56 protein-coding genes and 1 pseudogene (1 of these 57 only partly in view) are annotated in these 57,671 nt (G+C 37.6%); 22 read left to right on the top strand and 35 right to left on the bottom strand.

The features are described 5' to 3' along the window. Positions 1 to 73: 73 nt before the first annotated feature. Positions 74 to 652, top strand: a complete 579-nt coding sequence (locus BS85_RS0103225; RefSeq protein WP_026943542.1) for an NAD(P)H-dependent oxidoreductase — start codon at positions 74 to 76, stop codon at positions 650 to 652. A gap of 39 nt (positions 653 to 691) precedes the next feature. Beyond that, positions 692 to 1,078, top strand: a complete 387-nt coding sequence (locus BS85_RS0103230) for a MerR family transcriptional regulator (RefSeq protein WP_026943543.1) — start codon at positions 692 to 694, stop codon at positions 1,076 to 1,078. 162 nt (positions 1,079 to 1,240) lie between these two features. Here the strand turns inward: BS85_RS0103230 and BS85_RS0103240 are convergent, their stop codons facing one another. The 4 genes from BS85_RS0103240 to BS85_RS11905 form a co-directional block, all read right to left on the bottom strand. Continuing rightward, positions 1,241 to 3,907: a phosphoenolpyruvate carboxylase gene (locus tag BS85_RS0103240; protein WP_026943544.1), complete on the bottom strand. Its 2,667-nt coding sequence runs from the start codon at positions 3,905 to 3,907 to the stop codon at positions 1,241 to 1,243. Between the two features lie 70 nt (positions 3,908 to 3,977). After that, entirely contained in the window at positions 3,978 to 4,202 is a 225-nt protein-coding gene (locus BS85_RS11250) for a hypothetical protein (RefSeq protein WP_156938026.1), read from the bottom strand. Beyond that, the gene (locus BS85_RS11900) at positions 4,189 to 5,013 is read right to left on the bottom strand and encodes a capsular polysaccharide export protein, LipB/KpsS family (protein ID WP_026943545.1); all 825 of its coding nucleotides are present in this window, start codon (positions 5,011 to 5,013) and stop codon (positions 4,189 to 4,191) included. Before BS85_RS11900 ends, BS85_RS11250 begins: the two co-directional genes overlap by 14 nt. Positions 5,014 to 5,078: 65 nt before the next feature. Continuing rightward, the gene (locus tag BS85_RS11905) at positions 5,079 to 6,395 is read right to left on the bottom strand and encodes a sugar transferase (RefSeq protein ID WP_245596274.1); all 1,317 of its coding nucleotides are present in this window, start codon (positions 6,393 to 6,395) and stop codon (positions 5,079 to 5,081) included. A 112-nt stretch (positions 6,396 to 6,507) separates the two neighbouring features. On the opposite strand from BS85_RS11905, the gene BS85_RS0103260 reads away from it, so the two are divergent. After that, a complete protein-coding gene (locus BS85_RS0103260; RefSeq protein ID WP_026943546.1) occupies positions 6,508 to 7,698 on the top strand; it encodes an aspartate aminotransferase family protein in 1,191 nt (396 codons plus the stop codon). Positions 7,699 to 7,706: 8 nt separating this feature from the next. Here the strand turns inward: BS85_RS0103260 and BS85_RS11255 are convergent, their stop codons facing one another. Then, positions 7,707 to 7,919 (bottom strand): hypothetical protein, encoded by a 213-nt coding sequence (locus tag BS85_RS11255; protein WP_156938027.1) that lies wholly within the window; start codon positions 7,917 to 7,919, stop codon positions 7,707 to 7,709. A gap of 61 nt (positions 7,920 to 7,980) precedes the next feature. Between BS85_RS11255 and BS85_RS0103265 the strand changes: the two genes are divergently transcribed. Together BS85_RS0103265 and BS85_RS0103270 are read left to right on the top strand one after the other, a co-directional pair. Then, complete coding sequence (locus BS85_RS0103265) at positions 7,981 to 9,858, top strand: mechanosensitive ion channel family protein (RefSeq protein WP_026943547.1); 1,878 nt, start codon at positions 7,981 to 7,983, stop codon at positions 9,856 to 9,858. Between the two features lie 231 nt (positions 9,859 to 10,089). Further along, positions 10,090 to 10,380 (top strand): hypothetical protein, encoded by a 291-nt coding sequence (locus tag BS85_RS0103270; RefSeq protein ID WP_026943548.1) that lies wholly within the window; start codon positions 10,090 to 10,092, stop codon positions 10,378 to 10,380. A 127-nt stretch (positions 10,381 to 10,507) separates the two neighbouring features. Here BS85_RS0103270 and BS85_RS0103275 read toward each other — a convergent pair whose 3' ends face one another. Beyond that, a complete protein-coding gene (locus BS85_RS0103275) occupies positions 10,508 to 11,104 on the bottom strand; it encodes a peroxiredoxin (protein WP_026943549.1) in 597 nt (198 codons plus the stop codon). 145 nt (positions 11,105 to 11,249) lie between these two features. Here BS85_RS0103275 and BS85_RS0103280 point away from each other — a divergent pair, with 145 nt between their 5' ends. Beyond that, positions 11,250 to 11,489 carry a hypothetical protein gene (locus BS85_RS0103280; protein WP_026943550.1) on the top strand — a complete coding sequence of 80 codons (240 nt, stop codon included), beginning with the start codon at positions 11,250 to 11,252 and terminating at the stop codon, positions 11,487 to 11,489. A 306-nt stretch (positions 11,490 to 11,795) separates the two neighbouring features. Here BS85_RS0103280 and BS85_RS0103290 read toward each other — a convergent pair whose 3' ends face one another. From BS85_RS0103290 to BS85_RS0103300, 3 genes are read right to left on the bottom strand one after another with little or no spacing between them, the layout of a single operon-like run. Next, complete coding sequence (locus tag BS85_RS0103290) at positions 11,796 to 12,182, bottom strand: hypothetical protein (RefSeq protein ID WP_026943551.1); 387 nt, start codon at positions 12,180 to 12,182, stop codon at positions 11,796 to 11,798. Between the two features lie 13 nt (positions 12,183 to 12,195). Continuing rightward, positions 12,196 to 12,975, bottom strand: a complete 780-nt coding sequence (locus BS85_RS0103295; RefSeq protein WP_026943552.1) for a tRNA 2-thiocytidine biosynthesis TtcA family protein — start codon at positions 12,973 to 12,975, stop codon at positions 12,196 to 12,198. A 10-nt stretch (positions 12,976 to 12,985) separates the two neighbouring features. Further along, positions 12,986 to 14,350 carry an MFS transporter gene (locus BS85_RS0103300; protein WP_026943553.1) on the bottom strand — a complete coding sequence of 455 codons (1,365 nt, stop codon included), beginning with the start codon at positions 14,348 to 14,350 and terminating at the stop codon, positions 12,986 to 12,988. Positions 14,351 to 14,430: 80 nt separating this feature from the next. Here BS85_RS0103300 and BS85_RS0103305 point away from each other — a divergent pair, with 80 nt between their 5' ends. Further along, positions 14,431 to 15,054, top strand: coding sequence for a non-canonical purine NTP pyrophosphatase (locus tag BS85_RS0103305; protein ID WP_026943554.1), 624 nt, complete (start codon positions 14,431 to 14,433; stop codon positions 15,052 to 15,054). Between the two features lie 328 nt (positions 15,055 to 15,382). Here the strand turns inward: BS85_RS0103305 and BS85_RS0103320 are convergent, their stop codons facing one another. From BS85_RS0103320 to BS85_RS0103340, 5 genes are all read right to left on the bottom strand, one after another. Beyond that, positions 15,383 to 16,513, bottom strand: a complete 1,131-nt coding sequence (locus tag BS85_RS0103320) for an ABC transporter permease (RefSeq protein ID WP_026943555.1) — start codon at positions 16,511 to 16,513, stop codon at positions 15,383 to 15,385. Continuing rightward, positions 16,513 to 17,430 carry an ABC transporter ATP-binding protein gene (locus tag BS85_RS0103325; protein WP_026943556.1) on the bottom strand — a complete coding sequence of 306 codons (918 nt, stop codon included), beginning with the start codon at positions 17,428 to 17,430 and terminating at the stop codon, positions 16,513 to 16,515. The genes BS85_RS0103320 and BS85_RS0103325 overlap by 1 nt, the downstream gene beginning before the upstream one ends. Further along, a complete protein-coding gene (locus tag BS85_RS0103330; protein WP_026943557.1) occupies positions 17,431 to 18,249 on the bottom strand; it encodes an HlyD family secretion protein in 819 nt (272 codons plus the stop codon). After that, positions 18,246 to 18,860 (bottom strand): CerR family C-terminal domain-containing protein, encoded by a 615-nt coding sequence (locus BS85_RS0103335; protein ID WP_026943558.1) that lies wholly within the window; start codon positions 18,858 to 18,860, stop codon positions 18,246 to 18,248. The genes BS85_RS0103330 and BS85_RS0103335 overlap by 4 nt, the downstream gene beginning before the upstream one ends. A 152-nt stretch (positions 18,861 to 19,012) precedes the next feature. Next, positions 19,013 to 19,192, bottom strand: coding sequence for a hypothetical protein (locus BS85_RS0103340; protein ID WP_156938028.1), 180 nt, complete (start codon positions 19,190 to 19,192; stop codon positions 19,013 to 19,015). Between the two features lie 180 nt (positions 19,193 to 19,372). Between BS85_RS0103340 and metK the strand changes: the two genes are divergently transcribed. After that, a complete protein-coding gene (metK, locus tag BS85_RS0103345) occupies positions 19,373 to 20,533 on the top strand; it encodes a methionine adenosyltransferase (protein ID WP_026943560.1) in 1,161 nt (386 codons plus the stop codon). Between the two features lie 128 nt (positions 20,534 to 20,661). On the opposite strand, the gene BS85_RS0103355 is transcribed toward metK, so the two are convergent. Together BS85_RS0103355 and BS85_RS0103360 are read right to left on the bottom strand one after the other, a co-directional pair. Further along, positions 20,662 to 21,624 carry an aldo/keto reductase gene (locus tag BS85_RS0103355; protein WP_051604665.1) on the bottom strand — a complete coding sequence of 321 codons (963 nt, stop codon included), beginning with the start codon at positions 21,622 to 21,624 and terminating at the stop codon, positions 20,662 to 20,664. A gap of 163 nt (positions 21,625 to 21,787) precedes the next feature. After that, the gene (locus BS85_RS0103360) at positions 21,788 to 24,040 is read right to left on the bottom strand and encodes a pentapeptide repeat-containing protein (protein ID WP_026943562.1); all 2,253 of its coding nucleotides are present in this window, start codon (positions 24,038 to 24,040) and stop codon (positions 21,788 to 21,790) included. Positions 24,041 to 24,185: 145 nt separating this feature from the next. Here BS85_RS0103360 and BS85_RS12035 point away from each other — a divergent pair, with 145 nt between their 5' ends. From BS85_RS12035 to BS85_RS0103400, 9 genes are all read left to right on the top strand, one after another. Beyond that, a complete protein-coding gene (locus BS85_RS12035; RefSeq protein WP_281173563.1) occupies positions 24,186 to 24,320 on the top strand; it encodes a hypothetical protein in 135 nt (44 codons plus the stop codon). Between the two features lie 59 nt (positions 24,321 to 24,379). Further along, positions 24,380 to 26,065, top strand: coding sequence for a DNA phosphorothioation system sulfurtransferase DndC (gene dndC / locus BS85_RS0103365; protein ID WP_245596275.1), 1,686 nt, complete (start codon positions 24,380 to 24,382; stop codon positions 26,063 to 26,065). Then, positions 26,066 to 28,057: an AAA family ATPase gene (locus tag BS85_RS0103370; protein ID WP_026943564.1), complete on the top strand. Its 1,992-nt coding sequence runs from the start codon at positions 26,066 to 26,068 to the stop codon at positions 28,055 to 28,057. A 9-nt stretch (positions 28,058 to 28,066) separates the two neighbouring features. Next, on the top strand, positions 28,067 to 29,560 hold the full coding sequence (locus tag BS85_RS0103375; protein ID WP_026943565.1) for an FtsK/SpoIIIE domain-containing protein: 1,494 nt from the start codon (positions 28,067 to 28,069) through the stop codon (positions 29,558 to 29,560). 82 nt (positions 29,561 to 29,642) lie between these two features. Next, entirely contained in the window at positions 29,643 to 30,020 is a 378-nt protein-coding gene (locus BS85_RS0103380; RefSeq protein ID WP_026943566.1) for a transcriptional regulator, read from the top strand. Beyond that, the gene (locus tag BS85_RS0103385; RefSeq protein ID WP_026943567.1) at positions 30,010 to 30,669 is read left to right on the top strand and encodes a CatB-related O-acetyltransferase; all 660 of its coding nucleotides are present in this window, start codon (positions 30,010 to 30,012) and stop codon (positions 30,667 to 30,669) included. The genes BS85_RS0103380 and BS85_RS0103385 overlap by 11 nt, the downstream gene beginning before the upstream one ends. A gap of 193 nt (positions 30,670 to 30,862) precedes the next feature. Continuing rightward, positions 30,863 to 31,057, top strand: a complete 195-nt coding sequence (locus tag BS85_RS11260; protein WP_156938029.1) for a hypothetical protein — start codon at positions 30,863 to 30,865, stop codon at positions 31,055 to 31,057. A 75-nt stretch (positions 31,058 to 31,132) separates the two neighbouring features. After that, positions 31,133 to 31,477 (top strand): hypothetical protein, encoded by a 345-nt coding sequence (locus tag BS85_RS0103395; RefSeq protein ID WP_156938030.1) that lies wholly within the window; start codon positions 31,133 to 31,135, stop codon positions 31,475 to 31,477. Between the two features lie 176 nt (positions 31,478 to 31,653). Continuing rightward, a complete protein-coding gene (locus BS85_RS0103400; RefSeq protein WP_034551066.1) occupies positions 31,654 to 32,154 on the top strand; it encodes a methylated-DNA--[protein]-cysteine S-methyltransferase in 501 nt (166 codons plus the stop codon). Positions 32,155 to 32,343: 189 nt separating this feature from the next. On the opposite strand, the gene BS85_RS0103410 is transcribed toward BS85_RS0103400, so the two are convergent. The 4 genes from BS85_RS0103410 to BS85_RS11265 all read right to left on the bottom strand — a co-directional run bounded on the left by BS85_RS0103410 (position 32,344) and on the right by BS85_RS11265 (position 36,187). Next, on the bottom strand, positions 32,344 to 32,556 hold the full coding sequence (locus tag BS85_RS0103410) for a hypothetical protein (protein ID WP_026943570.1): 213 nt from the start codon (positions 32,554 to 32,556) through the stop codon (positions 32,344 to 32,346). Positions 32,557 to 32,579: 23 nt separating this feature from the next. Further along, positions 32,580 to 33,815 carry a malic enzyme-like NAD(P)-binding protein gene (locus BS85_RS0103415; protein WP_026943571.1) on the bottom strand — a complete coding sequence of 412 codons (1,236 nt, stop codon included), beginning with the start codon at positions 33,813 to 33,815 and terminating at the stop codon, positions 32,580 to 32,582. Between the two features lie 110 nt (positions 33,816 to 33,925). Next, positions 33,926 to 35,971 (bottom strand): AsmA family protein, encoded by a 2,046-nt coding sequence (locus tag BS85_RS0103420; protein ID WP_034551068.1) that lies wholly within the window; start codon positions 35,969 to 35,971, stop codon positions 33,926 to 33,928. 42 nt (positions 35,972 to 36,013) lie between these two features. Further along, positions 36,014 to 36,187: a hypothetical protein gene (locus tag BS85_RS11265; RefSeq protein WP_156938031.1), complete on the bottom strand. Its 174-nt coding sequence runs from the start codon at positions 36,185 to 36,187 to the stop codon at positions 36,014 to 36,016. A gap of 232 nt (positions 36,188 to 36,419) precedes the next feature. Between BS85_RS11265 and ileS the strand changes: the two genes are divergently transcribed. Together ileS and BS85_RS12040 are read left to right on the top strand one after the other, a co-directional pair. Beyond that, positions 36,420 to 39,215 (top strand): isoleucine--tRNA ligase, encoded by a 2,796-nt coding sequence (gene ileS / locus BS85_RS0103430; protein WP_026943574.1) that lies wholly within the window; start codon positions 36,420 to 36,422, stop codon positions 39,213 to 39,215. A gap of 8 nt (positions 39,216 to 39,223) precedes the next feature. Continuing rightward, a complete protein-coding gene (locus BS85_RS12040; protein ID WP_273214006.1) occupies positions 39,224 to 39,352 on the top strand; it encodes a hypothetical protein in 129 nt (42 codons plus the stop codon). Between the two features lie 101 nt (positions 39,353 to 39,453). Here the strand turns inward: BS85_RS12040 and BS85_RS0103440 are convergent, their stop codons facing one another. From BS85_RS0103440 to BS85_RS0103460, 5 genes are all read right to left on the bottom strand, one after another. Then, complete coding sequence (locus BS85_RS0103440) at positions 39,454 to 40,170, bottom strand: restriction endonuclease subunit S (RefSeq protein WP_026943575.1); 717 nt, start codon at positions 40,168 to 40,170, stop codon at positions 39,454 to 39,456. 169 nt (positions 40,171 to 40,339) lie between these two features. After that, a complete protein-coding gene (locus tag BS85_RS0103445) occupies positions 40,340 to 41,794 on the bottom strand; it encodes a restriction endonuclease subunit S (RefSeq protein ID WP_026943576.1) in 1,455 nt (484 codons plus the stop codon). After that, entirely contained in the window at positions 41,791 to 42,555 is a 765-nt protein-coding gene (locus tag BS85_RS10185; protein ID WP_051604666.1) for a hypothetical protein, read from the bottom strand. Before BS85_RS10185 ends, BS85_RS0103445 begins: the two co-directional genes overlap by 4 nt. A gap of 154 nt (positions 42,556 to 42,709) precedes the next feature. Beyond that, positions 42,710 to 44,791 (bottom strand): type I restriction-modification system subunit M, encoded by a 2,082-nt coding sequence (locus tag BS85_RS0103455; protein WP_026943577.1) that lies wholly within the window; start codon positions 44,789 to 44,791, stop codon positions 42,710 to 42,712. 143 nt (positions 44,792 to 44,934) lie between these two features. Continuing rightward, the gene (locus BS85_RS0103460) at positions 44,935 to 46,443 is read right to left on the bottom strand and encodes an MFS transporter (RefSeq protein WP_026943578.1); all 1,509 of its coding nucleotides are present in this window, start codon (positions 46,441 to 46,443) and stop codon (positions 44,935 to 44,937) included. 146 nt (positions 46,444 to 46,589) lie between these two features. On the opposite strand from BS85_RS0103460, the gene BS85_RS0103465 reads away from it, so the two are divergent. Together BS85_RS0103465 and BS85_RS10190 are read left to right on the top strand one after the other, a co-directional pair. Continuing rightward, on the top strand, positions 46,590 to 47,075 hold the full coding sequence (locus BS85_RS0103465; RefSeq protein ID WP_026943579.1) for an Rrf2 family transcriptional regulator: 486 nt from the start codon (positions 46,590 to 46,592) through the stop codon (positions 47,073 to 47,075). Positions 47,076 to 47,677: 602 nt separating this feature from the next. After that, a pseudogene (locus BS85_RS10190) lies at positions 47,678 to 48,581 on the top strand (aldo/keto reductase). 188 nt (positions 48,582 to 48,769) lie between these two features. Here the strand turns inward: BS85_RS10190 and BS85_RS0103480 are convergent. The 5 genes from BS85_RS0103480 to hisF form a co-directional block, all read right to left on the bottom strand. Further along, a complete protein-coding gene (locus BS85_RS0103480) occupies positions 48,770 to 50,362 on the bottom strand; it encodes an ABC-F family ATP-binding cassette domain-containing protein (protein WP_026943580.1) in 1,593 nt (530 codons plus the stop codon). A gap of 49 nt (positions 50,363 to 50,411) precedes the next feature. Continuing rightward, a complete protein-coding gene (locus BS85_RS11270) occupies positions 50,412 to 50,549 on the bottom strand; it encodes a hypothetical protein (protein ID WP_156938032.1) in 138 nt (45 codons plus the stop codon). 87 nt (positions 50,550 to 50,636) lie between these two features. Then, positions 50,637 to 51,131 carry a hypothetical protein gene (locus tag BS85_RS0103490; protein WP_026943581.1) on the bottom strand — a complete coding sequence of 165 codons (495 nt, stop codon included), beginning with the start codon at positions 51,129 to 51,131 and terminating at the stop codon, positions 50,637 to 50,639. Next, positions 51,131 to 51,433 (bottom strand): hypothetical protein, encoded by a 303-nt coding sequence (locus BS85_RS10195; protein ID WP_034551072.1) that lies wholly within the window; start codon positions 51,431 to 51,433, stop codon positions 51,131 to 51,133. Before BS85_RS10195 ends, BS85_RS0103490 begins: the two co-directional genes overlap by 1 nt. A gap of 412 nt (positions 51,434 to 51,845) precedes the next feature. Further along, on the bottom strand, positions 51,846 to 52,613 hold the full coding sequence (gene hisF / locus BS85_RS0103510; protein WP_026943583.1) for an imidazole glycerol phosphate synthase subunit HisF: 768 nt from the start codon (positions 52,611 to 52,613) through the stop codon (positions 51,846 to 51,848). A 121-nt stretch (positions 52,614 to 52,734) separates the two neighbouring features. On the opposite strand from hisF, the gene trpS reads away from it, so the two are divergent. Then, a complete protein-coding gene (gene trpS / locus BS85_RS0103515) occupies positions 52,735 to 53,727 on the top strand; it encodes a tryptophan--tRNA ligase (protein ID WP_026943584.1) in 993 nt (330 codons plus the stop codon). Here trpS and BS85_RS0103520 read toward each other — a convergent pair. The 5 genes in view from BS85_RS0103520 to BS85_RS0103540 are tightly spaced (at most 33 nt apart) and all read right to left on the bottom strand, a layout consistent with a single transcriptional unit that may run on beyond the window. Beyond that, the gene (locus BS85_RS0103520; RefSeq protein ID WP_026943585.1) at positions 53,724 to 54,587 is read right to left on the bottom strand and encodes a menaquinone biosynthesis family protein; all 864 of its coding nucleotides are present in this window, start codon (positions 54,585 to 54,587) and stop codon (positions 53,724 to 53,726) included. The genes trpS and BS85_RS0103520 overlap by 4 nt on opposite strands. A gap of 33 nt (positions 54,588 to 54,620) precedes the next feature. Then, positions 54,621 to 55,694, bottom strand: a complete 1,074-nt coding sequence (waaF, locus tag BS85_RS0103525; protein WP_026943586.1) for a lipopolysaccharide heptosyltransferase II — start codon at positions 55,692 to 55,694, stop codon at positions 54,621 to 54,623. Next, positions 55,678 to 56,817, bottom strand: a complete 1,140-nt coding sequence (locus BS85_RS0103530) for a glycosyltransferase family 4 protein (RefSeq protein ID WP_026943587.1) — start codon at positions 56,815 to 56,817, stop codon at positions 55,678 to 55,680. The genes waaF and BS85_RS0103530 overlap by 17 nt, the downstream gene beginning before the upstream one ends. Continuing rightward, positions 56,808 to 57,305, bottom strand: coding sequence for a shikimate kinase (locus BS85_RS0103535; protein ID WP_026943588.1), 498 nt, complete (start codon positions 57,303 to 57,305; stop codon positions 56,808 to 56,810). The genes BS85_RS0103530 and BS85_RS0103535 overlap by 10 nt, the downstream gene beginning before the upstream one ends. Further along, positions 57,292 to 57,671: the 3' end of an AMIN domain-containing protein gene (locus BS85_RS0103540; protein ID WP_245596276.1), read on the bottom strand. Its footprint extends 454 nt past the window's final position; only the last 380 of its 834 coding nucleotides appear in the window; its start codon lies off the right edge, out of view — the gene reads right to left on this strand; the stop codon is at positions 57,292 to 57,294. Before BS85_RS0103540 ends, BS85_RS0103535 begins: the two co-directional genes overlap by 14 nt.

Consider the following 57,671-nt stretch of genomic DNA (forward strand, 5'->3'; position numbering starts at 1 on the left):
TATTCTCTATACCCCCCTTGACAAATACCAAGTATCAGGCTGTATAATTATGCAATCAATTAAAGGAGAGAGAATGCAAGCGTTATTGCTAAATGGTTCAAAAAAATTTGGAATGGATAGCGGGAGGCTCAATGCGACTTTGCAGGGTGTGGCAAAGCAGACTTTGGAATCTCTAGGGTTTAAGGTGATAGAAACAATCATTGATAAAGGCTATAATGCGCAAGAGGAGGTGCGAAAAATCGCGAATTCTGATGTGCTGATTTATCAAATGCCTGCGTGGTGGATGGGCGAACCTTGGATAGTCAAAAAATATATTGATGAAGTTTATCTTGAGGGTGCAGGGATTCTCTTTAAAAACGATGGACGCAGTCGCAAAGATGAGAGCCTAAAATATGGCAGCGGGGGCTTGTCTCAAGGCAAAAGGGTAATGTTTAGTGTTACTTGGAACGCACCGCTTGGAGCTTTTACGGACAAAGACGCCTTTTTTGAGGGGCTTGGAGTGGAAATGGTATATCTGCATTTACATAAAGCACACGAATTTATGGGAATGAGTGCTCTGCCAACTTTTATTTGTAACGATGTTGTAAAGAATCCGCAAGTGGAGCAATACATTAAAGACTATACAGCGCATTTAAAGAGAGTGTTTGGGTAAAACTACATAAACTTAAAGGCTAAAAAACAGGGGCAAGAGATGAAAAGAACAATCATTGAAGTGGAGCGCAAAACGGGGATTCCCTCTACAAAAATACGATTTTGGATTAAAAAAGGATTGTTTCCTTTTTTGCAAAGCGATAAAAACAATGTGCATTATTTTAGCGAAAGTGATATAGAAGCTTTGCGCTGGGTAGAGTATTTAAGGCAAACCAAAATGGAGATAAAGACTATCAAGCTTTATATGGATTTGTATATGCAGGGCGAAAGCACGATTGCAGAGCGCAAGGAGATTGTAAAAAATCAAATAGAATATATCAAAGCCGACTTAAAGAAAACCCAAGAGATTCTAAAAATCCTAGAGCAAAAGTATAAATTTTACGAACAGCTTGATTGCGTCAATCCTGCAAAATGCTTGGTGAAGTAGTATAAAAAGCGCAAAATGTGTTTGCAAGTTTGTTTGGTATCTTACGTGCGCCTTTAAGTCTTATTGCGTGGTTTGCCGTTGCAAGGTTTATCGCATTTATGCTCACATACTCAAAAAGCCCCAATGGATTGGAGCAAATCTTAGAAGTAAATTCTTAAGGTTTTATCCCGTGTTTCTTACCCCTTGTGCGATTCCTACAATCGTTGTAACGATTTGTTTGGCAATGCGTTCTTTTTGTTCTGAATATTGCGCATCCTTGTAAGTTTTCATTAGATGAAGTTGAAAAAAGCTAAGGCTTGTTAAAAAGGGTTTGCGCAACAAAATGGATTCTTGAATGAGTTTTTCACTCGCAAGTAGCGATTCTTCTTTGCGGATATAAAGCAACCAATCCAATGTGAGATGATATTCTTGCTCTATCATCTGCCAAATTTTTTGACGCAAACTCTTATCCTCCACAAAGTCATTATAATGTTTTGCAATCTCTAAATCCACCTTTAAAAAGGCTTGAGAAATGTTGTCAATGGTCGTTTTGAAAAACAAATCCTCTTGGTAACACTGCCTAAAGATTTCTTTGTTTTTGCATTCTTTAAATGTTGCTTCTAAACCACTTCCCAAGCCATACCAAGCAGGAATAATTGCACGATTCTGCGTCCAAGCAAACACCCAAGGAATCGCGCGTAAATCCTCAACATTTTGTGTATCTTTGCGCTTAGATGGGCGTGAGCCAATGTTTAATTGCGCAATAAAGTGAATTGGGGTGGCAGATTTAAAATACTCCATAAACCCCTCTGTTTCATATACAAGCTTACGATAAGCCTTGCAAGATTCTGCGCTTGTGGTTTGCAAAATAGATTCAAAATTGCTTGTATTGAAATTTGCGCCAAATCTATCATACATTGATTTCTTAAGCAAAGTTGCTAAAGCACTTAAAAAGCTAGATTCCGCCTTTTTGGGATTTAAATACTTATAGCTAATCACCTCACCTTGCTCTGTTGTTTTTAGAAATCCTGCAACACTATTAGGAGGAGAGGATAATAAAGCATCTTCTAAAGCAACACCCCCACGACTGACACTGCCACCGCGTCCGTGAAACAATCTAAACTTAATTTTTAATTCTTGTTCAAGCAAAATAAGATTTTCAATGGCTTTGCGTAAGGAATAATTGCTAGTAAAGATTCCGCCATCTTTGCTAGAATCTGAATATCCAATCATAATTTCTTGGCGATTTTTATGTGATTGTAGATATTCCATATAATGCGGATTTGCACAAAGTTCGCGCAAAATTTTTGGTGCAGATTCCAAATCTTTAATGGTTTCAAAAAGTGGAGAAATAGAAATTTGTGTTTTTTTGCCCTTGCACCATAATCCGCTTTGTTTAGCAAACCACAGCACACAAAGCAAATCGTTTGCACTTTGACACATAGAGACAATACAAGAATCAATAATGTTGTCGCTGATTCTATCCTTTGCCCATTTGAAATAAACAAAAGCCATCAAGGTTTCTTGTGTGGATTCGCTAAACTTACCATAAAGCGCATTTAAATCTACCAAAGGTGCGCTAAGGGCAACATTTAGAATCTTTGTTTGCTCACTTGGAGGCAGAAGCAATAAATCGCCTTGAATATATCCCAAAGTTGCAAAAATTTCGGCAAGTGCTTGCCAAAACCTATCACGATGTTGGCGAAAATCTAGTCGCATTAAATGAAATCCTGCAAGTAAAACAAGATTTTTTAACTCTCTTAGATAAGTGCTACTGCGTTCATCTAGCGATTCTATCATTAAATCAATCTCTTTGATAAATTCTTTAGAGTTTTCATAGATATAAAGTTTATTTTCACTCAAGGCATTTTGCGGTAGATTCAGCATAAGGATTCTGTTTTGGAGTTTCTGTCGCATACAAGTTAATTTAGCACGGAAAGGTTCTTGTAAAAATAGCTTTTTTGCAAGAGTATCCAAATGCTCTTTGTCCTTTTCCAAACTTGCGCGTAATTCCTCGCTAGGATTGATGTATTCTTGTGCTATGGATAGCTCTCTAATTAATTTGTCTATGCGCTTAAGATATTGACAAATGATTGTTTCGTGCTGATGTTTCATTACTTCAATCATTACATTGTTTGTTACATAAGGATTGCCGTCCCTGTCGCCACCAATCCAACTTCCAAGTAAAATAGGAGATTTTTTAAGATAATTGTTAGAATGTTCCCCTAAAGATTCTTTCAAAGCGTCTTGTATTTCTTGTAAAACACGCGCTCCACTTTGTAAAATAGAACTCTCCATAAAATAAAGCAAATTATCTAGCTCAAATAACACTTCAATTTTTTCACTGCGGACGATATGGCTGTGCCACAAAAGATTCAAGCGGTATTTCAAATGCTCTTTCGCGCTTTTTTGTCCAAATTTAAACCACAAATGCAAATCATTATACATATCGTGGTAGCTCTCTAAAAAAGTTCTGCGCAAAGATTCTGTGGGGTGGGCAGTGAAAACGGGATAAAATTGAATTTTTTTAAAGACTTCTTTAATGTCCTCATCATCGTATTTTTGAGCTTTTAATTCTTCAATCACGCTTTGGATTTGTCCTTGTGGGCGCAAACTTAGCTGGTATCGTTCATCTATAATGTTTAAAAGCAAATGATAAAGCGTAAAAGCCTTGATGAGATTAGAAATCTCTTGCGAACTAAACTCTTGAGGCAGATTGGATTCTTTCTGAAACAAGAGGCTTGGATTCTCTTTGAGCGAAATAAAAAGAGGTTTAATGCTAGGTGCTACCTCATCTAATAGATCACTGAGGGTTGAAAAAGCAAATTCTATTTCTTGGGATTTTTCCATTGAGATTCCTTTGTATTCTACCACAATTTGAAATTTGTCCAAAATTATAACGCGTTTAAATAAGGGGGTGCTAAATTTGCAATAGTTTTTGCAATTTGGATTCTATTGCACCCTTGCTTCCCCCTGTCATTGCGAGAAAAGCTTTAGCTTTGCGTGGCAATCCATAATCTTGCAAATAGAATGTTTTATTTTTTTTGTCATTACGAAAGAAGTGAAGTAATCTATAATCTAGCATACTTGTAGCTTTGCAATGGAATCTTAAATGCGATTTGCAATGACACCTACATTTTTCCATTGCGCCCTTGAAAAGACTTAATGAGTGGATTTTTAGAATCCTTGACAAACTCTTTGGGATTATAAAGCATTTTTTTGAACAAGCGATAAAATTTCGTGTGAGAGATTCTAACAATCAAAAAATTTGGCAGCAGCAAATTAACAATTTTGATTAAAAAATTTTTATGATAAATTTCATAAAGATAAGGTTTATAAATCAAAGATTTTAAATCAAAAGAAACTTTTTGATATTTCTCTACATTTAAAAATTTCTTTCCACCAAGAACAATTTGATAAAAATTAATTTTTACAACCTTACGATATTTGCGCCCATTTTTTCTTGAGGTGGTGTAAAAACTCGTCCCAAAGCTATAAAATTCATTTCTCAAATAATAAATAAATCTCAAGGATTTTTCCACATCAAAGATAAATTCGCCACGCAAAATCGCCTTTAAGGATTCCGCTAAATGCTCCTTGTCCTTTACTTTTATGTTTAACCCTTTGAAACAATAAAAACTCTCCCCGCAAAGAATACAAGGCTTTTGCGCTAACATTGCATAAACTCCAACCCCAGAATTAATTGTCAAAACACATTCACAAGCTTCTAGTAAATCCAAAAGATTCGTGTCATCGGGGGCAAAAATAATGTTTTGGTAGGCTTTTTTGTGGAGATTTAAAGTCAAAGGGTGCTTTTTGGCAACAAATGCGATTCCGCCACCAAGCTCACTTGCTAACGCATTGACAGCCTTTAAAAACCCCTCATAATCAAAAGGTTGTGCGCTGAAGTGTAAAATTACGGAATCACTCTCCACTTGTAAAGGGACAAAAACCACGCGTTTATCTTGAATCCCAAGCTTTTTTAAAAGCCTAGATGCCCCCTTGCGCTTACCTTGAAATTCTAAAAATTCCCCCCCCCCGCTAAAATACGCTTAATGTATTCTTTAGTTTGTGTAATTTGGTTTTGGCTTAAAGTGCGATTCCAATGCGTTTCATTGTAGCTTGAGGAATCGGCATTGAATCCTTTGTTGTCCAAAAACCAAGAATCCGGCAACGCTCCTCTATCAAAACAAAAATAAGGCAGATTATGCTTTCTTGCAAACTCATAAATTACCCTACGCTTGGGATTGCTATAAGGATTTGGAAACAAAAGATAAGTAATCTTGTGCTTCGTCCAATAATCCAAAAAATCCTTTTCCAAAAAGCGTTCGTCTAAAAAGAAATCTTCCTCCCAAGCAGAGAGAATCTCTCCCATATAAACGCTCACACCCCTCAAGGATTCTAAAAGTGGCTTGGAGGCTTTTGCCTTGCAGAGCAAAAGTGCTTTTTGCTCTTGTGCGTTTTTGGTTTGTAGAGGCTTGATAGAATGGGTTTTGAAGTTTTTTAGATTTGCATAAAATCGCTTATGATTGAGTGCTTTTCTGTCAAAATAACCATTTTGATTGGGCTTGATATGCCAAAAATGATAAAGATAGATTCCGTAAAAACTTGCTTCTAGTCCGAGCAAAGAAAACCAAGAGCGGAATCCTTGAAATTTAAAGAAATTCCAACTGCCATCATCATACGCCAATGTTTTAGGCATTTTTGTAAAATATGTTGTTTGCACAAGTAGGCGCATAAAAAAATCGTGGTCTTCATAACTATGCCCAACAAATGCACTATCATTCCCGCCAATTTCTAAAAATTTATGCTTAGAAACGACAACGCTGCTTGAGACAAGGGAGAAAAAATCTACCCATTCTCTTTTGCCACTCACTAAATCTTCTTGCACTAGGCAATCCCATAAATCTCTATTGTATTGTATAAGATTCTGTGTGCCGGATTCGTTTAAAAATACAACAGGTAGGCAAAGAATCGCATTAGGATTTTTTTGGATATTTTTTATCTTGATGAGATTTAAAACCCTTTGGATATTCTCATTTGAAATGTGATAATCCACATCTAAGGGCATTACAACATCGGCTAGGGCTTGTATTGCGCCAAAATTCCTGCATTCTCCTTGTGAAAATCTCTCTTGTGTGATTTTGAAATATTTGTGTCCATTCTCTTGAATGATGCGAGGCAAATCCTCTAAAATTAAGCTAGAAAAACCTTCTACAAAAATAACTTCTACCCTTTCATCGCTTCGTAGGTCTTTTGCCTTTTGTATTACTCTTTCTTGGATATAGGGACGCTCTTTGCTCGTCCCAAAGGGGATAATAATGGATAATTGTGGCATTTCGTTCCTAAAAATTTGTAATTTTGTTAAATTATAGCAAAATTTGATAAGATTATTTTTTAAGTTTTTTTATTGTAAAAATTCCTAAAACTTCTAAATTTTAAGGCAGAAAATGAATCAAGAAGATTTAAAACAAATGGATTTGGATTTTGTGTTGCATACTTATGCACGCAATTATATACATTTCGTCAGAGGAGAGGGTGCAAGGCTGTATGATGATAAGGGCAAGGATTACATTGACTTTGGTTCTGGAATTGCAGTGTGCAGCGTAGGACACGGCAATAAACGTTTAGCAGAGGCGATTTATCATCAAGCAAAAAACTTAATCCACACTTCTAATCTCTATCTCATAGAGCCTCAAGCGCGTCTTGCAAAGAGGCTTGTAGAGCTTAGTGGTTATGATATGCGCGTATTTTTTGCAAATTCTGGTGCAGAAGCCAATGAGGGTGCATTAAAGATTGCTAGAAAGTTTGGTGAGGAAAATGGAGAACAAAAAAGATACCAAATTATCACCTTAGATTCCTCTTTTCACGGACGCACGATTAGCACATTAAAGGCAACTGCACAAAGCAAGATGCACCAATATTTTGGACCTTTTCCCGATGGATTCGTATATGCCAAAGACTTAAGTGATGTACCAAATAAAATCAGCAATGTAACTTGTGCTGTGTTACTAGAACTTGTGCAAGGCGAGGGTGGAATCACGCCATTTGACAAGAAAGAAGTGCAGAATCTTGAAAGAATCTTGAAAGAGAAGAATGTTTTATTAATGGTTGATGAGGTGCAAACAGGTATTTATCGTAGCGGGAAACTCTTTGCTTCACAAGCTTATGGAATCACTCCCGATGTGATTACCACCGCTAAAGGACTAGCGGGTGGAGTGCCTATTGGAGCGGTGATGACAAATCTTAAAGATATTTTTGTGCCAAGCGACCACGGAAGCACATTTGGGGGGAACTTCCTCTCCACAAGCGCAGCTTTGGAAGTCTTAGAGATTCTATCTAATGAGAAACAAACAGGAGAGTTAGACAAAAGAATCGCATATTTTACACAAAAACTCCAAGACTTACAAAAACACTATGCAGAATTTTTTACGCAAGAAGTAGGATTGGGACTTATGCGTGGGCTTAGGGTTAGGGATTCAGAGACATTAACAAAATTTTTAAATCTTGCCTTTGAGGAAAGGGTGTTGGTGTTAAAGAGCGGCAAAAACACTGCGCGATTCCTGCCAAGCCTTACAATTACCCAAGAAGAGATAGACGAGGGATTTAGACGCATAGAATCTTGTATTGCAAGATTGTAATTCAACATCTAGCCCTCACGATGACAAAGGGATTGGATTTCGTCATTGCGAAGCCTCATTAGAGGCTGTGGCAATCTATAATGATGAAATTCTTTAAAGACTCCATTGCAAAGGTTAATTTTCATAAGATTATAGATTGCTTCGTTCGTTTCACTCTCTCGCAATGACGCGCGGGAAGCGTAAAAATAAAAAGCAGATTCCGCTAATGCAGAATCCCGCAATGACGCGCATTTTTTGTTGAAATTTGCTACAATAATGCCCTTAAAATCAAGGAAATTTAAAATGAAAAAATTATTCTTAATACTTTGTTTATGTGTGAGTGTGTTGGGTGGGTTGAGTTTTGCGCAGACAAAAAGCGATGAAAGTAGCCTATATGTGCTAGTGCAAACTTATGTGAGCTTAAATAGCAAACTAAAGCAAATCAAACAAGATTCCAACATTGAAGAAGCCATTTTAAAGGACGCAATAAAGGAGATTACGCGCGAGAAAAACATTATTTTAAACAAGATTCCAAACATTATCGTAGAGCAAAAGATTGATGAGGATTCTGTTAATGAGTTTTTAAAGGCGCAAGAAAACTTGGAAACCCTGCAAGCAAAATACGAAAACAATCGCAAACAAAATTTTGCCTATGTTGATGCGACTTTGGAATTAACGCGTTTAAATATTGTTAGAACCTTTTATTCCGCGCTTTTGCGGCTAGAGAAGCTTTTTAAAGATGTCTCCTCAAGCAATGAAATGATGGTATTGCTTAATGAAACAATAGAAAAGCTAGTGCAATATGAGGCTCTTAACTTGGAGGAGAGAAAAGCGCAGATTAAAGACGAGGTGGAACTGAATAAAATCGCACAAAAAGAAGCGGCTTTAGAAAACATATTGACTTCTTATGGCGAGATTCTGCGCTTTTTAAGGGGCAATGCAAGTTTGTTTGAGAGTAATTATCTCTTTAGCGCACTTAAATTGCAAGTGGGTATTGATGAGATTAATAAGGTAGTGGAGATTGAATCTTTAAATGTCGGTAAAATCGTAATTTCCTTGCTTGTCATTGTGTTTTTTGCCTCGTTGCGTAAATTTTCATCGCATATTTTGTATTTTTTCTTAATTAAGCTAGTTTATCGCAATAAAGACGCAGAGTATATCAAGAAAATGTTTATTGAACACATTAAAAAGCCTGTTGGTTGGCTACTTTTAGCGTATGGTCTCAATGTGTGTGCAAATATCGTGTATTATCCTGCGCCCATTTCTCTTGGAATCGCAAATTTATTTTACATTCTCTATGCACTCTTTATCGTGTGGGTGGCGTTCGTGCTTTTGGATAGCTATGGAATCATCTTTGTTTCTAAAATCGCGCAAAAAAGCGGGAAAAAGGAAATCGTCAATGTTGTTGTCAAGATTCTTTATTTTGTTGTTTTGATTATCGCCTTGCTATTTGTTTTGGCACGGCTTGGATTCAACATTTCAGCATTAATCACCTCACTTGGAATCGGTGGCGCGGCAATGGCACTTGCTGCGAAGGATATTATCGCAAACTTCTTTGCGTCTGTGATGCTTTTGTTTGATGATAGCTTCAATCAAGGCGATTGGGTAGAGGTTTTGGGCGTTGAAGGGACGATTGTAGAAACCGGACTTAGAAAGACAACGATTAGGACATTTGATAACTCTCTCGTGTTTTTGCAAAACTCTGCAATTATGTCGGCAAACATTAAGAATTGGTCTAAGCGCAAGGTTGGGAGACATATTAAAATGTATTTGGGCGTAGAGTATAACGCCACGCCACAGCAGTTGGAATCTTGTCTTAAGGATTTGCGCGAGTGCCTAGAGACTAGCCCACTTGTGGCACACGAGGGAGATTGCGCACTGAATTCTTGCGATATTACAACCAAATACCGCCAAAACTTAGTCTCTATGAACGATCTTGAGGGCTACAAAAACGCTTGTTATGTGAATCTTAGCGACTTTGCAGACAGCAGCATTAATATTGAGCTTTATTTTTATACTAAAGCGGTTACTGCTAAGGATTTTCGCGCGACAAAGAGTGCATTAATGCTTGAATTTATGAAAATTATTGAGAAAAATGGCTTAAGTTTCGCATTTCCAAGCCAAAGCATCTATATTGAAAAACTACCGGAACTAAAGATAAAAAATACAAGACAAGAATAAAGCCTCTGCCCTCGTTGCATTTTTGTTGTTGCGCTTCCCACTGCGTCATTATTAGGGCTATGCCCGAAGTAACCTGTAATTTTGTCCTTGAAATTCCACACTGCGTCATTGCAAGGTGTAGCCAAAGCAATATAATCTTGTAGATAGAAAAACTAACCACCCGCCATTGCGAACGCAAGTATTGCAATCAATAATCTTACACTGCTTTAAAAGATTCCAAAGCTTTATTTTATGCAATTCTTGATTGTAGATTGCCACGAAAATTTTTTAAATTTTCTCGCAATGACGCAGGGAGAGATTTTCTGTTTGCTAGATTATGAATTACTCCGTCTCTTGCTGCGTTCGTTTCTCGCAATGATGCAGTGGTTAGCCTTTTGTCATTGCGAGGCAGTGCGAAGCACAACGAAGCAATCTATAATCTTATTGCCCCAAAAGGATTCCATTGCAAACACTTTTATATGCGTAATTGTAGATTGCTTTACCAGCGTTTGCAGTAACATACAAAAAGATTCATTGCTGTGAGCCGATTTATTAGCGTAGTAACCTACACTTTAAACTCTTGCCCTCGATAATTAACAATTTTAGACGATTAAAAAGAGGTTAATTTAATGTGGTAGAATCGCAAGGGAGAAGCCCCTGCGGAAGTTCATTAAAGCTTATCTGCATTTTGTGAAAGATATTCTGCTACGCCTTTTGCGTCCGCTTTCATACCTTTATCGCCTTTATTCCAACCTGCTGGACAAACTTCCCCGTGTTGCTCAAAGAAAGTGAGAGCATCGCACATTCTTAGCATTTCGTCCATATTTCTGCCAAGTGGTAAGTCATTAATCACCGCGTGACGGACAACTTGGTTTTTGTCAATCAAGAAAGAACCACGCAATGCAACTGCATCGCCAATCAATACTTCATAGTCGCGTGAAATTTGCTTTGTAATGTCTGAAACCATTGGGAATTGCACATTTCCGATTCCGCCTTGATTTACAGGAGTGTTTTTCCACGCAAAATGCACAACATCAGAATCAATAGAGACGCCAATAACATTAAACCCTTTTTCATTGAATGCTTTAACTCTGTGATCCATTGCGATAATTTCTGAAGGGCAAACAAAAGTAAAATCTTTAGGCCAAAAGAACACGACTGCACCATTTTTACCTAAGTTTTTTGAAAGTTCAAAATCCTCTACGATAGTGTTATTTGCCAAAACTGCTGGAGCTTTGAAATCCGGAGCTTTTTTTGTTACTAACATTTTAAATCCTTATAAAAATAATTGATTGATAAAAAGTATCAATTAGAAAATGATAACAAATCTTGGATAAATTAAAGATTAAATTAAGTTTATTTTTTTGAGGGAGCATAATTTATGTTTTATTTTGATGAAAAAAGGATTTCAAATGAAATATAAAAACTTAATGTTGTGTTTAGGCTTATACTCCTTGCTTATTGTGGGTTGCACCCTTAAAGGGGGTAGTGAGATTTTAGCCAAAAAGACGCAAGAGGACTTCAAAAAAGAGTTGATTAGGGACAAAACAACCAAAGCACAAGTGATACAAATGTATGGTAAGCCAATAGGAACGCATATAGAGGAGGACAGCACGGAGACATTACGATGCAACCAAATCATATTCTTTTGATTGGGGGTTTGATTTCAAAAGATGAGATAAGAAGTCATAATTTACAGATTTATTTCACAAAAAAAGATGTGGTGAAATCTTACACGCTTTTTAGAAATTCATCACAAAATCAGGGCGTAAAGTCGCGATAGATTCTGTATTAATTAAAATTCACTTACTTTGCAAGGACGCGCGGTAGGTTTTGTCCTTGCGAGATTCCGCGAGGAATCGTGGTAATCTATAATGTTGAATCTTGCAGTTAAATATTTTGGTTGCCAAACTTATAGACTCATCGTTGTATTGCACATTTCTTCACAACAGCAAAAACTAATCAGCTTTTAACTTATGTTCTATTACCTCATATCCTTGTGCAATAAATTGAAATAGACCCGAATCATCTAAATAGGTTATATAATGTTTTGGATTCCAATAAGCAAAGCTTTCTGCATTTATCTTTTTCAATTCGTCTAGCCATTCAGAATCCAACAATTCTACTACCCTATCATAGGAATTAAATAGTTTGGGTGTAAATCGCACCGATGTATATTTATAACATATCACTGCATTAAACTTTAATGAAATTTTTCTTAACCTCCCTTCCTCGTCTCTTCCTAGTAGTTTAATTTCTATATTCATATCTTTAGATTCTACAATAGGGTCTCCTTCAAGACTTGATGAGAAAATAGGCAACTCATATTTTATCTTTACATTCATTATTGTTCTTCGCTTAGTCCAACTCTTGCTTATCCAAATAACGCGCGTCAAAGAGGCTGTTTAAATGCACATTGCCTAAAGCCACTTTCAAGGAAGTAAAAAAATCCGGGTTTGCTTCCTCCATTTTTTTAAGCATTTGTTTGGTTTTTTCCCGCGCAAAGGGGCGTTTGTCATCTGTCCGCCATAGCACAGGGCAATTGCAATCTGGCGCAATATAAATGTTGTTTTTCGCGATAAAGTCAATAATCTGTCGCTCCCGCACAAAAAGAAGCGGACGAATCACAAACAAGCCATTGTCTGCCTTATAAAGCGGTGGCATAGAGCGCAATGCGCCATTGTAAGTAAGATTCATCATAAAGCTTTCTGCGGCATCATCTAAATGGTGTGCTAAGGCAAGTTTATTGAATCCTCCCTCTAGGGCTTTAGTGTAGAGCGCACCTCGTCGCATACGCGAACAAAAGCTACAAACCACGCTTCCCTCGCGTTTGTTTTCCTCTAAAATCTTATAAATATCTGTGCGGTAGAGTTCATAGGGGATTCCGTTTTTTTCGCAATATTCAAAGATGTATTCATACTCGCCCCCGCGCCCATAATCAATCGTAACCGCCTTAAACTCAAAGCTAAAAGGTGCGTATTTTTTCAGCCTTGCTAGAAGTGTTGCTAAAAGCATGGAATCCTTGCCCCCACTTAAGCCCAAAAGCACCTTATCTCCCTCTTTGATGAGGTTAAATTGCGCATTGGTTTGCCCTGTGATTCTTAAGATTTTTTTGCTAATTTCTATCTTGTTTTGCATTTAAACCTTTCTAATCTCTCTCCTTAAAACACCCTTGCAGACGCGCATTGACAAACTCTAAAATCTCCGCTTCCTCCAATAAGTGTTTATCGTATTTTACAACCACAACCTGTTCGCTTTCATTAATATACCATTCAAGGATTCCGTGCAACTCTCCTAAAGCCTCTAAATTTTGGTGCGTGATTGCACTTTTTAAGGGTAAATAGAGATTCTTTTGCATTGTTGGATTTGCTAAAAGCGAAAAAGAAAGAATCCACAAAAAGGACGCAATCACTACAAACATCGTAATAGAAAGCATACTAAAAAACGCATAAAAATGCCCACCCAAAAGCGCACCAAAAAAACTACCCAAATACCCAAAAGAAGTAAAAATCCCCATAGCACTTCCCTTTTGGTGTGCCTTGCAATAGCGACTAGCAAGGCTTTGCATAATGGGTTCGTGGATAGAGAATCCCACAAAAAACACCAAAACCCCGAGAATAAACACTATTTGACTTTGGCTAAGGAATAGCAAATAGCTCAAAACAAAAAACAAGATTCCAACAATCATCACCGCCTTAAACTTGCCCTTTTTCTCCGCTAGTATCGCAGCAGGAGCCATCGCAAAGAATCCTAGAAGTGAAGCCGGGATATACACTTGCCACAAGTCCTCTTTAGGCATTTCAAAGCCCTTAACAAGCGCAATGGGAATAATGAGAAACGCTAAAGTCATAAAGCCTTTTTGCAAGAAATTTGTGAGATTCATAATTTGGAGATTCTTGTTTTTCAAAATCGCACTATATTCCCCGCTTTGGTTTGCAAAGCGATAAGTAACTTTGGGCGCGTTTGGCACAGCAAAAAACAAAACCACGATTCCAAAAATTGCTAATGCACAGGTAATCCAAAAGAGGCTTGGGATTCCATAATGCGCACCAAGGATTGGACCTAAAATCAGTGCAAAAGTAAAGCTTAGCGAAATGGTAGCTCCCATAAACGCCATTGCTTTGGTGCGATTCTCTTCGCGCACTAAATCCGCTATCATCGCGCTTACAACGCCTCCAACCGCTCCAGCACCTTGCAAAAATCGTCCAAGAATTAGCATATAAATATCTTGACTCAAAGCGCATAGCAAAGAGCCTAGCGCAAAAATCACAAGCCCTAGTGCGATGAGGCTTTTGCGTCCAAACTTATCGCTTAAAAATCCAAAAGGAATCTGAAAAAGCACTTGCGTAAGGGCGTATCCACCCATTGCGATTCCAATTAAAATGGGGCTTGAACCCTCAAGCGAGAGCGCATAAAGCGATAAAACAGGCATTACGATAAACAATCCAAAAAACCTAGAGGCTAGAATGAGGCTTAAAGGTAAGCTTTGCTTGATGAGAGATTCCTTTGCCATTTTGTGTCCTTATGCTAAAATTCCAAAACAAAATTGTGATTTTACCCAAAAAAGATACCAAAAACATAAAAGGTAAGGATATGCGCTTAATTTTAGCAACTTCAAATGCAGATAAAATCAGAGAGATAAAAGAGATTTACGCGCCTTTAATGCAAGACTTTGCGCTCAAGATTCTTGCGTGGAGTGAGCTTTTAGAACCTTTTGAGATAGAAGAAAATGGCACAAGCTTCCAAGAAAACGCGCTTTTGAAATCTAGGGCGGTTTTTAACGCGCTCAAAGCGCAAGGAATCTTAGAGAAACGCGACATTGCCCTAAGTGATGATAGCGGAATTTGCGTGGATTTACTAGGAGGTGCGCCCGGAATCCATAGTGCAAGATATAGCGGGGGTGGAGCGGTGGAAAATTTAGAAAAACTGCGCGGCGAAGTGGAGAGGCTAGGCGGGACTTCAAAGGCGCATTATTGCGCTTGTATTGGAATCTCTAGCGCACAAGGCGACTTTAGCGCACACGGGTTTATGTATGGCAAAGTGATTGCACAAAAAAGGGGCAGCAATGGCTTTGGCTATGACCCAATTTTTATTCCGAGTGGATTTACGCAAACCTTAGCCGAGTTAAGCGGTGAGGAGAAAAACTCTATTTCTCACCGCAAAATCGCACTAGAGAATGCGCACTATATTTTAGAAGCACTCTTTAAATCATTCTAAATACAAAAAATGTGGAATCCCGAAGGTTTTGCCACCCCCTTGCGCGTTTCCTTGCGTCCTTGCGAGGGCTAGTGAAGCAAGCTATAATTTTGCAAAATTAAGATTCTACCACCGCGTCATTGCAAGGAATGAAATGACGAAGCAATCCATAATCTTGCAAAAAGTGAATAAAAATGGAATTTTTTAAGAAGTGCATTATTGCAGATTCTCACAATGACAGAGTGGGATTCTTCATTTGCTCCGCTTCTTTCTCACAACAAGGCGGAAAGCACAGGGCAAAGTGGTTATTTTGTATATGTTGCATCGTAGATTGCTGCGATTCCATACTTTAATCCAAAGTATTTTTATAAACCTTCATTGTCCAAGCGGTAAGCACAAGAACAATGATTCCTAGTGCGGATAAATGAGGCAAAATATCCATAAACCCCGCACCCTTTAGCATAATCCCCCTAGCGATTCGGATAAAATAAGTAAGAGGGATACATTTGCCAATCATCTGCGCCCAAAGGGGCATTCCTTGAAAAGGAAACATAAATCCTGTCATTATGATAGAGGGCATTAGCACAAATACAGACATTTGGAGGGCTTGGGTTTGACTTTTTGCAATCGTGGAGATAAGGAATCCTATTGCCAAATTACACACGATAAATAAGAGGATCCCCATAAACAATAGCCCGATATTGCCAAGAATAGGTATATCAAACAGAAAATAAGCAATGAGCAAAACCATACTTGCTTGAAAAAAGCCGATAAAAGCAAAGGGTGCGATTTTGCCAATCATCACTTCAAGCGGTTTTACCGGCATTGAGAGGAGATTCTCCATCGTCCCTCGCTCCCTCTCACGCGTGATTGCAAGGGCAGTCATCATCACACCTGTAAAAATCAGCACGACACCAATCAAGCCCGGAACGATATTGTAGCGCGTAAATCCCTCGGGATTGTAGGATTTGTGCGTGAGGATAGAAAAGGCAGAATCGCTAGGGTGCAAATACCGCAATGCGCCTTTAAAGTTCTCTACAATCACCTTATTCACGATTCCGTTTAATGCGCCAATCGCCCCTGCAATCGCCGTAGGGTCGGTGGCATCTGCTTGAAGTAGAATCGCAGGCTTTTTAGTGCGAATGACATCTTGCGTGAAGTTGTTGGGAATAGAGACAACAAACAAAACCTTACCTTGTGTTAAAAGTGCATTACCCTCTTTGTCGCTTGCAATATGGTGCGTGATTTTAAAATATTCCGAATTTTGCAAACTCGCCACAATGCTACGCGTCAAAAAACTATGGTCTTGCATAATGATTGCGGTTGGAAGCCTTTTAGGGTCTGAATTAATCGCATAGCCAAAGAGTAGAAGCTGCATAATCGGTAGCATTATAATCATACCTAGGGTTGTTCTATCGCGCCTAAGTTGGATAAATTCCTTTTTGATAATCGCCTTGAGTCTTTGGAGAGAATAGCGCATTACCTGTCCTTTGAGGCTTGTAAATAATAGATAAAGGCGTCTTCTAAGGAAGTCTTGCCCCTTTGCCACGAGAGATTATGTTGCTCTTTAAAGGGCTGTAAGGTGTGAATTAATGCGCCTTCCTCTCTGCCACAAACCCTTAAAGCTCCTCCAAAAAGCGACATTGTTGTGATTTGAGATTCTTGCTCTAGCTTCTTTTGTAAAAGTGGCAAATCCACTCCAAAAACCTCTAAAGTTTCAAGCTGTGTTTTTGCAATCACTTCCTCCACCGCTCCCTGCACGATGAGGTTGCCTTGCGCGATATACACAATTGCGTGGCAACGTTCCGCCTCGTCCATATAATGTGTGCTAACAAGAATCGTCATTCCCTCCTCACTTAGCCTCCCAAGCTCGTCCCAAAACTCGCGCCTAGCCTTTGGATCAACTCCTGCAGTGGGTTCATCAAGTAACAAAATATCCGGCTTATGCAAGATACAAGCTGCTAAGGCTAGTCTTTGTTTCCAGCCACCAGATAATGCCCCTGCGAGTTGATTTTGCCGACTTTGCAGCCCAAGCTTTGCGATTGTGTTTGCAACAAGATTCTTGGTATCTTGCATTTGATAGATATTTGCAGTAAATTCAAGGTTTTCATAGATTGTCATATCCTCATAAAAACTAAATTTTTGCGTCATATAGCCCACCCTTTCGCGGATTGCTAAAGTGTCTTTCATCAAATCAAACCCCAAACACTGCCCACTTCCGCTACTAGGCGTTAGCAGTCCGCAAAGCATACGAATCGTAGTTGTTTTGCCCGAGCCATTGGGTCCTAAGAATCCATAAATTTTTCCCTTTGGCACTTGCAGATTGATATGATTCACCACCAATTTATCGCCAAATTTTTTGCTAAGATTCTTAACATCAATCACTAATGCGCTCATTTATGGAATCCTAACGCTCACAGGAAGCCCGGGATTTAGCACTTCTTGCAAGTTCTCAAAGGTTGCTTCAATCATAAAGACTAGCTTATTGCGGCTCTGCACACTATAAATAATTGGGGGCGTGTATTCAGCGGTTGGTGCGATATAAGAAACCTTCGCTACAATCTCTTTTGGCGCATTGTCGTAGCGGACAAAAACTTTTTGGTTGTAATGGATTGTGGGCAACACTTTCTCTGCTACAAAGAATCTAATCTTTACATTTTCAGGGGGTAGAATCGCTAGGATTGGATTCCCTTGTGCGACAAACTCCCCAAGCCGAAAATAAACATCGCTCACGATTCCATTCACTTTAGAAGTTACAACATTTTGCGTGTATTGTCTTTGTGTTTGTTGTAGATTCTCCTCTGCTATGGCAAGTTGCGTTTTTAGTTCGGAGACTCTTGCGTTTGCGCTATCAAAATTTGCAAGTTTTGTATCGTATTCTCCTTGTGAAATTGCTTTGGATTGTATGAGTTTTCTAGCGCGATTGTATTCTTTTTTGGCATTACTAAAGATTGCTTGGGATTGCAAGAGTTGCTCTTTTGCTGCTTGGACACTATTTTGTGCATTGTTGAGCTTGAGTTGCCACATTGTGGAATCCACTGCAAAAAGATTGGAATCCTTTGTAACTTGCTGTCCCTTGACTACATTGATTTCCTCTAGGATTCCACTTGTGGAGGGCGCAAGATAGACATATTCTCCCTCCACATATCCATCAACAACAACTTCTTTAGCGCACAAACAGACAATACTTAAAAGCAGAATCCCGAGTGCTTTCATTGCTGCTTACTCATTAGAAGAATATCGCAATTTTGAAACACCCTTTCTTTGATTTGACAAATAAGCTGTGGCGTGTAATTTTTCTTGTTGAGGCGTCTAAGCAATGCGTGTTTATGGATTTTGAAATTGACTGCCTGTCCCATTAAGCAATGCACTTGGAGGATTGCTTCCTCCTCTTTGAAGTCGGCTGCTTGCATTACAAGAGTGGTTAAACGCTTGTGCATAGGCTCTATGACTTGTGCGTAAAGCTGATGATAGGCATTGGTGGGCTGGACAATTTCTTTAATCAAAAGCTCGGATTGTGCGTTTGAAATCGCACTAGAACATAAAAAATCAATCATATTTCCAATAAAGGCTTTAAACTCCTCGTTTGGTGGAAGTTGTTTCTCTAGCAAAGGTGCGTGTTTTGAGGCGATAAATGCAGAGATTTTTTCTATAATGGATTCCAAAACCGCGTCATAAAGCTTTTGTTTGCTGCCAAAATAGTAATGAATGGAGCTTAGATTCACGCCCGATTCCTTTGCTAAAACACGGGTGGAAACGCCATTGATTCCATATTTTGCAAAAAGTTCCGTTGCGGCTTGCAGTAGCTTTTCTTTTGTTTCTTTCATTGTGGATACCTTTTTGGTAGTGGATTATAGCGCAGAAATAATTTTAAGTCAATCGTTTGAAATAATTTTGAATCCTTGAAATTCCCCACTGCGTCATTGCAAGAGGGCGCAAGAAGTTGTGGTGCACATTTGTTTAAGCAAATTTGCCCACTTTAGTGCAAATCCATAATTACGCATATAAAAGTGTTTGCAATGGAATCTTTTTGGGGTAATAAGATTATAGATTGCTTCGTTGTGCTTCGCACTGCCTCGCAATGACAAAAGGCTAACCACTGCGTCATTGCGAGAAAATTTAAAAAATTTGCGTGGCAATCTATAATCAAGAATTGCATAAAATAAAGCTTTGGAATCTTTTAAAGTAGTGTAAGATTATTGATTGCTTTATTGTGCTTTGTATTGCCTCGTAATAACAAAAGTTGAAGCAATCCATATTTTTCCAAAATCTACCAAGATTTAAAATTTAAGTTTCCTTTTGATAGAATTTCAAAAAATTTCAAATACAAGGTGAATTTATGCAAAAAGAGTTTCTTTTCACTTCCGAATCTGTAACCGAAGGACACCCAGATAAAATGGCAGACCAAATCAGCGATGCGATTTTAGACTATATTATAGAGCGCGATACAAAGGCGCGTGTAGCTTGTGAGACCTTGCTTTCTAATGGTTATTGCGTGATTGCAGGAGAGCTAAAAACAACGGCTTATGCGCCAATGCAAGACATTGCTAGACGCGTAGTGCGTGAGATTGGCTATATTGACGCGCGTTATGGGTTTGATTATCATAGCGCAGGCGTGTTAAATGGCGTAGGCGAACAAAGCCCAGATATTAATCAAGGCGTAGATAGAGAGGACGGCGAGATTGGAGCAGGTGATCAAGGGTTAATGTTTGGTTATGCTTGTCGCGAAACCGATGTGTTAATGCCGCTACCTATTCACTTATCCCACAGAATCACAGAGGGCTTAGCAAAAGCCAGAAAAGATGGCACTTTGCCTTTCTTGCGTCCCGATGGCAAATCCCAAGTAACGATAAAATACGCTAATGGTGTGCCTGTGGGCATTGATACGATTGTTGTTTCTACGCAACACAGCCCAGAAACTTCCCAAGAAACATTAAGAAGCGCGGTGATTGAGGAAGTGGTTAAGAAAGTTTTGCCTAAAGAGTTTGCGAACGATAATATCCGCTATTTTGTGAATCCTACGGGCAAATTTGTCATTGGCGGACCGCAAGGCGATGCGGGACTAACCGGGCGCAAAATCATCGTGGATACTTATGGTGGAAGTTGTCCGCACGGAGGGGGGGCATTTAGCGGAAAAGACCCAAGCAAAGTGGATAGAAGCGGGGCTTATGCAATGCGCTATGTCGCTAAGAATCTTGTAGCAAGTGGAATCTGCGATAAGGCTACGATTCAAATTGCGTATGCAATCGGCGTGGTAGAACCCGTATCCATTCTTGTCAATACGCACGGCACAGGCAAGTTTGAGGATTCCAAGATTGAGGAATGCGTGAAGCAAGTGTTTCGCCTCACTCCGCGCGGAATCATAGAATCCCTAGACTTATTGCGTCCAATCTATCAGAAAACCGCGAGTTATGGACATTTCGGGCGTGAATTGCCAGAATTTACTTGGGAGAAAACAGATAAAGTAGAGGCGATTAAGGATTATTTCAATCTAAAATAAATGCTTAGAAGTTGCGTAGGTTGCTTTTGGTTAAAAAGATTTGTGGAACTTAAGAAATTTATGATTATTTGTTTTTGTTTTTGCACAAATTTTTAACCTTGAACCTCGCAGTCTTTTGCTTTGCTCCTCTAATAATTCGTCCAAGAAAAAGAGCTTTTGTTTGTATCCAAACCACTTAGAATCTGCCTATCCTCTACGCTTAAAGAGAAATCAAAGACATTAAGATTTTCTATCATTCTATGTTTTTTGGAAGTTTTTGGAATTACGCTGATACCTTGTTCAATCAAGAATCGCAAAACCACCTGCGCGGGTGTTTTATCGTATTTTTGTGCTATGTTTTTAAGCGTGGGATTCTCTAAAATAGAGCCTCCCTCTACATTTTTCCCCGCAATAAAAGGACTCCAGCTTTGTAGCAATGTTTTGCCTTGCATTGCCTCCCTCAAGGGTTTTTGCTGCATTAATAAATGTGTCTCGCATTGATTGATTGCAGGGATTACTTCACAAGTTTGCACAAACTCTTTATATGCCTTTGCGCCAAAATTTGAAATGCCAATAGCCTTTAGGATTCCTTGTTTATAAAAAGATTCCATTGCCTTATACATCGCCTTGGATTGAGTGTAGGGCTCGTGGATAAGCAAAGAATCTATGTAGTCAAGCCCTAATCTTTGGAGTGATTTTTCAATAGATTTTTTGGTTGAATCCTCACTATTTGCGTCCAAAAGTTTTGTTTGGATAAAAAACTCCTCGCGCTTGATTCCGCCCTTGATTGCGTTGTTTATTGCCATACCAAGCTCGGCTTCATTATGATACATTTGTGCGCTATCAAAAAGCCGATAACCCACTTCTATGGCTTCGCTCATTGCCTTTTGCCCTGCTTTGCCCGTGAGTGAATAAGTGCCAAGCCCGAGAATAGGCATTGTAACGCCATTGTTAAGTGTGAGAGTTTGCATTTTTGCTCCTTTTTTAGAATCCCTTGGAGTTTGTTTCAAATCTTGTGCTAAGAGTTTGGGAGAGAAAGCTCCAAATGCTGCTAATCCTGCGATACAAGCGGAAACCTTTAAAAACTCCCTGCGCCTAGAATGCTTTGCCATTTTTGCTCCTTAAAAATTTGCTGATTTAAATAGATTCTGTAATTATAAAGCCTGATACCTAGTGTTTGTCAAGGGGTTGAGGAGATTTTGTGTTGTATTTATTGCACACACAAAACATTCAAATGCTAAAGCTTATAAGATTTAACGTGTTAAGTGTTAAGTGTTAGCTGGGCACTATGGAATTTTTCCGTGCAGTTTTTTGAAGCGAGAAAAGAACCAAACCTATAAGCATGGTATAAGATATATTTAGAACGATTAAACTTGAATCATTGGACATTTCTAACGAATTATTTGCGATCTTTCCTATTAGCGGATGGATTATGCTTGGGTTTTCTATCAATACGATAAAAAATACAGCATAAGATGCAACAATTATCACATATCTACCCCAAAATAAAGATTTGGTATAAACCAAACAAATATACAAGCTGACAAATGATATATTGATAAGCAGAGAATACCCAAAGTGTTTATCTAAACCTAAAAAAGTTCCAAAAACTACTAATATTATATAGAGGGAACAAGTAAAAAAGAGTGCAAAAATTAAGCTTTCCATTAATATCCATGTATCTTGCGTTACTATCTTTATGTTTGTCCAAGTTTTTGTTAATACTTCCTTTTTTATTATTTCTCTTTTCCATTTTCTTAAAAAATAAATGCAATTAAAATCTTTAATAGAGTTTAAGAGTAGATGAATCCATTTTGAATTCTTATTAAGTTTATATAGTGTTAAAACACCTCCCAAAACCATACAGACACTAACTCCTATATTTATATAAAATTCAAAGTTGTCTAAAAGATCAAATAAAGCCAAAGTTACTTTTGTGTCTTGCAAATTGCTCTTATGAAAACCAATAAAAACAAACATGGCGTATAGAGCAATCAACAAAATAAGGTTATTAAATACCTTTAGGAAATCTGTGTGATGATTGCATAATTTTCTATAAAATCCCAAAAGCAGAGAATCTATTAATTTCTGAAAACTCCAAGCATTTTTTGCCAAATCTTGTTTATTTTCCACTTTATTATCTTTACTATTCCAACTTTGTTTTAGTTCTATTTCCTTGCAATAAAGCTCAACTTTATGAAAATTTGAAGCATCTAGGAGATTGCCATCTTTAATCAAGGCATTTTTAAGAAGTCGAAAAGAATCTCTAAAATCATTAGCAAATTTACCTAACGATTTTTTATATTGCTCTTCCTGATTTTTATTGAAGCATTTATGTTCTTCTTTTATTTGTGTTTGCAAATTTTCAAAATCAAAATTCAAATTTGCATTAACTATATTTAAACTTCCTTTAAAAATAGCTTGACAAAAATTTGGAGCTTTATTAAATTTTACCTCGTAAAAACTAGCCGTTTTTTCAAATTCACATCCATAGAAATAAGCATAATCACCAAATATAGAATTATCAAAATATGCATTATTTAAAAAAGTGGAAAACTCAAAATTAACTTTATTTTTAAAATAAACATTTATAAAATAAATTTTATTCTCTGAACTCAAACATGAAAAATCTGTTTTTGACTCAAAAACAGCACCATCAAAGCTAACCTCCTTTTTAAAGGCAATATTTGCAAAGTTGTTTTCTATCAAATCAACACATTCTTGTGCTGAAAATTTAGTATGCACAAAAAAGACATTGTTTTCAAAGTTTGATTTTGAAAAACTTACTCTTGCATTAAATATAGCACTATCAAATTCAACTTCCTTTTTAAAGGTAACAGCCTCAAAAAGATTTTCTATATAGTTCTCTGTATTTTGTGGTGCTAAAAATTGAGTTCTTGAAAAATCGCTCTCGTATTCAAATTTTGAATATGAAAAATCTACCTGTGAATTAAAGGCAGCATTACAAAAATCAGCTTTATTGTTGAATGTAGAATATGAAAAATTTGCCTCTGAATTAAACTTGGTATTACCAAAATCAACTTTCTTTGTAAAAACAGCCCCTATAAAATTTATAAAATCATCATCTTGTTGAACACAAAATTCGGCTAAATTAAAGTTGGCAATATTTTTAAATTGAGTTTCTGAAAAATTTACTATTGCTTCGAATTTAACATTATCAAAAATAGTCTTACTTGTGAAAATAGCTTTTTCAAAATTAACTCCACATTGGAATGTTGAATTTGAGAAATCCACTATTTTCAAAAATGTTTGACTTTTACAATCAACTTTATTCTTAAAAACACATTTTGCAAAAGTTATCTGTATAGTATTTTCTTCTATAAAATCAATATTTTCTATTTTGCTATCTATTATTTTGAGTTCTTTTATGTTTTTTTCTTGTAAAATTTTAAAGTCTATTTTTTCTACAAAGGCATTAGATATATCTATTTTTGCTCCTTGTGTAGACGCTTTTTGAACATTTGTTGCTAAAATACCATATTGAGTCAATGTGTGATTGGAATCCATTTGATTGTTCTTTTGTTATTTTGATTTCTTTGGGAAAATTATAAAAGTTTATAGTTTAAAGAATCGACTATATCTATATTTCTGTTTTGCTATTTGACCTTTATCTCCATTTACACAACACAAAGACCATTATAATGACACTTATTTGATAGCTTTATCAAAGCGAAAAGCACAAACTCTCATCGCACAATGGAGAAAAACTCCAACAAGCAAGGCGTGTGAGTGGATTATTAAACACGGGGAGAGGAGGCAAAACAAAAATCAACAAAGCCTTGTGTAATTATATAGATAAAGCACAGCAAAAATTATGCTATAATGGGCTTTTTGAAGGGATAAAAAATGAAAAATATCATCGTGAAAAGTTTATCGCTTTCTTTGCTCAAAGAAATGGAATTATCCCAATTTAATCTTTTTGATATTCGCTCAACCCAAGCCTTTTTGAGTGCGCACTTACAAGGTTCATTCCACGCAAAAGATGAAAATGATATTATAGAATATTTAAGAAGCAAAAATATCTCCAAGCCTCTCCTCATCGTCTGCTTTAGCTCTAAAAAATCTAAAACCCTAGCCCAAAATATCATTCAAAATCCAAATTTTATCTCGCTTTATCCCTTAAACACCATTTATTATTTAGGTTGTGGAATAATGGAAGTCTTTGAAAATGGTTTTGAGCCTATCTCAAGCCCACAGAATCCTAAAAATAAATTTTTATTCATTCAATCTACCTTAGAGGAGCTAAAAACTAAATTTCTCTCCTCAAAGCGCACTTGGGTCGTTGCCTTTAGCGGTGGTAAGGATTCTACTTGTGCGCTACAACTTGTCTATGAAATGCTCGTCTCTTTGCAACCACATCAAAGGAGGCAGACTTATGCCATTGCTTCAAATACGCTTGTAGAAGCCCCACATATTGATAGATTTTTAAAAGAAGTAATCCATTCTATCAACTCTCACGCAAAGAAAAACAATATCCCCTTTGAAATCCTACAAGTTAGCCCAAGCTTGAAAGATGATTTTTGGGTCAATCTCATTGGCAAAGGTTACCCTAGCCCGACAAGGACTTTTCGGTGGTGCACTGATAGGCTGAAAATCACTCCAACTAAAGCAGAAGTTGCTAAAATCACACAAAAATATGGCTCGGCTCTTTTGATACTAGGTTCAAGAAAGGCAGAATCAAGCAATCGTAAAAAATCCATAGAAAAGAGAATCCTAAATGAAGAAGGTTATTCCCAACATCACGACTTCCCCGATACGCTTACTTTTTCACCCATTGCAGAGTGGAACACCGATGAAGTATGGGCGTATCTTAGCACACATAAGCCTTTGTGGGACAAAGACCATAGCGAATTATTTTTGCTCTATGCCAAAGCAAGTGGTGAGGAGTGTCAGTTTATCACAGATTTAAGTCAAAGCAGTTGTGGTGGTTCAAGATTTGGTTGCTGGGTATGCACGGTGGTGAATGAGGATAAATCAATGCAGGGCTTTATAGAATCTGGAGAGGAGAATCTAAAACCCCTCAATGAATTTAGAAATTACATTAAAGATTTAAGGGAGGATTGCAATGCAAGGGCAGATTATAAACGCGATGGCAGAGCGGTGTATAAGGTTGGAGGACTTGGTCCATTTTTAAGCCATATTCGTGTGGAGATTCTAAAAAGACTTTTGCAAACAGAGCAAGAATTTATACAAAATGGTGGCAGTAGGCTCATCACAGATTCACAAATTTATGCGATACAAGAGCAGTGGAACAAGGAATTTGATTTTGAAAATAAAGCAATACAACTTGCACAGGAGGTAGGACGAATGAAAGATGAAAAATTAAAACAAAGCAGAGTTTTACATAAGGAGCTTTTGGCAGAAGTAGCGGACAAGGTGGATTCTAAAGGGCTAGAGAATCTCATTAGCACTTGTATAGACATTTATAATACCACAGGTTTAAGGGGTAAAAATAATGCTTCAAGCAAGATAAAAGAAGAGATAAGAAAGCTTGTAGAAGATAAAACGAGCAAGCAAAGAAAGGAGGCATAAATGTTTATATCAAAAATCACCATTTCCAATCTTTTTGCTTACTATGGAAAAGTGGAGATAGAGTTTAAAAGGGTTGAGGGAAAGAATCTCTATTGCATTTATGGCAATAATGGCTTTGGAAAAACAAGCTTTATCCGCTGTGCAAAGCTTTTGTTTCTAGGGGCTGGAGTAATGAATAATGAAATCTCTCCTGTCATTGCAAGATTTGCCCCAAAAGGTTTAAGCTCCTCACAATTTATCAAGGGAATAGGGGAGAAATGGCTCGGCATTCTGAATAAACCTGCATTGCAGTCTTTACAAGAAGAATTTTATATCATTTTTGAAGGCACTTTTGAGGGTAAGAGATTCCATATTAAGCGTAGTTTTGAAAATATTTATGAAAGCATTGAGGAACATTTAAGCTTTAGTCTTGATAATGAAAGCTTTACGAGCGAGGAAGCTCAAGAGAGAATCAACAAGATAATGCCTCCAAATCTGATTGAATTTTTCTTTTTTGATGGTGAGGAATTAGAAAAAATAAGTGAAAATCTACGCAAGGGATTTAGAGAAAAAATAGAGGATATTTTGCAAATCAAACCACTTGATATAGCAATAAACCAAATTCAAAAATATAAAACTGAATTAAGGGATAATGAAAATAAAAACAAAGACAATGCCTCTTTGCTTGCACAAAAGAGAAAAGACAAAGAAAGTAAGGAAATAGGTATCTCACATTTAAAAGATAAAATTAAAGATTATGAAAAAGAGATAGAGGAAAAATCTGATTTGCTTTCGCAAAAAATAAGACAAATTGATAAGCTTGGCAGTGATTTCAGCAGAGAAAAAGCTGAACTAGTAAGTGAAAAGGATATGCTTGATAGTGAGCTTATTAATCATAAAGAAAATTTCAAAGAAAGCGTTAAAGGTGTTATTTTTGCTGCTAATGAAAAGCTGATTAAAGATTTAAATGAGGAAATTGCACGATTGGAAATGAGCAAATCCAAACAAGATATAGAAAGTTATAAGAAGCTTTTGCCAGAATTAAAAGAGCTAACCAAAGAGGAGTTAAAGCACTTGGAAATGCCTGAATATTTTGATGTGTTTGATGAAATTTTAGAAAATTTGCCACAAAAGTTAGAGCAAAAAAGCTTCTCACATTCCTTTATTACTTCTGCTATGCTTTCACCCTTAAAAGAGAATCTTGCAAGAATTGAGCATATTGATTTGGCAAAAGATATTGACGCAATTAAACATATCAAAAATAAGCTTTATAAAAATAAAACCTTACAAGATGAGCTTATTAGTGATGAGGATATAAGAGGAAGGCAAGAGTTGCTAGAAAAAGAAAAGCAGACCTTACATAGTGAAAAACGGCAAAAAGAAAAGGAAAAAGAAAATCTAAAAGATGAACTAAGAGATTTAGAAAATCTAAAAGAAAATATTGATAGAGAGATTTATTTTTTAGAACAAAATATTAATACAGAGCGCATTGATAACAAACTAAAAATTTTAGAATCTTTGCAAAAAAGTATAGAAAAATATAAAGAAAAGCTTACTCATAAATTAAGAGGAGAGCTTCACTTGCTTATTTTGAAAAATTATCAGAGCTTATTATCAAATGATAATGTGCGAGAACTTAAGATTGATGAGGATTTTGAGATAGAGCTAAAAGACGAAAATGATGAGCGAATCATTGTAGAAAACCAAAGCAGCGGACAAAAGCAGATTCTAGCGATTGCAATTTTTTGGGCTTTAAGCAAATTATCAAAATCTAATCTACCCATTATCATTGATACGCCTTTAGGGCGAATTGATAGTGAGAATAGAAAAAACATTATACAAAATTATTATACAAACAATGTGCAGGTGATTCTTTTACCTCTTGATTCTGAAATAGGCTTAAAAGAATATGAATATGCAAAACCTCATCTAGCTGGGCTTTACAAGATAGAAAATCCAGCAGACAGACACCACGCTTTTATTAAAAAAGCGGATATTAAAGAGATTTTATAAGGGGACACAATGGCAGATTTTAATACAAATAAAAGAGAAGAGCTTGTGATAGAAAAGGTTAAGAAAGGCTTGGGATTTGAAGAAAATGAATTTGCTAAATACAATGTGCTTAGAATCGCACTTGCACTCGCTTTAAATTCTCCAAAATTTTCATTAGATTCCTCGTTTTGGGCACAAAAAAGATTAGATGGTGAAAAAGATAAAGAATATCACCTAGAACAAATCACAGGCAAGGGCAAGGACAAAAAAGAGGATTTTGATTTGCTCATTCGTGCAATGCTATATATCAAACACAAAGATGAGTTAGATAGGGAGAAAAAAGATATTTTCAGCGATGAAAAAGAATATCTAAGGATTTTAAGTCGCTATATCCAAAGGGGGCTTTATGAGCTTGATAATACCTATAAATCAAGCGATTGTTTCTATCAATGGTGTTTGGATAATTTGCATTTATCGTTAAAGCAAGAGGAGCAGATAAAAGAAAATCCCAAAAACAATGATGTGGGTTACTTTCTTAAACTGCAAGATTATTTCAAAAAACAAGGAATTGGCATTAGGCTAATGAATGAAGAGGATTCTTATCGCCATCATATCTGCAAAATTGAGCTTTTGGATTCTACTAAGATTCAAGTCTTTAAAACAAAAAGTCAATATCTTGATGATGAGTTAGGCGCGAACATTTATATTGAGCAAGTTAAGGGCATCAGCAGAACATATAGTGTGCAGATTCCAAAGCCTAAAGAACAATGGCGAAAACTCGGTTTGCCTGAATTGAAGCAAGGCTTAGAGGAATTAAGCAAACACGATTATGCGCTTGGTATTTTTGCGGGAATGAGTGTGGAGAAAGAGCCTTTTTGCTTTGATTTAAAAACTACTCCGCATTTGCTTGTAGCAGGGCAAACAGGAGGTGGAAAAAGTATGCTTTTAAAAAACATACTTTTATGTTTATTGCGTCATCAAAATATTGAGATTTCTATCATTGACCCAAAAGCGGGAGCAAGTTTTGCGGAATTTACACAAATAAAGAATCTTGAAATTCTAGGCACAGATAAGGCAGGAGATATTACAGAATCTTTTGTTTTGGAAATGGAATCGCGATATGTTAGAAAATCTAAGGGCGAGAGCTTTGAGAGTATGCCTTATCGGGTTTTAATCGTTGATGAATTAAGCGATTTGATAAAGCAAAATAAAGACATTGAAACTCATCTTATAAGATTAGCTCAAAAGGCAAGAGAAGCGAGAATCCACCTTGTTTTAGCCACTCAACGACCAGATTCTGCAACCCTTAGCGGAAGCTTACGAAGCAATGTCCCAAGTCGCATAGCCCTCAAGGTGCAAAAAAGCACAGAATCTAAAATTATTTTAGATGAAATAGGAGCAGAAAAGCTCACAGGCAATGGAGATATGCTTATCAAACTTGGCGATAGCAGTAGCTTACAAAGAATCATCGGCATATACCTTACAGAGGAAGAGATACACAATCAACTTCAAGTTATGCTTTGATAATCCCACTCTTAATGCAAGAAATTAAGCTATAATCACGCAAGAATCTTAAGAGTGATTATAGCTAAAATTGGGAGTTTGTATGCCTACAAGTGAGAGTTTCAAGGATTTTGTGTTAGAGAATCTCAAAAACGCATTAGAGGATACGGCTTATCGCTTTAGTGCTAAAAAGATGTTTGGCGAATACTGCATCTATGTAATTGTGGGCGAGAGTGTGCCTAAGCCCATTTTCTTGCTTTGTGATGAGGTGCTTTTTGTCAAGAAGTTTGAGATTCTAAAGCTCCTTTTAGAATCCGCCCCGCTTGGCTTTCCCTATGCAGGTGCAAAGGAATCTTATATCCTTGATGTGGATTCTTTGGAGACTTTAAGAGAAGTCGTGCTTACCCTTGCTCCCACTCTGCCTAAGCCTAAAAAACCCAAACAATGCAAAACCCCCAAAGGACACAACAATGCAAAATAGCCTCCCAAACCCCAATAATCCCTTTCCAATTAAGGGCGTGGATTATGTCTGCTATGTCAAGCCCATCATAAAGAATCCAAATGTCATCGTGGGCGACTTTACATACATTAGCGATAGTGATTTTGAGCGGCATATCAGCCACCATTACGCGTTTAATGGAGATAAGCTCATTATCGGTAAATTCTGTCAAATCGCTGCGGGTGTGGAGTTTGTGATGAATGGCGCAAATCATCAAATGAATGCAGTCAGCACCTTTCCTTTTAATATTTTTGAGGGTTGGAATGCGCCACCTCCAACGCCCGAGAATCTGCCGCTCAAAGGCGATACGATGATTGGCAACGATGTGTGGATTGGACAAAATGCCACGATTTTGCCCGGTGTGCATATTGGCGATGGCGCAATTATCGGCGCAAATAGCGTTGTGGGAAGCAATGTCGCGCCTTATAGTATTGTGGTGGGGAATCCCGCAAAAGAAATCAAAAAGCGTTTTGATGAGGAGCTTATTGCGCTTTTGCTTGCGTTTCAATGGTGGGATAAGAGCATAGATGAGATTCAAAGCCTAATCCCGCTTCTTACTTGCAACGATTTACAAAGGGTAAAAAAGGAGATAAAAGAGAGGATAGGCAAAATAAGCACACAAATCACTTGAAAAACAAAGGTGCGCAAAAAGGCGATGGTAGCCGATACTGCGCCATTATTCAGCGCGGTAAAAACGCGCTTGTCCAAATGTTAAGCCCCATAAAAATATAGGCGATTCCATCAATTTTAACAAACTGACGCGGTAAGCTCTAATAATGATTCATCATAGCTTACAAAATGCAGCTTAAAGGCTTTGCAAAGGCTTGACAAAAGACAAAAACGCCCACGCCACATACCGCCATAATCGCAAGACTTTTTTGCAACAAACTTGTAAGCTCCTTTTGCCCCCTAAAGCCTTGTTTGTAAGCACATTATGCGAAAAAGGCAAACTCTTGTATCTTTGCTCATTCCTTGCAATGACGCAAGGCAATCCACCTCGTCATTGCGAGAAAATTTGAAAAATTTTCGTGGCAATCTATAAGTTGATTCTTTAAGGATTTCATTGCAGAATACTTGATAAGCGTAATTATGGATTGCTTCACTTCGTTCGCAATGACAAGGTGGATAGAATCTTGAGTGTGCTTGATATGGATTGCTTTTATTTTATTTCTTGTAAGGACAAAGTAGCTAATGGAATCTTTGGGGTAGTTGTAAGGGGATTAAACTACTTCTTATCCTTTAAATCTTTGCAAGTTCTTGTGGAGACAAGAAGTGAAATACCAATCATTTCTTTTTTGGGATTTTTGGATAATTCTCCTTTGAGTTTCTCTAAAGTTTTATTTCTGAATCCTTTTGCTTTTCTTGTGTATCTCATTCCAAAAGGATTCCTAGTATTCTTTTTAGATAAAAAGAGAGAATTTATTGCAAAGAATTACTAAAGGGAACAGGTGGTGAATTGTTGGCTTTATCATCAGGAGACATTCTGATATATTTTCACATTTTTATGTGTTGCAAATTTTAAGCCCTTTTTAATTATAATGCCCTCAAAGAGAGATTCTAAAGGATATAACCTATCCTTTGCCTTGTCAAGATAAGAAACAATAGGAATTCCCCAATGATTTATACGCAGCAGTTTAGCTCTCCGCTTGGCATAATTACGCTTATGAGCGACACAAACGCATTGCTTGGATTATGGTTTGAGGGGCAAAAATACTTTACCCCGATAAAGGATTCCATACAAAAACAAACGCAGGTTTTAGTGGATACGCAAACTTGGCTAGAGATTTATTTTAGCGGGGAGATTCCATCTTTTACTCCCCCTTTATCTCCACAAGGCACACTCTTTAGAGAATCTGTGTGGAAGATTCTGCGGACAATTCCCTATGGACAAACAATGACCTATAAAGAAATTGCACACAAACTTGCATTTCAAAGGGGTATTGCCAAAATGTCTGCTCAAGCAGTCGGTGGTGCAGTAGGGAGAAATCCTATTGCACTCATTATCCCTTGTCATAGGGTAATAGGAAGCGATAAAAGCCTCATAGGTTATGCTGGGGGACTAAACCGCAAAGCGTGGCTGTTGGAGCTAGAAAGGAAATCCATAAAAACTATCTAAACTTTTGCTCCTTTCATCTAAACATATCCTCAAGGATTCTTTGTGTTTGCTTTGAGAATCTGCAAAGAAAAAGGAGAAAAGGTTGAGAAGATTGCGATTTAGGTTGGCAAGAAATATGTATATCAAGCAAGTTTTAGGATTTAGTTTAAGGATTTCCTCCATTGAATCTCGTAGATTGGAATCCAAAATTTAAGATTCTAATCCTTGTATCACAAAACGTTCGCCCTCTAAAATGATAGGATAGGAATTCCTAGTATCAAGGTCTATTAAGAAACATTCATCGCTATTTTCTAATTCATACCGCTCTTTAGGATATAAAGAAAGCCTCCTCTTAACCTCCTCCAAATCCTCGCATAATGCACTAAATCCAAACATTACAAGCTTATAGGAAAACTCTTCCATTGATAGATTGACTCCTCTTAACTTTAGGATTCCAAACTTTGCACCCTAGCCACACCACTATCAATCGCAGCTTGGGCTACGGCGTTGGAGATAAACTCTTTTAAGCGCGTGTCAAAGGGGCTTGGGATAATGTATTCTCTCCCAAACTCAAACTTTCGCCCGTGAATTTTCTCTAGCTGCACCTCTAAATCGTTGGGAATTGGCATTTGCGCAAGTTCCGCAAGCGCACGCGCACAAGCAAGTTTCATCTCCTCATTGATACATCTTGCACGCGCCTTTAGTGCGCCTTTGAAAACATAGGGGAATCCTAAAACATTATTGATTTGGTTGGGATAATCACTCCTACCTGTCGCAATAATCGCATCAGGACGCACCTTATGCACAATCTTTGGGTCAATCTCTGGAATCGGATTGCTCATTGCAAAAATCATCGGATTAGGATTCATTCCTAGAATGTCTTTTTCGCACAAAATATCGCCCCGTGAAAGCCCAAGCAAAATATCTGCACCCTCCAAAGCCTCTTGATAAGAACCCACTTCATAAGGAATCGCAAAGTCTTTTTTAAACCCATTTAAGTCCTTTCTGGAAGTCGTGATTGCACCTTTGCTATCAAACATAATGACTTCTTTTGCGCCAAGATTCCGAGCCATTTTCGCACACGCAATCGCCGCACCTCCTGCACCCAAGACGACAATTTTTAAATCTTTCGCGTCCCTATTTGTGATTTTTAATCCATTGATAATGCCCGCAGTGGAGATAATCGCCGTCCCGTGCTGGTCATCGTGCATAATGGGAATATCAAGAATCTCTTTGAGCCGTGATTCAATATAAAAACACTCGGGGGCTTTAATATCCTCTAGGTTGATTCCGCCAAAAGTCGGCGCAATGGAGCGCACCACTTCAATAAATTTATCTGGGTCGGTTTCATCTACTTCAATATCAAACGCACTTATATCTGCAAACTTTCTAAACAATGCGGATTTGCCCTCCATTACAGGCTTTCCTGCGAGTGCGCCGATATTTCCAAGCCCTAAAACCGCTGTGCCATTAGAAATAACCGCAACAAGATTGCCTTTTGCGGTGTATTCATAAGCCGTGTGCGGGTCGCGTTGAATCTCCTTGCAAGGAACTGCAACACCCGGTGAATAAGCAATAGATAAATCGTGTTCATTGTCAAGTTTCGTGCGTGTGGTAACTTCAATCTTGCCCCCTTTGTGATAAGGGAGTGCGTCAGGGTAGGTTTGTTTTAAATCTTCCATAGTTAAAAATGCCTTGAAGAGGATAAATTGTCAGAATTTAAGCAGAATAAAAATAAAATCGCATTTAAACTTACTTAAATAAAAATAAAATCTTTCAAATAAATGATTATTTAATGAATTTTTGGCTGATAAATATTGCCATACAATCTAAGTTTTTTGGTATTTTGATGGTGTTGAATTAGCAAATTTCCCTCTAAATTCATTTTGTTTAAATTTGTAACAATTTTAGGAGATTGGATTTTGAGATTTTGAGATTTTGGATTTTTTGTATCGTTTTTGGATTGGAGAAAAACTGCGCTGTGTAATTGGTTGTCGGAAAAAAGTTGATTACGAATAAAGCCATTCCAAGTATTATGCGCTAGATTCCGTTGTGTTGCTTGATTTAGATTGCGCAAAAGTGCGGTATTTTGGAATCTTGCATTCAAAATATCCAAGTTAATTTGACGCGTCTTGTCCGCGAAATTTTCCTTGAAATTTAAGTTTGTGATTCCCTTAAAATAATGTGGAATCTTTGGAAAAATTGTATAAAATTGTGTGTCGCTTAAATGGTTTAATTGTAAGTTTAAGCCCGTTTTGCTTAGGGCGAAGCTAAATGAGTCTCCTTGATGTTTGGAATCCTCATTAGCTACGATTTCTCCCTTTAAATTCAAAGATTCATTGGTTGCAACTCCTTGTGCATTCAAAGTGCCTTTGAGTAAGCTTTTATTGCGGTAAGAGAAATTTTGAAGTTTTTTAAGTGTAATTTCTTGAGGTATTTCAAAGGTAAGAGGTTGCAAGGAAATTTTACCCTCTTGGCTTTTTAAATCCGCAGAATTAGATATTAAGGAATAATTTATGATTCCCTTGCCTTGTGCCAACTCCACTTTGGATTCCATTTGAAATACTATGGCGGGAAACCCTATAAATGTGTGCATTTCTATTAATGGGCTATTAATTAATAAATTTTGGCTTTGCATTGAGACAATCCCAGAGATTCCACTCGCAAAATCACGCAAATCCAAGTCAAGATTTAGCACCCCGTGTAAAAAAGCAGGTTGATTAAAAAGCGCAAAAAGCGCACTTGCTTCTAAATTTTGACTTGTGATTTTAAATGTATTAACCTTTAGGTTTTGCAAGTTTAGGCGAAAATCTAGCGGGGATTGCTCCAATGTCATTGCTCCGCTTATCAGCATATTTTTTATATCACCTTTTGCGATTCCATTTGTGCTTAAAGCACCGCCTAGAGGAATCCCAAAAAACGGCGAGAATGGTGAAAGGTTTTGAAAGTTGAGATGAAATTCTGTATTTGTGGCTAATGTGATAAGGTTGCTTGTGCCTTTAAGCGTAAAATCCCCGACACTAGAATACATTTTTAGATAATGCTTTAATGTATTGTGTTGAATTTCGCCTTGTAGTTCTCCCATAAAGCGTGTGGGCGGAATCGCAAGATCAAAGTGAGATAAAAACTCCTTTGCTTCCAATTCCCCACCCTCTAAATTCACATTGATTGTTCCATTATAGAGATTATTTTTTAAATCCTCTCCCCCGATATTCTGAAAAATAGAGCTAGAAGACAAAGTATCGCGTGTTTTGTCTAGTTTTAATTCAAGACTTAAGATTCCATCGCCATAGGGTGCTTGGTGAAATAACGCAAAAAGGGCGGCAAGACTTGCATTCTTTGTGTGGAGATTCAAACCTTGCAATTCTAAATAAGACCAATAGGAGATTAAATCGCTTTGAGAATCCAAAAGATTGCTTTGTGCTTGCAGTTTATAGTGCGCAAACTCTCCGCTAAATTCTCCCTCTATCCAAGAATTATCGCTAAAATACAATGTCTTGTTTGCTATTTTTGTGCTAAAGCCTTTAGAGTTTAATAAAAATTTTCCTTTCAAATTACGCAAAAACAGGGAATAATCACTCTCTAAGAATAATTCTAATTGCCCATTGTGCGCTGTGGCTTCTAAAGAAAGATGTGATGGGGTGATTTTAAAAGACTTTGCCTCCCATTTGAAATGCGTTTGAGATTCCAAATGTGAGAGTAAAAAATCCCTAATATAGACATTTCCAAAGGGAGAAAATAAAAAGGCTACCAAACCAAGACAAAGGATTAGAAAAGCCAAAAAGACTAAGAAAGTTTTTCTGGCTAACAAAAACTTTGGATTCACTTCTTGTTTCATAATGGATTGCGCCTCTAAAAGTTACTAGAGATTCTTATTGAATTATTGCCCACAACGTTTTTTGCATTGTTCTGCCGCCTGTGTCCCCTTGCCATATTGTAAATTACAATTTTGCAGACAGCCTTTGGTTTTCATCGCTGCGCACATTCCGCGCACTTTTTCACATTCATTGAGGCATATTGCTTGACTCTTGCCCTCTTTGCGGCATTGATTCAAACAATCTCGCTTTACATCATTGCAATTAGAGCTATTATATAAAAAGTTTTTCTCCTCTTTGCTACAACCATAAAAAATAAAAATTCCGATACAAAATAAAAAAATAATAAAAAAGCGATAATGTTTCATAGATTAAGTGTAATCAAAAATTAGTTAAAAAAACTTAAAAATTAGGCACTTTTAAAAGAAATCAAGGTAAAATCTGCCTTCATTGTCAAAACAAAGGAATTTTATGGATTACAAAGATACTCTTGTGCTACCTGCGACAAGTTTTCCTATGCGCGGAAACTTACCACAAAACGAACCAAAAACCTATTTATCGTGGGCAAAAAGCAATCTATATGCAAAAATGCTCCAAAACCGCCAAAATGCAAACACAACTTTTAATCTCCACGATGGACCGCCTTACGCAAATGGGCATATTCACATTGGGCACGCATTAAATAAAATCCTAAAAGACATTATTGTAAAGCAACATTATTTTCAAGGAGAAAAAGTATTTTACACGCCCGGTTGGGATTGCCACGGATTGCCTATTGAGCAACAAGTGGAGAAAAAAATCGGCAAAGAAAAAAAGGACACCTTGCCCAAAACAAAAATCCGCGAATTATGCAGAAATCACGCGCAAGAGTTTGTAGGAATCCAAAAAGAGGAGTTTTTGCAATTAGGTGTTTGGGGAGATTTTGAGAATCCCTATAAGACGATGGATTTTGCCTTTGAAGCAGAGATTTACAAAGCCCTTTGTATCATCGCAAAAAAAGGACTTCTAAAAGAGCGCAGTAAGCCTGTATATTGGAGTTGGGCTTGTCAAACCGCCTTAGCAGAAGCGGAAGTAGAATACGCCGAAAAAGAGAGCGATTCTATCTTTGTTGCCTTTGCTTTAAAAGAGGACGCACTCCAAGTGCTAGGGGTAAAAGAAGCTTTCTGTGTGATTTGGACGACGACACCTTGGACACTACCAGCAAATAGTGGAATCGCACTGAATCCTGAAGAATCCTATGCACTAACGCAAGACCATAAAATCGTGTTAGCTTCACAAGTAGAAAAACTCGCACAAATGGGCATTGTAGAGAATGGAATCCTAAAGACTTTTAAAGCGCAAATTTTAGAAAACAAACACGCAATCAATCCTCTAAATGGCAAAGATTCTAAGATTGTCTTAGGAGAGCATGTGGCTGTGGGCGAGGGAAGCGGTTGTGTGCATACTGCACCCGGACACGGAGAGGACGACTACTTTATCGGTTTAAAATACCATTTGCCTGTGTATATGCCCGTAGATGACAAGGGTTGCTTTGATGAAACACTCATTAGGGAGCAGTTGTTTTTCAATCCCGATGAGTTTGTGGGCAAATTTATCTTTGATACCCACGCAAGGATTCTTGAGTTGCTAGGCAAGAATCTGCTAAGACACACAAAAATCAAGCACTCTTACCCGCATTGTTGGCGTTCGCACCAACCCGTGATTTTTCGCGCTACGGCGCAATGGTTTATCCTAATGGACGAACCCTACACAAAAGAGGGCAAAACTCTGCGTCAAGTGGCATTGGAGCAAATCCAAAAAACGCGATTCTACCCAGAACACGGAATGCGCAGAATCTACTCTATGATTGAGGACCGCCCGGATTGGTGCATTTCACGGCAGAGGGATTGGGGTGTGCCGATTGCGTTTTTTAAAGATAAGCGCAGTGGTGAGATTCTTTTAGATGCGGAAGTTTTAGACTATGTAGCAGAGATTTTTGCAAAAGAGGGTTGTGATGCGTGGTGGAGCAGAAGCGTAGAGGAGCTTTTGCCACCAGAATTTAAAAACCAAAGTGCGCATTTAGAAAAAGTGCATCATATTTTAGATGTTTGGTTTGATAGTGGAAGCACTTGGAAGGCAGTTTTGGAATCTAATCAATATGCAAGTGGGAGCTATCCTGCGAGTATGTATTTAGAGGGAAGCGACCAGCATAGAGGGTGGTTTCATAGCTCCTTGCTCGTGAGTTGTGCAGTCAATGAGTATGCGCCTTATCAAAGCATTCTCACACACGGCTTCACAATGGACGAAAATGGCGAAAAAATGAGCAAGTCTAAGGGCAATGTGATTCTGCCTGAAAAAGTGTTAAAAGAGTTTGGAAGTGAGATTCTACGCCTTTGGGTTGCGCAAAGTGATTATCAAAACGACCAAAGAATTTCAGAAAATATCCTAAAGCAAGTGGGAGACAATTACCGCAAAATCCGCAATACAATCCGCTTTTTACTTGCCAATGTGGAATCCCTAGAATCCTTAGAAGTGGGGCATTTCTCACAAATTGATTTGTGGATTTTAAAATCAGCTAAAGTTTGCTTTGATAATGTCCATACGCTTTTCTTAGAATACGAGTTTTCCAAAGGTTTGCAGGAGCTAAATTATTTTCTCAATGTGGAGTTAAGCGGAATCTATCTTGATATTTGCAAAGATAATCTTTACTGCAACGCGCTAGATTCTAAAGAGCGCAAGGCGGCGCAAAGTGTAATGGCACTCCTTTGTGGGCGATTGTTTGGGCTTCTAGCTCCGATTCTAACTTATACGATTAATGAGGCTTTAAACCATACGCAAAGTAAAGCCTTGCTTGAGTGTTGCGGAATCGCGGGGATTCAAGATAAAGCAACAGCGGTGCTTGAGGTTCTCTATCAGCCACTGCCCTACTTTGAGAATCCAAGCTTGGATTTTGAAAAATTGCTTACTTTGCGCTCACATTTCTTGGAACAAATTGACAATCTTAAAAAAGAATCTAAAATCAAATCCACGCTAGAAACGGACTTGATAATCCCTCCTAAAATGGCGGAATTTAAAGAGTTGAATCTATGGCTTATGGTGAGTGCGGTGCGAAGTGAGAACGAAAATTCTAATGTGTTAGCAACCTTTAGTTTTGAGGGAGAAACTTATTTTGTTTGCCAAGCTAAAGGACACAAATGTCCGCGCTGTTGGCAATTTATTTCTATGAATGAGAATGAGCCTTGTGTGCGTTGTGCTGGAGTTTTAGCAGATTCTAAAGTGGAATCTTAAGGGCAAGAATGTTTGAAGGATTTTTTGATTTAACGCAACCTGTGGGGCTTGATGAGACTTGGGTTAGCATTTTTGTTGTGTGCTTTCTAATGTGGCTTGGCTATGCGGTTTTGAAGTCTCTAAAAAATAGAGAATAAAGACATAAAAGGCATTATCGCGATTCTTTTGCGGCGGAAATGCGTAAAGCGAGAGGATTTGTTTAGTGTTTGAATCTCAAAGGCAATGGGGGTTAGGTGATTTAAGGCAAACTTATTTTTTCCTCCACCTTTGCTTTAGCTTTCTCTAATAACTCTTTGCTTTTTGCTCTTAAAGCAAAGCTTTGGGTGATTTTGGATTCTATTGTTTCTTGAATAGAAAGTTCTAGTAAGGGGATTAAGAGGTTTTTAATCTCACTTATTTTCCAATGCGCGATAATAGAGCCTCCGCTATCTCTTTGTGATTGAAGTTTAGTAGGCAATGCATTTAAAACTAAGCTTAGATATTGAGGCAAGATAAGAGCTTGATTTTTAATTGTTAGATGCAAAATTGCCCCGCTTGTAACGCACTCTAAATCGTTCTCTAGGCAATAGCTAATCCCCACGCTCCCATCTTTACTAAGTAAAATTGTGTTTGCTTTCGGATAAAGTGATTCTAACTCACCTTTTTTGAAATCCTTAGAATCTAAAAATACTTCACTTTGACTTATGCCAAATGGGCTAAGATTGCTTACCCTTATAAAGGGGATTCCACTTTCTCTATATGCTCCACTACCGGGCTCTATGGATTTCTTAATTGCTACTATATCCTTTAGTCTCGCATAAGGTTTAGATTTTATTACCGCTTCGTTTCTTTCATACTTAACTTGATAATATTCTGAATCTAACCTACCGCTTACACCAAAGCTTTGACTTAAAGATTGAATGCTGATATTAAGTTTTTGGGTATGTGAATTTTTGCTAAATTTAAAAGATTCCACATTTTTATCAAAAGATTTTTTAGAAAAAGATAAGGTTTTTAAACCTAGCAGATTCTCTAAAAGCTCCCATTCGCCTAAGCGATAAGCCCTTTTAGAATCGCGTAATTTTGCTTTGATTTGTGGGAAATAGATTCTAAAGATTTGGATTCTAAAGGCTACAAAAGAGGCATTATTTACCCCCCCCCCCGATAATAGCGGATTCTACTTTTGCTTTAGCTTCGTTTAAAAGCGCTTTTGCTTCAGCCCTTAAAGTAAAACTTTGTTGAATATGAGAAGCAATAGAATCTTGAGTGTTGGGATTAATTTTTGGGATAAGGATATTTAAAATATCAGAGGTAGCAAGATTTGTTTGAACTCCCCCTGTGCCAATTCTCTCAAATTGTAATTTGCATAAAACAGAATTTAAAAGCAAAACCAACACATCGGCATTAAAATTATCAATACTAATTTTTAAAATGCGTTGATTTACCATAGCTTGTAAATTTTCTCTCACCACACAAGATAAACCGATACTACCAGACATTGAAATTAAAACATCTCCTTTTTTAACTTTATCTTTTGGACTTAAAGAGATTGCTTCATCATTGAGATAAACAGCATTATTCATATCTAAATTTGCATTTTTAATATTATTTATCCTAATAAGTGCCAAATCCCCATTTTCTAAATATTCATTGCTTGAAAATGCAAAGCCACCAGAAAAGCTAACCACAATATCCTTTAATTTGCAATATCCATTAGTATAGGTTTTAATCCTCTTTTCTATCTCCTCATACTTGACTTGATAATATTCAGAATCTAGGCGTCCTATTTTTAGGAAAGATTCTTTTAGGGTAGCAATGCGAAAGTTTATGTCATTGCTATGAGATTGCAAAATACTTTGCAGTGGATTTTGTGGGTTTAATCCAAGTTCAGTATAGAGCAAATCCTCTGCTTCTTTATATAAGGCTTTGCTTTGTTCTAGGGCAAGGTGAGAATCTTTTACAAGCTTTTCAATTTCTAGTTGAAAGGGCATAGGGAGCAGGGGGATTTTGATTTGTTTTACTTCCTCTAAATTTAAGTTGAATTGCCCAGTTGGTCGTGCCACCCTTTTAATCTGCAACAAGCTATTTTTTGTTTGCAAAACGATAAATAAATACGAATTTGAAACTATTTTGTTGATTACACGACAAAAGGCCATTGCTTGAGTTATGTTGGCATTATTAAATTGTTTGGGTATTAATGCTACTCTACCTATAACTTCTGTTGTTGCTCCAACAATATTGATTAAAACATCTCCTTCCTTAAGTTGTGTATTTTTCATCTTTATGTTAGTGTTTTTGTCTATATAAAAATAGTCATCAGTATTTGACAAAATAGAATTTCTAATATTGGTAGTTTTTAATAATATTACACCATCTTTTAAATTCTCGTCTCTATCTTTTGGAGTTATTCCACTCCTTATTAAACAGAACTTTCCTAAAGGTAGATAAGTTTGTGTTTTCTCCTCATTCTCCAAATACTCCTTTTTAAAATATTCACTATCAATCCGCTTGGTTGCATTATCCCTTTTCACTTCACTAAGTTTTAGCACACTTAGCTCAAGATGTGGGAATTTTTCTTGTAAGATTCCATTAAGGCTCATCTTGATTCCTTATAGTTATACTGCAATGTGATAGCAGTTGAGACTTCACCTATATTGATTGCTTCCTCTAAATTATAACCTAAACGCAAAAGTAAAATCTCTAGGTCTTTTTGAAATTTAATTTTTGTAGGTTTATTGTGAAAAACATCATTTCTTGCTGTACGGATTTGACTTATTTTTGTAATCAAATGTTCTTTTGTGCCATAGCTTGGTAAAGTTTGATCTTTATAGATTTTCTCATTTTTAAAGACAGAAGCAAACTCACTCCAATGCTGTTCTAAAATTTCTTGCAAGTCTATTAAATAAAAACAATCAAAGATTCTCCAAGTAGTTTTTTTGCTTTCCTCCAAGCCCTTACATCTTCGCTGGACTATTTTTAGAAGTTTTGCGAAAGCTGACGAAGTATTAGAATTTATAGGCTGCAAAAACCAATCATCACAAGTTTTGTTGTATAAATCTGCAATTTTTACTGCTAATGTGCTACGCAAAGCATTTTCAAAACAATGTAAAAGCAAAAAATTTGCTTGATGAAATTTTCTTTTTTTGGTGTATAAACGCATAATAAGCGAAAAAATATCTGTTGTGGGATATTTGGATAAAATAGCTTGTGCCTCTTTACAAGCTCCCCAAAGGTAAGCAAAATGCAAAACGCAAATGCTTCTTTTAATGCGATTTTCAAAATCTTGTGTTAAGAGTGTGGGATAATTAACAAATAAATCTCTAATTTTTGTGTATTCACTCTCTTGCAAAGAAAAAGACATTTTTGCTCTCCTTGTTAATGTTTTGTTAATGATTATTATACTATAATAACCCCAATTTAGAGAGCTAACCTGCCGATAGTTGCGGGGAACTCTTAAGTGAGAGGCTACTCTAAATTTCTCTATCATTTTACCTCAAACTTCAAATTTACAATACTTACTCCCTCCAAAAACTCAGATTTTCGCTTTTTGCAAATTCTATGAACGCTTCGGCGATTCCATCTGATTGTAAGTCTTTGTATTTTTCACAATTTGCTTTATATTCTTGCATTCTTTGCTCAAATGCTTCCTCACTCTCGCCCTTTTGTAAAATCGGCTCATCACCCTCTAAATGTGGGTGAAACAAATCGTGCTTGACGATTAAATGTTTGTGTGAGTCTAGCTTTTCATAGTAGATTTTCTCGCCTGAATTATCCTTACTAGGCAGACTTTGGGTTGCAAAGAAAATATTATAATCCTCTTGCTTTGGGCAAAGCTCCCCACCTTTTCCATCATCTCCACCCCATTTTTGCAGGAATAAAACGCTTGTTTTTGTGCCTGTATGAGGCTTAAAGACATTTTGATGTAGCCCCACTACTGCTAGGATTCTAGCCCTTTGTGCTATAAATTCTCTTATATATTTATCGCTTGAATTATTGAATCTCCCTTGTGGTAACACGATAGCCATTCTCCCGCCCGGACGCAACATATCAAGATTTCGTTCAATGAACAAAATATCGCGTCCCACCTTGCTTTGTGTCTTGCCATTCGCGTTTTTGCCTAGTTCATAACGCGCTAGAATCTTGCTTTCTTTAATATCTCCCGCAAAAGGCGGATTTGCCATAAGAATATCAAAGTTAAAATCTCTATTTTCATTTTTGCTTGCCCTTAGTTTCTTCAGCCCTTTAAAGCCCTCATTATACACATCGTTCCAATCCTCATTTTTTGTCCATTCCTCCCATTGCATATAGTCAATAGAATTAAGATATAACACATTTGTATGCCCATCACCCGCGATTAGATTGAGCATTTTTGAAACTCGCACACTTTTTTCATCAAAATCCACACCAAAGATTTTTTCTCTCACATAATCCTCGCATTCTGGAATTTTTTTCTCTGCTGTAAAAAGATGACTTGCTTCAATACCTTTTTGCTTATAAATATTTTTCCACACATAAAAGCAAGTATGAATCGGGAATCCACAGCTTCCACTTGCGGTATCTATCATACTTTCTTGCTTTTTAGGATTTAGCATTTTTACACACATATCAATCACATAGCGCGGGGTAAAATACTGCCCTTTCTCGCCTTTAGCAGATTTATTGACAAGATATTCAAACGCATCATCAATGACTTCTAAATTAGAATTAAAAAGCTTAACTTCCTCTAGTGAGCCTATGCAAACACTTAAATGCGAGGGGCTTAGACGGATTTTCTCATCATCGCTAAACACGCCCTCCCATTTTTTCTTTGCTTTAGCAAAAAGTTTTTCTATTTTTTCTTTTAGCTCTGTATCAGATTCACCATAATTTTTAAATTCTAAATTCCTTTGTGCATCTCTTGCACCCTCTAACTCATCATAAAGCTTGATAAAGATGAGTTTAAATACCTCTTCAAACACATCAACCCCAGCATTTGCTAAAACCTCATCTTCCATATCCACAATAATCTTTTTTAAACTTTTCTTTTGTATCTTTAACTTGTCTTTTTCAATCAAATCTGCAAAGGTAAAATTGCTTTGCAAAATATCTTTAAGGCTTTTATCGCTTGTAGGGATATTAGGGATTTCTTGAAAATAATTCGGGTCTTTGCGATGATAATAACTAATTTGGCTTCCATTGCTCCATACCGCCATAGTCGCACCTGTGGCATTGCAATAGCCTTTAAGCTGCTCTTTGCCATCTTTGAGTTTTGGCTTTTTAAGCTCAACAATAATATACGCGCTTGTGATTTGAAGTTTATCCATTACCACAATATCCGCTCTTTTAACCTCACGCCCAAAATGCACAGCATATTCCACTTGAATCCTGCTTTTTGGATATTGGTATTCATTGATAAGTTTATCAAGGTAGAGTTGGCGGATAATTTCTTCTGGAGTAAGTTTGATTTCTTTATTGCGGATAAGACAAGGGGCGTAGTAGGCTAAAGCACCCGCCTTTGTCTCTTTTGTGATAGTCCTTGATTCTAAACTTTTAATAGAATCTTGGCTAAATAGCTCTAAAGCATAATCTGAATCCAACAAAATATCTTGAAGTTTCATCGCCTTTTTATCCTTTTTTTAGGATTTGTTGTTCTCTTAAATTTATTGCAAAATTCTGCGATTCTATCAAAAACCTACTTGAAATTTACTTTGTTAGATTCTCTTAAAGTGGCATTTGATTTACACATATTATCTTTGCGTGGTTAATCCCTTTTTATTCTCCCAAGCAATCTCCAAACACCTAAGCTTAAAGTAAGGCTTATAAGCCCCAAGATTCCTAAAGTATAAGAAAAAGATTGCAGATAAATAGAGGATGCATTTGCAATAATTTGAGAATTTTCAACCAAACTAAGATTTCCACTCGCGATACTTTCTACAATGGGATACACAGAATCTTTACTATCCACAAGATAGGAGAGATTTGCGGTAATAAACACCACCATAAGTGCGCCATAGAGGCTCACTCCCACCGCTTCAGAGCCTAAACGCAGGGAATTAAGCGCTCCTGCTCCTAAGCCACTTTTAGCAGATTCTACACTCCCAAGAGCCAATCCATCAATCGCCCCTGCGTGTAATCCCATACCACAGCCAATAACAAAAAGCACTAAAAGCGTCATTATCTGCAACGTAACACCGCTTAGAGTATGCAAGATGATTAAAAGTGCAAAGATTCCTAAGCTCATCATCAAAGACATTGCAAGGGCAAGAGCTTTAGAATCTACCCCTTTGTTTAGCATTTTTCCTGCAAGAATGGGACAAAATAGTATAGGCGCAGTGAGGGAGAGCATAAAAAGCCCAGAAAAAGAGGCAGAGAATCCAAAGTTTATAGAGAGAAAAGTAGGAAAATAAGTGAGTAATACGACAAAGCTAAATCCAGCAATCACCGTTACAAGGCTAAATCCCAAAAACGAAGTATTTTTAAGCACTTCAAAGTCTAAAAGCGGTTGAGGAATGTGTAAAGTAGGATTTGGTATAATGTTTTTATAGTGCAAACTTCTCTCTTGTACCCCAAAAACTATCCCTACAATGATACAAAAAGCTAATATTCCAAGTGTTTGAGGCTCTTTGAAAGCGTGGATTTTGGTAATAAAAAGCATAAAGCTTGACATAAAAGCAATAAAGAGAAGCGCACCTATTTTATCAAACTTAAAGGCTTTTTGTTGTTTTTGTGGGTCTTTTGGCAACATAGGAGAAAGGAGCAAAACAGCCCCAAGTGTGAGGAAATGAAAGACAAAAATCGCCCTCCACGCAAAAAGGTCAATGAGGAATCCACTTAATGTGGGTCCTAAGGTAATGCCAAGCCCTGCGGTTGTGCCAAAAAATGCAAAGGCTTTCACTCGTTCCTTGTCTTCAAAAGTGCGAATTAAAATAGCACTTCCACACGCAAAAACACTCGCCCCGCCAATCCCCGCTAAAGCTCTACCCACATCAAGCCAAAGCAGGCTAGGAGCGAGAAATGAGAGTATTGAGCCTAAAAGATAGGTTGCCACCCCAGCAATAAGACAAGTTTTTGCACCTAATCTATCACTTATAGCACCCCAAATGAGCGTAAAACACGCAAAAAATAGATTAAAGCTATTCACAACCCATTGTAAGAGCGTGGTATCACTTCCAATATCCTCTGCAATATAGGGTAAGGCAATAGCTGTGCCAGAAATAGAGCTAGGCACGACAAATACAGCAAGTAAAATAGTAAAAAGAATGAGATTCATTGGGACTCCTTGATTTTTACCTTTTTTAATGTAATAAATAATATTACAACTAGGAATAGCGGAAGTATAAAGTAGTTTTGTTGTAATGTCAAGTATTACAATATAATCTTATGCTATAATGGCGCAAATTAATAAAAGGGTGTCCTATGCAAATCCCCTCACGCTTTAGTGTCGCTATCCATATCTGTTTGTGTTTAGAGTTTTTCAATGAGGATTCAGAATATAATGCAAATACTAACAAAGCCCATTGTAAAAAGATGACAAGCGAGGCTCTAGCGGATTCTGTGGGAGTGAATAGCGTGATTATCCGCAATATCCTTGCCCAACTTAAATCTGCGAGTTTAGTAAGCGTGGCACGAGGCAGTGGTGGAAGCGTATTAAGCAAAAAACCGCAAGAAATAAGCCTTTTAGATATTTTTAATGCCGTGCAGTCTATGGGCGGCAAAGAGACTAATGGCAAAAATAGACTTTTTAAGTTTCACGCTAATCCTAATACGCTTTGCCCTTTGGGCAAAAACATTCATCTTATTTTGGATTCATCTTTTGAAGAAGCGCAAATTGCCTTAGAATTTTATCTTTCAAAGGTAAGGTTAAGCGATTTATTGAAAAAATTGCAAAACTTGCCATTGTAATGGGGCTTGGCAGATAGAATCCTTAAAGGTGTAATGGAACTAAGTGTAGCTAATCCCGTTTTTACCTCTCATACCCCTCAATGCTTTTTAGCACTTTGGCGGGGTTGCCTCCATAGGCAAACATAAGATTTCCCAAACGCCCTTGATGATTCTACTTCTCTCTAGCTCCTCCCTAAAATACAAGTAATAAAAGCCCTCATTGCGCTTGGTGCAGATGTGAATGCGACCGATAAACAAAAAAGTGTTTTGGATATGGCATTAAACGATAAAGAGAGCCTAAAACGAGCAGGGGCGAAAAGCTATAAAGAACTTTGTGCTTTGTGAATCTAGGCGGTGGCGTTTGTAAGGAATCCCCCTATTTTACTCTTTGCTTTTTTTAAATGACTAGGGGAATAATCAAAAATTTTTAAAAATTTCTCATTCACTAAAGAGGAATCTAGTAAATTCAGCCCCCCACCAATCTCATAGCAAAGGAATCAAGCAAAATCTTATTTTTTTATATTCTCCTCAAACGAAAAATCGGGAATTTTAAAGTTTCAGCCATTGGCTTAGGTTGTATGGGAATGAGCGCAAATCACGGACCGGCAAGAGACAAAAAAGAGATGATTAAACTGCTGCATAAAGCAGTAGATTTGGGGTATAGTTATTTTGATACCGCTGAAGTGTATGGACCGCACACAAATGAGGAGCTTTTGGGTGAGGCTTTAAAAGGCTATAAAGACAAAATTATCATCAATACAAAATTTGGATTCTATTATCCCTTTGGCAAACAACAGCTAGATTCTAGCCGTAAGTCTATTATGCGCGCGATTGATGGGAGTTTGAAGCGATTGCAGAGGGATTGCATTGACCTTTATACGCAACACAGAGTGGATATTGATACGCCCATTGAGGAAGTGGCAGAGACAATGAAAGATTTAGTTAAAATGGGTAAAATCAAGGCGTGGGCGTTAGGCGAAGCAGGGATTAAAACCATAAAAAGCGCACAAAGTCTTTGCCCCTGTGGCAATGCAGAGTCAATACTCTATGGCATTCCGCGAATTAGAAAGCAATGGCATAATGGACACTTGCGAGAAGTTAGGAATCGCTATTGTCGCTTATTCTCCGCTTGATAGAGGGTTTTTAGGTGGGAATTTCACAAAAGATACGAAATTTCACCCAACCCTTGACTTCCGCGCGTCTATGCCGCGTTACACCAAAGAAGCCCTAGAGGCGAACCAAAGTGTGATTGAATTTATCAAAAAAGTAGCGCAGAGTAAAAGCATTAATGGCAAACCTGCCACCATTGCACAAGTTTCTTTAGCGTGGATTCTCTCCAACAAAAGCTTTGTGATTCCAATCCCAGAGACGACTAAGATTCATAGACTAGAGGAGAATCTTAATGCAAGTTTATTAACTTTTAGCCCAAGCGAGTTACAAGAAATGAACAAGGAGTTAAGCAAGATTGTAATTGTAGGTGATAGATACGCACCCGGAAGCGATGCGGCAAACAGCGTAGGGCTATGAGATTCTAAAATCCTCTTTTATCCCTTAACAAAGCGTAAGAATTTGTTATGGTTGGAATCTGTTTTTCCTCTAAAGTTTTTTCCTCCCAATTTTGGGGAGGCTATTCATCGTTATCTGTTATAAAAATATTTTAATATATGCTCACAAACCACTATATTTTTTAAATAACAATAGATTGTTTGAGTTTCTTATGGTTCTTGCGAAGCAAGATATTCCTCATAGCTTCCGCGAAAATCCACCACCTCGTTGTTTTCTTTAAACTCGATAATCCGATTCGCATACGCGTCAATGAGTTCTCTATCGTGGCTTATGCAAATCACATTTCCGCTATATTTGTAGAGTGCTTCGCCTAGCGCGATAATCGCCTCCAAATCCAAATGATTTGTGGGTTCATCTAGCACAAGGAAGTTCCCACCCTCTAGCATTAGCTTGCTAAGCATTATGCGGTGCTTCTCGCCTCCACTAAGTGCGCCGACACTTTTTTCTTGCTCCTCTCCATTAAAAAGCATTCGCCCAAGCGCATTGCGAATCTCTCCGGCTTCCTTTTTCTTATCAAAATTCCTTAACCATTCATAGAGTGTTTCCTCTCCTTGAATCCGCTCGGTTGTGTTTTGCGGAAAGTAGCCACGCTCAATGGTTGCACCCCATTTGATACTTCCATTTTGAGGCTTAAGATTCTCGCAAATCAGCTCACAAAAAGTTGTTTTTCCAATTCCATTGCGTCCGATGAGTGCGATTTTATCGCCGGGCAGAACCGTCAGGCTAAGATTCTTTAAAACGCACAAATCCCCATAACCAAAGGAGAGATTCTCAATATTTAAAGCTTCATTTCCAATCGTGCGGTTGGGCTTAAACACAATACTTGGGTCTCGGCGGCTAGAGACTTCCAAGTTTTTAATGTCTAGCTTTTCTAGCTGCTTTTGTCTGCTTGTGGCTTGTCTTGCCTTACTCGCATTTGCCGAGAATCGCGCGATAAAGGATTCTAGCTCCTCCTTTTCTTTTAGCTTTTTGTTGCGCTCCATTTCTTGTTGCTTAGCAATCAGTGTGGAGGCGATATACCAATCATCGTAGTTGCCGCTAAACTCACGCACACTTTTAAAATCCAAATCCAAAATATGTGTGCAAACGCTATTTAAGAAATGCCTATCGTGTGAGATGACAACAAGCGTCCCCTCGTGTCGTTTGAGTTGCTCCTCTAAGTAGCTAATCGCCTTTAAGTCAAGGTTGTTTGTCGGCTCGTCTAAAAATAAAATATCGGGCTTTGGAAACAAAACTTGTGCCAAAAGCACCTTGAATTTATCCCCACCCGTGAGCGTTTTCATTAGCTCCCCTTGCATCAAAGCGGGGAATCCCAAATCCTCTAAAATCTTTTCTATTTGCACATCGTATTCATAGGTGGGATCTTCCTCTGCGCAAATCATCTCTAACTCGCCTAAACGCTCATTCACCGCATCGCTAAAATCTCCCGCATTATAGAGCGATTCCTTTTCTTTTACCGCGTCATAAAGTCGCTTGTTGCCAAAAAGAACGCAATCTTTAATGCTAAATTCCTCAAAGGCAAATTGATTCTGCCCCAAAACCCCAAGTCTCGCATTAGGATCAAAAGCAATATCGCCACTCGTGTGTTCAATCTCGCCGCTAAGGATTTTCAAAAAGGTAGATTTTCCCGCACCATTTGCGCCGATTAGCCCATATCTCTTGCCCTTATCTAGTTTTAAATTCACATTTTCAAAGAGTTTTTTTGTTGCATATTGCATACCAAGCCCGGTAATTTGAACCATACGCCTACTTCCTAATAAATAAAATTTTGAAATTTTAATTTAATCTTGCTTAAGTAATGGAATCTTTGGAAAAATCCTTTGCGTGATTCTGTGTCCTTGCGAGAGCAAACTCTACCTCGTCATTGCAAAAATTGCAACGCAATTCGTGGCAATCCATAATTAAATTACTTTCAAGTTTCCATTGCAAAAAGTGTGCTAGGGGTTGGGAGTTCAAGGGGATAAGGGACGCTTTGCAAGACTTACATAGTTTTGATATAAATCGTTGCGTAGTATTTCATTTATGCCAACTCCCATAAGTTAATATATTAACACCGAATGTAATAAAATTAATCAAAATTGCATTCCAAACAAAGATATTTAAGGGGATTTTTTCAAAAACTAACAAAATACTAGGAAGTATTATTAAAGCCCAACCAAACCATATTAAAAACCAACCCCACTCAAAACCAAAATCCGGAAAAATATAGGGACAAATTAAAATAAAAATGAGCCATAAAAATAAGCATAAACTAGCTCTCAAAAAATTTACACCTAAAAATAAAACACAAACAAAAATACATAAGGCAGTTAAACATATGCTTGTAAAAACTTCAAAGAAATTGCTACACAAAGGAAATAAATTTATAATAATATGATTTTTAATCATAAAAAACAACCAAATAATACCAACACTAAACGCAATGCTTACAAAATTCATTATTATGATATAAGAAATTTTATCGGATGTTTGAGTGAGTAAATTATAATTGAATATTTCTTTTTTTATCATCATATTTCCTCTAGCACATATTGATTATTTTCAAACACTTTGTCCCAATGACTAACACTAGATTCCACAGGGGCAAAGCCATAAAAGCCATCATTAAATTCTATATTTTCAAAGTTCTCGTACCATTTGATTTCTTCTTTTCTCCAAAGTTTCATTTTTCCTTCTTTGTAGTCCCAATATGTTATTTCTTTTTCATATTTCATAGTGTCTAATTCATCAGGGTGTTTTCTGGTTAAGCCTAGAAAGGCGTGAGGGATATTAGCTTTCATTGGGTGGATATAGATTGTTATAAAGTATGGCATTGAAATTCCTTTATAAATGGCTAAAAAAATAATATCCAAACGCGGTATAACATATCATAAAAATTAATGATAAAAATAAGCTTAATTTATGTATTTTATAAAAGAAATTAATGATAAAAAATGAAATGATACTTAGAAAACAAAACCAACTAGCTATACCTGCCATATCTTTAATGGTATGGGTATCTATGTCAAAAAACCATTGTATAGGGTATAAGAGCCATTGTATAGGGTATAAGAGCCATTGCAAGTGCAGATCATTTAGCCATTGAACTAGATAAAAAAACACAAACGGAGATACTATTAAAATTCCAAAACACAAAAAACAATCTAAAATAAACTTACCCCATTTGAATTTTTCTTGCATAATTCATTCCCCGTGTTCTTATGATATAAAATGCGCAAAGGTTCGCTAAATCCTCACTGCGATTCCTTGTGCCTTTAAATACTGCTTCAAATCCCCGATATGGATTTCTTGATAATGAAAAATAGAAGCGGCAAGTGCGGCGTCTGCGCCATTTAAAAAGGCTTCCAAAATATGTGGCATAGTTCCTGCCCCGCCACTTGCAACAAGCGGAATCCCAACTGCGCTAGAGATAGTGCGTAACTGCTCCAAATCATAACCCGCCTTTGTTCCATCGCAATCCATACTTGTAAGCAGAATCTCACCCGCCCCGCGCTCATAGGATTCCTTTGCCCATTGCTCCAAATCCACTCCCGTGTTGTTGCGCCCCCCGTGCGTATAGACTTCCCACCCCGCTCCATTTGCGCGTCTTTTCGCGTCAATGGCTACGACAATACATTGCGAACCAAACCGCTTCGCGCTTTGTGTAATTAAGTCTGGATTCTTAAGGGCTGCTGAATTGAGGCTGATTTTATCACAACCCGCATTCAGCAAATCATAAATATGCTCTAAACTTGAAATGCCACCGCCCACCGTTAGCGGGATAAACACTTCTTTTGCGACACTGCGCACCATTGTGAGGGTTGCGTTTCTTGCTTCAATCGTTGCGGTAATGTCTAAAAAGGTAATCTCATCTGCACCCTCGTCATTGTAGCGTTTGGCAACCTCCACCGGGTCTCCGGCGTCTTGAAGCCCCACGAAATTCACGCCCTTTACCACGCGCCCATTTTTAATATCCAAACAAGGAATAATGCGTTTTGCTAGGAGAGAAGCCATTGTAAAATCCTTAAAAATTGCAATTTCTTACGCAATCTTAACGCAATCCACTTTAAAATCTGTCTCTTTTAGTGCGGATTTTAAGTATAATTGCGCATATTTTTTACAAAAAGGGCTTTTAATGCAACATAAACCGCGCGTATTTTCAGGGATTCAACCCACAGGCAATATTCATTTAGGAAATTATTTGGGTGCAGTCAAGAATTGGGTGGAAAATCAAGAAAAATATGAAAATATCTTTTGTGTTGTCAATTCTCACGCAATTACGATTCCACAAGACCCGAAAGTCTTGCGCCAAAAAACCTATGATTTGTGCGCAATGCTCCTTGCTTGTGGGATTAGTCCGCAAAAATCCACGCTTTTTATCCAATCACAAATCCAAGAACATACTTCCTTAGCGTGGCTACTCACTTGTATTACGCCAATGGGCGATTTAAGCCGTATGACGCAGTTTAAAGACAAGAGTGCGAAAAATCCTAAAAGCATTTTTGCAGGGCTTTTTAATTACCCTAACTTAATGAGTGCGGATATTTTGCTGTATCAAAGCAATCTCGTGCCAGTGGGCGAAGACCAAAAGCAACATATTGAATTAGCGCGGGATACAGCAATGCGCTTCAATCGCGATTATGGTGAGACTTTTGTTGTGCCTGAACCCTTGATTTTAAAAGAGGGTGCGCGGATTATGGGGCTAGATGACCCTACAAAAAAGATGAGCAAAAGCTCTAGCGATAAGCCTAACCACTCTATTGCGCTCATTGATACGCCCGATGTGATTTTAAAGAAATTTAAAAAGGCAACAACCGATAGTGAGGGAATCATCGCCTTTGATAAGAATCGCGCAGGGGTTTATAATCTGCTGAATATTTATCAATGTTTCACGCAACAAAAAGCAGAGGAGATTGAAGCGGAATTTGCTGGGCTTGGTTATGGAAAATTAAAAGAAAGGGTGGCTGAAGTCGTCATTGAGGGGTTGCGCCCCATTAGGGAATCTTATTCTAAGCTGATTTTGGAGCAAGATTATCTCCATAAAATCCTAGAGGAAAGCACAGAATCTGCACAAAAAATCGCCACCGCCACCTACGCGGAAGCTAAGGCAAAAATGGGACTTGTTTAGCTGTTGCGAAAATCTCTGTATTCTAAAGGGATTAGGCAGTCCTCTGCATTTAAAATTTGTGTGTAGATTTTAGAATCATAGCCGATTTTAAAGAGTGCGTTGATTGCGTTAAGTTGCGTTTGGTTAAGGGTTATGGAATCCTCGTTTGCATAAAGGTTGAGGTAGGTTTCAAGCTTCTTAGAATCTACGCGGATAAGATTCCGCTCCTCTAGCATTTTGGATAAAAGTGGTTTGTTCTCTAGCGCGACTTTCACCGCTTTTGTCAGCATTTCCTCGCAAACAATGGCGGTGCTTAAAGGAAGGGAGCGGCGGATACACATTCCCCCGAGCGGCAAGGGTAAGCCCTGTTTGTTTAAATCGCACCATATATCCCAAATCTCGCGTTCTACTTCTAGTCTTTCATCAAAAGTTAAAATGGATTCGTGGATTAGCACACCCGCATCAACTTCACCGCTTAGCACCGCATTTTCAATCTCAAGAAAATTTTTATAAACGATTCTTGCTTGTGGGTAAGCGATTCTAAAAAGCATTGCGTTGGTTGTGTGCGCACCGCTTAGGGCGACTTTAAAGTTTTTCTTTAACGCCTTACCCTTAAGCTTAATTAGCTTTGGACCATAGCCATTGCCAAAGCTTACCCCCGTCCTTAGTAGGCATTGCTCTTGCGCCAAGAGAGGATAAACGCCAAAAGAAATCGCAGAAATATCCAATGCACCCTCTAGGGCTTTGCAATTTAGTGTTTCAATATCTAGCGCACAGGATTCCAAATGGATTGCGCCATCACTAACCCAGCCAAAAGCAATGGCGTAATACATAAATAAATCGTCCGCATCAGGGGAATGTCCGACATTTAAAGTTCTCATTGCGACTCGCTTTAATTTTTGGGTGGATTTTATTTAAACTTCGCTTATAAGGGATTGAATTTTGCTAATCACAAAATTTGGTGTGAGATTCCGCATACAGGCGTGGTAGTCTTTAGAATCTTTAGAAAGTGGGCAAGTGCGTTGCATACAAGGCATACAAGGGAGTTTCTTGCCTAGTGTTTCAAGTGAGAGGATATGTGCATTTTTAGCATTAAAAGGGCAAGTTTCTTGCGTGTTTGTAGGACCAAAAAGGGCTAGTGTTGGAATCCCCAATGCGCTTGCAATGTGCATAGGACCGCTGTCATTTGTAAGCAAAAAATCAAGTTTAAGGAAATATGCAATGAGGCTTTCAATCGTAGTTTGTCCGCTTAGATTTAAAATGCGATTCTGTGTGGGGTGGAGCTTTTGTGTATGTTCTATAATAGCGGTGTTAATGGGATTCTCACTCTCCACGCCAAAGAGAATGATATTGTAATTTTGTCGCAAAAAATATGCAATCACTTCAGCAAAATAAGATTCCTCCCATCTTTTCGCCGCTCCAAAGGCTGCCCCCGCGTTAATCCCTGCGATTTTGGAATCTTGAAAATGTTTGGGTAAGGTGATTTGCAGATTGGGTTTTTTGAGGTAGAGTTTGGGTTCAATGGGCGCGTGAGAGTAGATTGGGATTTGCAAGGCTTGGAATCTTGGAGAGTGCAATGCAGATTCTACAAGCATTGCAAAACGCATTGCCTCGTGAGTGTTTTTGGGCTTCTTGGGGTGGTGGTGCAGTAAGAAACTTCGCATTTCTTTGGCAAAACCTACGCGGAATCTTGCGCTATTAAAATAGAGTAAAAGCGCGGAGAGCAGGTTGTTTTGAAAGGTAAAGGCTAAAGTGCAGGGTGGAATTTTTTTTGCAAGTTTGTATAGGCTTAGGATTCTACATTTTGCTTTTTTGCTGGAATCTACCAAAATGCTAACACGCGGATAATGCGCAAAAAGCGCAACGCTTACAGGGCTTCCGACTAAGTAGAAATGCGCGTTGGGGAAGCGATCAAATAAAATCTCTAGCGCATAAGTTGCCATCACCGCATCGCCTAACCAATTTGGGATTCTAACTAAGATGTTCATTGCTCAACTCATTAATGATTTGCAGGGTTTGTTGGAGATTGTTTTGGACGCTTAAAGAGCTGACGGCTTTTGCGCAGTCCTTTTGCGTTTTTTTTAAGAAAGAGGAATCACTCAAGAGTTTTGTTAAAATGTCGCTTCCATAGGCAATGTTTTGTGGAGAATCCAATAAAAGAGTGGAATCAAACAATTCTCCCGCGCCATTTTGTTTGGTGGTTAAAATCGCATTTTCAAAACTTGCGGCTTCTAGTGTAGCATTGGAGCAAGGTTCGTAGATTGTTGGAAAGAGGAAAATATCACTTGCGGCATAAAATCGTGAAACTTCAGTTTGCGCACCCAAAAACAATGTATTTTGAGAAAGGTTTAATTTTATTGCGAGTTGCTCGTATTGTTTTTGTTTTTTTTCTTTGCCGATGATTAAAAAATGCCAATTTTTATGCGGGAGATTGGATAGCATTAGAAGTGCCTCTCGTAAGCCTTTTCGTTTATAACCGCTACCGACAAAAAGCAAAAGGATTTTATTCTTTAAGATTGGAAACTCTCTAGTGAGATTGTCTTTAGAGGATACTTTATCCAAAGTGGAGGGCAAAGGAATACCATTATAAATGACGCGAATCTTTTGAGGGGGAACCTTAAAGTTTTCTATCAAAGAGGATTGAATCATTTTGGAGTTGGCAATAATAATTTTTGCATTTAAAAAAAGTTTGGATTCTATAAAGGTGTAAAGAAAATTGATGGGATTAAAATAGCTTTTGATTCGGAGCCAAATATTGTGGCTGGTTTTTATTTTTAGCCATTCTTTGTGGATTCCATCACCCGCACGATAAATATCGCAGTGCAAAACGCGTTCTAAACTAAAAAAAACAGAATCGCGGTGTTGTTTATAGTATTTTTCATAAACAAATAAAAAATAAAGAAATTTTAAAAAAGAGGGTAAGAAAGAGGGGAGAGTGATATGAAATTTAGGGGATTGCCCATAATCTCCGCTAGAGAAAATTTCAACTTTTGAATTGGTTTGCTTGGAATCTTGTTGGTGTTGTGATTCTAAACCTTCCTTTAAGCGCAAAAGGTATTTTTCTGCACCACCCACTTTAGAAATCTTAAATCGGATAAAAATTAAATGCACAATTTCTCCAAAATTTCTTGTGTAATCATCTGAATGCTTTGATTTGCATTAATCGTGTAATGTGCGGAGTTTTGGTAAGTTTTTAGACGCTCTTGGTAGAGTTTAAATGCGGAATCCTTGTCTTGAAATAAAGGGCGTTTGGCGGTTTCCTCCGCGCTTAGCCTCTCTAAAATTTCCTCAAACTCCAAATGCAAGAAAAAAACCCTACCCATTACTTTAACATCGCAAAACATTGGCATTCCACCACCTGTGGAGATGATTGCATTACGCACATTTTGCGCGACAAAGGTGCAAAATTTGGATTCCAAATCCCGAAAATATGTCTCGCCATAATGTGCAAAAATCTCTTTAATGCTTAAGTTCTCGTTGTTTTCAATCATAGAATCGCTATCTAAAATTAGTGCGGAATTAGCCTTGTGTAAAGCCCTAGCAATCGTGCTTTTGCCGCTACCCATAAAGCCAATAAGAACGCAATTAGTAGAGTTCAATTGTGTAATTCCCGCTTGAAATTTGAGTAATTTTATATTTGTATTGCCCATCAAGACTGAAAGTAATGCGATAAAAGTCCAAGTGCGTGCTTAGGGTAATCGTTGGAATAGAGGGAATTTGTGAATCAAAAGTCTCTTGCAGTGTTGTTTTGTTTGGTGCTTGAAAATCTAGCACTAAACGCGTAGGAGAAGCAAGGGTAAAATCACGTAGTCTTTTAAGAGATGTCTTTAGTTTAATGTTTTGTTTTGCGATTTCAAAATCAAATAAATTTCCTAACATAAAGCTTTGTTTGTCCAAAACTTTTGGGGCTTCGGGCTGCACTTCTTGACTTAATACGAGCGGAAAATGCCAATCAATATCGCCCT

It is taken from the genome of Helicobacter rodentium ATCC 700285 (assembly GCF_000687535.1).
In the GTDB taxonomy this organism is placed as follows: domain Bacteria; phylum Campylobacterota; class Campylobacteria; order Campylobacterales; family Helicobacteraceae; genus Helicobacter_D; species Helicobacter_D rodentium.

Excerpts from the sequence above, each read along its gene's own strand:
- BS85_RS0103400 (WP_034551066.1), top strand. The coding sequence starts at position 31,654 with ATGATTTATACGCAGCAGTTTAGCTCTCCGCTTGGCATAATTACGCTT.
- BS85_RS0103265 (WP_026943547.1), top strand. The coding sequence starts at position 7,981 with ATGAAAAAATTATTCTTAATACTTTGTTTATGTGTGAGTGTGTTGGGT.
- BS85_RS0103420 (WP_034551068.1), bottom strand. The coding sequence starts at position 35,971 with ATGAAACAAGAAGTGAATCCAAAGTTTTTGTTAGCCAGAAAAACTTTC.
- BS85_RS0103225 (WP_026943542.1), top strand. The coding sequence starts at position 74 with ATGCAAGCGTTATTGCTAAATGGTTCAAAAAAATTTGGAATGGATAGC.
- BS85_RS11905 (WP_245596274.1), bottom strand. The coding sequence starts at position 6,395 with ATGCCACAATTATCCATTATTATCCCCTTTGGGACGAGCAAAGAGCGT.
- BS85_RS0103415 (WP_026943571.1), bottom strand. The coding sequence starts at position 33,815 with ATGGAAGATTTAAAACAAACCTACCCTGACGCACTCCCTTATCACAAA.
- BS85_RS0103330 (WP_026943557.1), bottom strand. The coding sequence starts at position 18,249 with ATGAAAGCACTCGGGATTCTGCTTTTAAGTATTGTCTGTTTGTGCGCT.
- BS85_RS0103410 (WP_026943570.1), bottom strand. The coding sequence starts at position 32,556 with ATGGAAGAGTTTTCCTATAAGCTTGTAATGTTTGGATTTAGTGCATTA.
- BS85_RS0103480 (WP_026943580.1), bottom strand. The coding sequence starts at position 50,362 with ATGGTTCAAATTACCGGGCTTGGTATGCAATATGCAACAAAAAAACTC.
- BS85_RS0103290 (WP_026943551.1), bottom strand. The coding sequence starts at position 12,182 with ATGAATGTAAAGATAAAATATGAGTTGCCTATTTTCTCATCAAGTCTT.
- BS85_RS0103260 (WP_026943546.1), top strand. The coding sequence starts at position 6,508 with ATGAATCAAGAAGATTTAAAACAAATGGATTTGGATTTTGTGTTGCAT.
- BS85_RS0103300 (WP_026943553.1), bottom strand. The coding sequence starts at position 14,350 with ATGGCAAAGGAATCTCTCATCAAGCAAAGCTTACCTTTAAGCCTCATT.
- BS85_RS0103385 (WP_026943567.1), top strand. The coding sequence starts at position 30,010 with ATGCAAAATAGCCTCCCAAACCCCAATAATCCCTTTCCAATTAAGGGC.
- BS85_RS0103370 (WP_026943564.1), top strand. The coding sequence starts at position 26,066 with ATGTTTATATCAAAAATCACCATTTCCAATCTTTTTGCTTACTATGGA.
- BS85_RS0103230 (WP_026943543.1), top strand. The coding sequence starts at position 692 with ATGAAAAGAACAATCATTGAAGTGGAGCGCAAAACGGGGATTCCCTCT.
- BS85_RS0103520 (WP_026943585.1), bottom strand. The coding sequence starts at position 54,587 with ATGAGAACTTTAAATGTCGGACATTCCCCTGATGCGGACGATTTATTT.
- BS85_RS0103460 (WP_026943578.1), bottom strand. The coding sequence starts at position 46,443 with ATGAATCTCATTCTTTTTACTATTTTACTTGCTGTATTTGTCGTGCCT.
- BS85_RS11250 (WP_156938026.1), bottom strand. The coding sequence starts at position 4,202 with ATGGAAAAATGTAGGTGTCATTGCAAATCGCATTTAAGATTCCATTGC.
- BS85_RS0103465 (WP_026943579.1), top strand. The coding sequence starts at position 46,590 with ATGCAAATCCCCTCACGCTTTAGTGTCGCTATCCATATCTGTTTGTGT.
- BS85_RS0103455 (WP_026943577.1), bottom strand. The coding sequence starts at position 44,791 with ATGAAACTTCAAGATATTTTGTTGGATTCAGATTATGCTTTAGAGCTA.
- BS85_RS0103490 (WP_026943581.1), bottom strand. The coding sequence starts at position 51,131 with ATGATAAAAAAAGAAATATTCAATTATAATTTACTCACTCAAACATCC.
- BS85_RS0103355 (WP_051604665.1), bottom strand. The coding sequence starts at position 21,624 with ATGGCAAAGCATTCTAGGCGCAGGGAGTTTTTAAAGGTTTCCGCTTGT.
- BS85_RS12040 (WP_273214006.1), top strand. The coding sequence starts at position 39,224 with ATGTTTGAAGGATTTTTTGATTTAACGCAACCTGTGGGGCTTGATGAG.
- ileS (WP_026943574.1), top strand. The coding sequence starts at position 36,420 with ATGGATTACAAAGATACTCTTGTGCTACCTGCGACAAGTTTTCCTATG.
- BS85_RS0103340 (WP_156938028.1), bottom strand. The coding sequence starts at position 19,192 with ATGCAATTCTTGATTATAGATTGCCACGCAAATTTTTTAAATTTTCTC.
- metK (WP_026943560.1), top strand. The coding sequence starts at position 19,373 with ATGCAAAAAGAGTTTCTTTTCACTTCCGAATCTGTAACCGAAGGACAC.
- BS85_RS0103240 (WP_026943544.1), bottom strand. The coding sequence starts at position 3,907 with ATGGAAAAATCCCAAGAAATAGAATTTGCTTTTTCAACCCTCAGTGAT.
- BS85_RS0103445 (WP_026943576.1), bottom strand. The coding sequence starts at position 41,794 with ATGAGCCTTAATGGAATCTTACAAGAAAAATTCCCACATCTTGAGCTA.
- hisF (WP_026943583.1), bottom strand. The coding sequence starts at position 52,613 with ATGGCTTCTCTCCTAGCAAAACGCATTATTCCTTGTTTGGATATTAAA.
- BS85_RS0103275 (WP_026943549.1), bottom strand. The coding sequence starts at position 11,104 with ATGTTAGTAACAAAAAAAGCTCCGGATTTCAAAGCTCCAGCAGTTTTG.
- waaF (WP_026943586.1), bottom strand. The coding sequence starts at position 55,694 with ATGAACATCTTAGTTAGAATCCCAAATTGGTTAGGCGATGCGGTGATG.
- dndC (WP_245596275.1), top strand. The coding sequence starts at position 24,380 with ATGAAAAATATCATCGTGAAAAGTTTATCGCTTTCTTTGCTCAAAGAA.
- BS85_RS0103280 (WP_026943550.1), top strand. The coding sequence starts at position 11,250 with ATGAAATATAAAAACTTAATGTTGTGTTTAGGCTTATACTCCTTGCTT.
- BS85_RS0103270 (WP_026943548.1), top strand. The coding sequence starts at position 10,090 with ATGCAATTCTTGATTGTAGATTGCCACGAAAATTTTTTAAATTTTCTC.
- trpS (WP_026943584.1), top strand. The coding sequence starts at position 52,735 with ATGCAACATAAACCGCGCGTATTTTCAGGGATTCAACCCACAGGCAAT.
- BS85_RS0103360 (WP_026943562.1), bottom strand. The coding sequence starts at position 24,040 with ATGGATTCCAATCACACATTGACTCAATATGGTATTTTAGCAACAAAT.
- BS85_RS0103295 (WP_026943552.1), bottom strand. The coding sequence starts at position 12,975 with ATGCAAAACAAGATAGAAATTAGCAAAAAAATCTTAAGAATCACAGGG.
- BS85_RS0103305 (WP_026943554.1), top strand. The coding sequence starts at position 14,431 with ATGCGCTTAATTTTAGCAACTTCAAATGCAGATAAAATCAGAGAGATA.
- BS85_RS10185 (WP_051604666.1), bottom strand. The coding sequence starts at position 42,555 with ATGTCTTTTTCTTTGCAAGAGAGTGAATACACAAAAATTAGAGATTTA.
- BS85_RS0103325 (WP_026943556.1), bottom strand. The coding sequence starts at position 17,430 with ATGAGCGCATTAGTGATTGATGTTAAGAATCTTAGCAAAAAATTTGGC.
- BS85_RS10195 (WP_034551072.1), bottom strand. The coding sequence starts at position 51,433 with ATGCCATACTTTATAACAATCTATATCCACCCAATGAAAGCTAATATC.
- BS85_RS0103320 (WP_026943555.1), bottom strand. The coding sequence starts at position 16,513 with ATGCGCTATTCTCTCCAAAGACTCAAGGCGATTATCAAAAAGGAATTT.
- BS85_RS0103380 (WP_026943566.1), top strand. The coding sequence starts at position 29,643 with ATGCCTACAAGTGAGAGTTTCAAGGATTTTGTGTTAGAGAATCTCAAA.
- BS85_RS0103335 (WP_026943558.1), bottom strand. The coding sequence starts at position 18,860 with ATGAAAGAAACAAAAGAAAAGCTACTGCAAGCCGCAACGGAACTTTTT.
- BS85_RS0103375 (WP_026943565.1), top strand. The coding sequence starts at position 28,067 with ATGGCAGATTTTAATACAAATAAAAGAGAAGAGCTTGTGATAGAAAAG.